Raw genomic sequence first — 57,671 nt, forward strand, 5'->3', positions numbered from 1 at the left:
CCTCGAGCAGGACCACGATCGACAGCGCCACGGTCATGTCGCGATTATGGCGGGTGGTCGCGACCGACCGCGCAGGGCGTCATCGGTAACGCCGAGCAACAGTCCATGGCCGCCCGAAATCCTCGTTGAACGACTCGGGGTCGAACGGGCTGTCGCCTCCGGCAGCGAAACTCGTCAGCTCGCCGAACACGATGCGCCCGGCGATGTCGTACAGATCGACGCGAACGAAATCGGTGTCGCCGCCGAGCCGTCCGGCAAGGTCGATCATCTCCCTCATGCAAGCGGGCTTGACGGGTCGGGGATCGGCCCACGGCGCTCCGCCGCTGAGCAGCAGGTGCTCCCAGTCCGGCCGGAAGAAGTCCTGTGTGCGCAGGCCGAACCGTCCGGAGACGACCTGGATGAACGCACATCGCCCGTGGAACACGAAGAACTTGTAATCATCGGGAACCCCGCCGTCGGGGCCGGTGAGCATCTCCTCGACGATGATGCGCCGTTGGATTCGCCCGTACACCCATTCCCGGTTCGGCCCCTGGCCGTAAAGCTGCGCGACCCAACCCTGCGCGATACTGATGATGTCCTCGCGAGGTGCGGATTCAGGACGAACGTGCCGGTACTCCCAACTCCGGGGCACGGTGGGCAGGCGCGCGTCCTTGGGTGCATGGCCGGAAACGATGATGGCTGCGCCGCTGCCGTGGGTCGGCTTCACCACGTAGGAGTCGGGCAGGCGCACCTCGCGCAATGCGGCGGGGTCATCGAGGATCGCATACACCCGCGGAAGGTACTGTGCACCAATCACCGTGGTGACATAGTCACGTACTGCCGCCTTGTCGGCGAAGGTCACCACCAGCGGGCGGTGATCGCGCAGCATCTTGTAGCGGACCTTCTCGCGGAACGTGCGTGGTCTCCGCGTACGCCAGAGGCGCTCCCGACGCACGAGTGGGCTCCGCTCGCGCCACCGGACGCCCTCGCGGCGCGAGGCCCAACGGGATGCGATCACAAACTCAGGCTGCGGGCCCCGGCTCGGCAGAACGTCGTGATGGGTCAGCGATACCGCCTAGCTGTACCGAGTCACGACATTGGTGCAGTCAGCGGCGGAAGCGTGTCGTCTCGGCGAGCGGCGCCCGCGGAACCCGCAGCGAGTTGACCGGCGCGGACTCCTCGGCGTAGCCGAACGAGATGCCCACCAACAGCTTTCGTCCGTGCACGCCCAGTTGGCTGCGCACGGTGTCGGCGTAGAAGCTCAGCAGCGCCTGCGGGCACGACGCGATACCGTACGCGGCCATCGCGAGCATCAACGTCTGCGCGTACATGCCCATGTCGGCCGCGATGCGCGCCTCGGTCTCGGCCGGGGCGAAGAGCAGGGCCACATGCGGCGCCCCGTAGAACCGCAGGCTCTTGGTGTTGTAGCCCTCCAGCAGGTCGGTCTCGTCGCGGGCTATACCCAGCGTTCCGTAGAGCTGTGCGCCGAACTCCGCGCGGCGGGCCGCCAGGGCTCCCTGGAACAGACCTTCCCGGTACGGGAAGTCGACGGTCCTCTCCCCGGCCACGTGGGCCGCGACCAGCGCGTCGGCGAGGCGTTCCTTGGCCCCGCCACTGACGACTTCGACCTGCCAGGGCTGGGTGTTGGAGTTCGACGGTGCCTGCCCGGCCAGCTCGAAGACGGTGCGCAGGGTCTCGGCCGGACCTCGTCCGGACGGAAGGCGCGGGTCGCGCGTCGGTTACGGATGACGTGATCGATGGATTCGGCCGAGTCGGTCGCGGACGTCATGAAGCACCCCTATCAAGTACATGACTGCGTTTACTTCGTCGAAGGTACCGGTTCAGGGGCAGGATGTAAACGGCAGCGTATAGTTGCGGTCATGAGTAGCCCACGGGGTCGCGGCGGCAGGGAACGCATCCTGGCCGCCGCCACCACGTTGTTCGAGGCGCAGGGCATCACCGCGACCACCATGGAGCAGATCGCCGCTGCCGCACCGGTTTCCAAGCGCACTCTGTACGCGCACTTCCCGGCCAAAGAGGATCTCGTCGTCGCGTATCTGCGGCATCTGTCCGACGCCGGACTCACGATGGAGAGCATGCTCGACCGTGACGATCTGCCCGCGCGTGACCGGGTCATGGCGCTCTTCCGGGTACCTCGGTTCGACGGGCCGGTGCGCGGGTGCCCGTTCACCTCGGCCGCCACCGAATTCCCCGACCCCCAGAGTCCGCCCCACGCCTATACCCGAGAACGTAAGCAGCAGTTCACCTCTCGCATCACCGAATTGCTCACCGAGCTCGGCGCACGCGAACCCGACCGGCTGGCCGAACAACTGTCGATCCTCGCCGACGGTGTCGCGGGTCGGGCGATGGTGTTCGACGATCCCGGTCGAGGCGACTTCGCGCGGGCAGCGGCCGAAACGCTGCTCGACGCCGCGCTGCAGTAGGCCGCCGACCGACAGCGACCGCCCGTCCCGACGTCGTGTCGGTCCGCCGTCGTAGCGAACGGCGGGAGTCGCTGGTCTTCCAGGCGATTCAGACGTGCAAGCCGCCGTCGGCCTAGTGTGCGGTCAGCTGACTCAGCGCCTCCCCCACCTTCGTGACGAGACCGGGCGTGTAGCCGTGAGTCGGCATGTTGATGATTACGCCGTCGACTCCGACGTCGAACACGCGTCGCTGGATCTCCTCGGCGACTTGTTGGGGCGTGCCGTGGACAGCGCGACCGCCGGTAGCTTCCTCCATGTCAACCGAGGGTTCGCCGTCGATCACCACGGTCAGGAAGCCACTGGTTTCCAATGTCGCTGGGTCACGCCCGATTTCGGCACACCTCTGCTTGAGCACGCGCAGCTTGGCCGGGAGCTCGTCCATGGGGGCGATGATGTTGAGATGGTCCGCGTACTGGGCTGCCAGCCGGAAAGTCTTCTTCTCGCCACTACCACCGAGCATCACCGGAATGTGGTCGCGGTAACGGGGCTCGTTGATGGCGCTCTCGGTGTGGTACCACTTGCCCTCGAAGGTCGGTCGCTCTCCGTGGATCATCGGAATCATGATCTGCAGAGCTTCTTCCAGCTTCTCGAAGCGCTCCGTGAACGTTCCGAATTCGTACCCGAGCTGTTGATGCTCCAGCTCGAACCACCCCGCTCCGACACCCAAGAGTGTGCGCCCGCGGTTGATCACATCCAGTGTGGTGATCTCTTTGGCAAGCAGGGTGGGGTTCCGGTAGGTATTCCCGGTGACCAAGGTCGCCAACTGGATGCGGTCGGTGACAGCGCTCAACGCGCCCAAAGTCGTGTACGCCTCCAGTATTGGTTCGTCCGGTGCGCCCAACCCCGGCAGCTGGTAGAAGTGGTCCATCAGGAAGACGGTGTCGAATCCGGCAGCTTCGGCCTCCTGCACCTGAGACTTCACCGCGGAGAACAGCTCGGCCACGGGCAGGCCATAGGAGAAGTACGGAATCTGTAGTCCAAGTCTCATGGTCACGGCTAGCACGAACAGAACACAGGGCAGGTCTATTCCCGCCGGCACACGCCAACCGGTCTCGGCGCCCGATTGCAGATGGGGCGGGGTTCACCACCGCTGATACCCCACGACGCCGGTGCCCTGAGGCTCAACCACCTCGGGCTGACGGTCGCCGACGTCTTCGCAGCCATCGACTGGTATGGCCGCGACGGCGCGGTCTCCGGCCTGCGGTGCATCATCGGGCCCCGATTGTTGGTACCGGCACGCCACGGTGAACCGTGTGCGGGACTCGGCCACAGCACCACACCGGAAGGTCGCGCGACGTGCCGATAAGACAAGGCAATTGCGGACACTCACTGCTGATCACGGCCCCGGACGCTGACGGCTGACCGTGCGCCGCGCAAGCGGGGCACACATCGCATCAGGCGTACGCTCGAATTCGAAGCAAGTATGCCGTCGCGTACGAAGATTGGAGTTCTTATGCGGGCCGCCCGCTTTCACCGTTACGGAGACCCCGACGTGCTGGTCGTCGAGGAGGCGCCCGAACCTCACGCCGCGGCGAACTCGGTTCGCATCAAGGTAAGAGCGGCAAGTGTGAACCCCATCGATTACCTGCTGCGTGCCGGCGCCATCCGAGACGTCTTTCCCCTCGAGTTACCTGCGATACCGGGACGTGACGCCGCCGGAGTCGTCGACGAGGTGGGCAGCGCCGTCATGAACGCGGCCGTGGGAGACGTCGTTTTCGGGCTCGGGGGCGTCAGTGACACCACGGCAGAGTTCGCGGTGCTGACGGCCTGGACCGCCGTCCCGGCCAACTGGTCCACCGAGGAGGCGGCCGCCGCCGGACTTGCATCCGCTACCGCGGCACGGGCTATCGACGCGCTGGGGAATCTGAGTGGTAGCACACTCCTGGTCGAGGGCGCCTCGGGTGCCGTGGGAAGTGCCGCAGTCGCTTTCGCGCTCGACGCCGGGGCCCGGGTGATCGGTACCGCCCGACCCGCCAACCATCAGTACCTGATTGACCTCGGGGTGATGGCGACGACCTATGGCCCGGGGCTGGTCGAACGTGTCGACGCACTGGCACCGGACGGTGTCGATGCCGCACTGCACGCTGCGCCGTCCGCGTCGTTGCCGGACCTCGTGGAGATCGTCGGTGACGCTTCCCGGGTGGTGACCGTCATCGACCAGGAAGGAGCCGCGCGGTTGGGCGTTCGCAAGGTGGACGCCGCGAACGATTCCGCCCTCCTCGCACGCGCGGCCGAGCTTGGTCAGCGCGGCCGGTACACTCCCCGCGTCGACCGCGTTCTGCCACTCGCGTCCATCCGGGAGGCTCATGAGTTGGCCGAGAGCGGCGCCGGCAAGATTGTGATCACTCTGCCGTGATCGGCGACGCGTCTTATCGAGGGATCGGCTGTCCTGCGCCGATAGTGGCGAAAGCCGCGTCGACCGGCGAGCCGCGTATCCTCGGCTACTCCTTGGGCTTCAGCTCGAACACCGGAATGATGCGGCCGTCCGCTTTCTCCTGGAACCCGGCAATATGCGGTATCTCACGCAGAAGCTTCTGCCACAACTGGTTTCGTTCGACCTCGGGCAACTCTCTGGCTGTCACATCGTAAGTGACCACCTCGGTTCCGGTGCCGATGTCCACCGATGCTTGCGGCTGCGCCCGTAGATTGTGCACCCACGCTGGGGTTTTCAGGTTTCCCCCATCTGCGCCGATGACATACCAGCTGTCTTCGAAATCGAACCTGTACAACGGATTTAGTCTCTGCTTACCCGACTTCGCGCCCTTCGTGTGCAGAAGCAGGCCTGGCATCCCGGCGAACAAGCCGGTCTTGATGGCTCCGCCGTTCGCTCGGTACTGCTGAACCACATCGGCGTTGATGGCAGCCATCTGCCCATCGCCAGTCTCGCTGAGCCGACTGACTTCCGTAGCGGCGGCCCCTAGACCCCACGCACCACCGACTGGACCGCTCTCATCATCCATAACGTCGCCTTCGCGTCCACGATTCATTGTCAAAATTCACAAACGCAAAGCCGGAGAAACTATTCCAGTTCGGTCGGATACTAAATATCCGGGGAACAGTGAATAGCCCGTCGGCACGTCGATGCGTCGCGTGAGTTGTCGACATCATTGCCTTACGACGGCGGTAATGACTACGTCCTCGAGTGCCTGCAGAATGCGGAACGCATTCGAGGGCTACGTGCACCATCTCGGGCGGTCCGGCTACCGGACGGCCAGTCGAGCGTTGGCGCTGCCGACTGTCATCGGTCCACGACCGGCCATGCTGCGCGTGATGCACCCGATCGTCGCCCGGCTGGCGGCCGTCAGCGGTGGCGGCCGTGGTGCACCTGCGGGCGGGACACTTGCTGGTGCTGGTGCTGGGCGTGCCGGCGCGCTCAGGGCCGCTGCTCGACCCGGCCGGCGTTCTCGGAGAGCGCTCACCGCTGGCCGCCGGGGCCAGCGGCCGGATCATCCTCGCCTATCTACCCGAGACGGAGCTGGCCGGCGTCGCCCTCGACGGTGTGACGCCCCAGCAGCTCACCGCTATTCGCGAACGGGGGTATGAAACGTCCTACGGCGAGAACCATCCGGGCATCAACGGCGTCTCAGTACCCCTGCTGGCCGCGCACGCCGATCCGACGATTCCACCAATCGTGTTGGGCTCCATGACCATCGCCGGGACGTCGGAGCGACTGCCGCCTCAGGCTGTCTCGCGCCTGGTGCGACCGCTGCTGGGCGCCTGTCGAGATCTCAGTCCGCGACTGGCCGCACTGCTGGGCCCCAATCCGGGCGCCACGATCGAAGCTCTCGGTCTCGAGCGACCTCCTGGAATGCCGCCCGTTCGCCGAGGTCTCTCGTCAACGACGGCGCTGATGGGCGGCCTGCGGGTTCTGGGAGGTCTAGCGTGGGCGGAATGGGTTTGTTCAGTCACGAGGAGTTCCGGGACCCGGCCGACGGCGTTGGCGGCTCTAGCGGAGGGGCTATCGAGCGAGCTCGGGCTGCTGAGGTGAGCGAGTACGGGGTGGATGAACCTGTGGTGGTGGGGCCGGGGCCGGCGCCTGAGGATGGTTCGTGCGGACAGTTCGCTGTGCAGTTTCACGTGTCTACGTCAATGCTGGTCGGGCTGAACCGTATTGCGAGAATGCGTGGGGTGAGCGTACCGGAGGTATGCCGGCAGGTGATCGGCGTGTTTGTTGCCCAGCAGGAGGGTGAGCTGGGTGCATTGCTTGCTGCCGAGGCCGAGGCCGCTGATTATCGGCCGAGCTTGGGTCAGGCGTAGTCGCGTACTGCGCGGGATCCCAGGAGTCCCTCGGTCTGGCCGCGTCGATCCTTGCGACCGAGGGCGCCCTCTCGCAGGTGGGCTTGATGGGCACCAAGGTGGAACTTCCGCTGTTGCCCTTCGTCAGCGGTGAGCGATCCTACTTCGGTTCGTTCTGGGGAAACCGCAACGATCTAGAGGAGGTACTCACCCTCGCCGGTGAAGGGAAGATCAAACACAACGTGGTGACAACGAAACTCGACGACATCAACGACATCAACGACATCCTCGACGCACTGGGACGCGGCGACATCGTCGGGCGCGCTGTCGTCATGTTCGACTGATGCCGACCGGGAGACCCAGCTGCAAGGCCGTCGACCGCCGCGACACCAGAGACGTCACCGACGTGGGCCGAAACGCGGTTCGCGCCACAGCGACCCGTGCGCCGATGACCGCCCCGGTGGCGAGCCCCTTCGGAGTCGCGACCGACAGCGACTGCCCGGGCTCGTCGTAGATGCCTGCGCAGCCCTCGCCCGCGCACACACCCGTCGACGAATCGATCCGGCCCGCGAAGATGTCGTTGATCCACCCGGCGATGAGAGTCTGTGCGGCCGACTTGTTCTGCTCGGTCGGAAACCCCTGGTTGAGATAGGAGATGAGCTGGATCGCCCAGCTTCCGCCCTGCATCGAGTCGAGATGCTGCCCGTTGTCGAGAACCACCCCGTTGAAATGCCCGGGCCGGTGTTCGTTGAGAGCCGCGTCGACCCGGCGCGGCGTGCCGTCCTTCCTGGGTGCACCGAGTTCGATCACCGGAACGTAGGTGCCGAGACTCTCCAGCTTGTCGAGGGCATCGGCCAGCACCGACCCCGGCGGCGCGCCGTCGAGCGTGACGATCCCGGCCAGCCTGTTGACCGCGCCACTAGCCGCGACCGCCTCGGCGTAGTAGCCGGCCGCGCCGGCGGCGACCCCCGCTCCCAGCGAATGGCCGACCAGGGTGAACCGCTGCGGCAATGGGGCGTCGGTACCGTACTTTCGGGCGAAGCCGGCGGCCACCGCGCTGGCCGTGAGCGCGTCGCGATCCCCGAGGAGAAGGTCGGCGGTGGCGCGGTGCACCTGGTCGTCGCCAAGCCAGAAGCCGTCGCGCACATAGGGGTTCGACGACAGCGTCGGGACCACGACGATGCTGTTGGTGCGCTCGGCCAGCCAGGCTGCGGTCTTGCTGTACATGGCGCCGACGCCGCGGAAGCCGTGCTGCAGGTAGATGAGCCGCTCCGGCAGTTCGGTCGCGTCGGGGTAGTACCAGTGCGCGCTGACGAAGCGCCCTTCGGTGATCTCCAGCCTGGAGGTGCGCACCGTGACGTTGACGCCTGCCGGAACCACCGGCGGACCGGCGACGAACCGGATGGCTGCCCCGATGATCTCGGTCACCAGGGATTGCAGTACCTCCTGCAGCGTCCGCGGGGGTGACGCGGTCAGTGCAGCCGAGGTATTGACTGTTGCGGACACACGTTGGGCGACAACCTGGTTGACCTCCGACGGAGTCGTGGCAGGCGGGCCCGACGGAGGACTCTGCTCCTCGGGGACTGCGGTATCCTCCGCCGGTTGCGGGCCGGGTGAAGCGGGGGCGTCGAGCTGGTCGTCCTTCAGCTCGATGGCTGTGTCGTCGACGGGCGGCGCATCATTGGAAGTTGATTCGGTCGCTTCTTCGCTGTCAGCCGCGGGCGTAGCGCCGGAGTCGTCAGAACCGGAGCCCCGCTCGGGGAGCTCGACGTCCGGCTCCATGCTCTCCTCGGACGCGTCGTCGACCTCCGCGTCGTCGACCTCTGCGTCGCCCGCCTCCTCGGCCTCGGCGTCTTTGGTGTCAGCGGCTTTGGTGTCGGATTCTTTGGTGTCGGCATCGTTGGTTTCGCTCGGCGCCTCCGCGCTATCGCGCTCAGCACCGGTGTCGGACGCACCTGCGGTGGCGCCCGCCGTCCCGGAGCCGGTATCGGCTGTTGCGGTGTCGGCCCCGGCGATCAACGCGGCAGACACGCCCGCCGCGACCACGCCTGCACCCATCCACGCTGACAGCTGAGCCATAGAACTCCCCAACCTTCGATATTGACGACCACGTTGCTGCAGTCGCGCTCAAGGTAAGGCAGGACCGCGCCCCGAGTAGACAGTTTTAGGAATCTGGTCATCTTTGTGTCACGGTGCGAGCCGGCCTGGACGCCGGCATCGGTGAGTAAGCTCGAGAAGCACTATGGGGGCCACACTCAGCGTCCGGCGATCGGCATTCATGCTGGTTGTGTTCATGGCCGGCGTTGCGCTCGGATCAGCGACCGCTGCGGCTGCCGGACTCGATGACTATCGCTGGGAACGTCGCCCCCTACTGGTGTTCGCACCGACGGACACTGATCCACGCCTGACGGAGACGCTGAGCCGAATCGAGGCGAGCCGATGTGACTTCGTCAGTCGTGACATGGTGCTCGGCCAGGTGGTCACCGAGGGCACCAGCATGCTCGACGGTCACGTGATCGACGCCGAGGAATCTCCACGGCTCGCGGACCGATTCGGGATCGACGGGAACGACTTCGCCGTGCTGTTGATCGGAAAAGACGGCGGCGAGAAACTGCGCGTCACCGACGTACCGGATCTGCGCACTGTCTATGCCGTGATCGATGGCATGCCCATGCGAAGCCGAGAGATGGCCGCCGAACCGAGTGGGTGTTGAGAGAATGCGCCAAGGCCACCCGTCACAGCGCTGGCTCGCCGGCATCGCCGTCGCCTGCTCGGCACTGCTCGTCGTGTCGTGCGGAGGCGCCGAGCAACCCGCCAACGCCGAGGAGACGACGAACGCGCCCGAGACTCCTGGCTCGTCCGCCCCGGCAGTCGTATCGGAAGGGACCGACGTCGTTCTCGTCGCCCTCGATGATCCCGGCAAGGTGGCCACCTGGACGACGGTCAACGACCCAGTCATGGGCGGCGTGTCCACCTCGAAGGTCACGTTCGGAAACGGTGGGCTCGTGTTCTCGGGCAACATCTCGCTGGAGAACAACGGCGGATTCGCCTCGGCCCGCAGCCCGCAGGACCCCGGACTCGGGCGACTGGCCGCAGGCGCGACGTCGCTGCGCGTGCGCGGACAGGGTGACGGCAAGACCTATGTCTTCGAGGCGGGCATCGAAGGGCAGCCGTGGTCCTACATCCAGCGCTTCACCACCGAGGCCGGCGTCCAGCGCACATATGAACTGCCCATCGCGGTCTTCCAGCCGGTCGGCATGCGCCTTGATCCCGCACCCGATGCGCCGCCGACACTGGACCCTTCGCTCATCGACCAGGTATCGGTCTACATCCTCGACAAACAGCAGGGCCCGTTCGAGCTCACGATCAGCGGAATCGACGCCACCCTCGGCGGTCAGTCCTGATGAGTCGCCACGACCACTTTGTTCCTTCTTGCGAGCGAGGCGGGAAGCGTTGACCCCGAAGGACGTTGGGCTCATTTCGGCCGACGGGTTCAAGGCCTTCGTCGAGAGGAGCTGGCGCTCTTAGCAGTGGTGCACCGCTTTGTCCGTCTTGGTGATTCGGAACATGCGCATACCCAGTCCTGCGGCTGCGATGACGGCCTTGTGAACCTTCATGACGAGAACCCTGGGCAAAGGATGCCGCTCACCGCTGGACCGACCTTATAGCCAAGACATGATTGGAGCACCGGTTCGAGGTTGCGGTGCCGTGCGGATCAGCGACGGAAGACCTCGCCGCCGGATAATGACTTCGGCGATCACGATGTTCGGTAGCCAACACAGGAAGGCCACCGGTGCATAGGCATTGGCGGCCACCACCGCCTCGTCAAGCCCAAACGGTTGTTGCACGACGGTGAGGACGATCAGCCACAGACGCAGGGTCGGCGCTGCGTAGGTGAGGGCGAAGCTGCGGATCATCCACGCCTGATGCTCGGCGAAGTCCCGATCACGGGCGCTTCGATAGCCGCGGTAGGTGGCCCATATCCACAGAATCGCCAACGTGCCGAACCCGAAGAACCCAACGAACGCCACCGAACTGAAGAAGGCCATCACGAACGCCGACGCACCGCCCACCACGACCGCGACGACGTAGGTCCGTCCGATCCACCGGTGGACCCGTCGATACCGCCGAATTTTGCCAGAGAACTGAAACCCACCAATCAACAGCGCCAGGGCCGCGAACAGGATGTGCAGGTAGAAGGCAACCTGGACTATCCCGGGGCGAGTGGCGTAGGTGCCGGCGAGGCCGGTGTCGGTCTGAGCAAGCGAATCCAGGGTCCCGTTCACGTATTGGCTGGGGAAGAACACCGCCACGGCCACCGACGTCAGCAGCAGCGCCAACCACGGGACGCTTCGACGTGCACGGCGGCGCGGTGTGATGGCCGAAGCTGCGCCAGTAGCCATGGCATGGTCCCCCGATGAGGCTGTGGTTCGTGCGGTCGCGCGGCCTGCGTGTGGCGACCCAGACACGAGTGTCGTTGCGGTAAGTAAACAGATGTAAGTACACATTCGTCAATAGATCGGAGTACCGAGTGGTTGAAGGGCTTATGCTCGAAACCGCTCAACGAGAGGGAAGGGTCGCATGGCGACGCGTCAACGCAACGCCCGAGGTGAGGGCGGCAGACTGCGTGATGATCTGCTTGCCGGCGCCCAGCGCATCCTGGAACGCACCGGCAGCGAAGACGACGTGACCTTGCGCGCGGTGGCCCGAGAGGTTGGGGTGTCCGCGCCATCCATCTATGCGCATTTCCCGGACGGGAAGGCCATTGTCGACGCCCTGGTGCAACAGACGTTCGAGGAGTTATCGGCGGTCCTGCGACAGGCCTGGGACGACTCGCCGCCCACCGGGCGCCTCCACGCCGTCTGTTTGGCATACATCCGGTTCGGCCTGGATCGACCGGAGCGATATCTCACGCTCTTCGAGCGTCGTAGAAGCCTGGCGCGGACGGCACAGCTCGCGAGCGCCGGACATGGCCTCATGTACCCGAACGGCGCCGAAGCGTTCGGCATCCTCGTCGACGCGATCGACGAATCCGGCGTAGACAGCGACAGCCCCGCCGAAGAGGACGCCGCACTCCTGTGGGCGTCCCTGCATGGTTACGTGACACTGCGTTCGAGTACGCCCGGGTTCCAATGGTTCGCCGACGAGGAACACGTCTGCGAGGCCCTGATCAGACGAGCCACCTCGTGCCGTCGCCAACGACACGAAGGCGCGTCCGGGGACCGCCAGCCTTGAGGGACATGTGGAAGGCGTCAATTCGTTCACAGCGATGCAACACCGCGAGACACGATCGGTCTAGAGTCTTCCTCGACGAATGAGGTTGCATGGGAACAGAAGTCGCGTGGCATCACCAACCGGGGTCCCACGGCAGGGCTACCGGTGTAACCAGAATCCCCGACGTTCATCAGTCCAGCCTCGGGCAGGCCTGCTCGCCAGTATGGCCCGAAACCGGTGATGGCGCAGCGCCTAGATCAGTGGGCAATGACAGGAAATACCGCTGGGGAAGAACTCGACGTGTTTGCAGGACGGAATAAAACAGGCGCGCAATGTGTTTCGTCCGTTCGTGGCAATGGATGACTTCTTCACACCATTCTCCGTCCGCTCACTGACTATGCCGAATCGGTTCGCCATGGCGCCGATGACTCGCGAGGCGTCGCCCGGTGGCATCCCCGGGGCCGACGTCGCTGAGTATTATCGACGACGCGCAGCAGGCGGGGTGGGGCTCATCATCACCGAAGGTGTTCGGTTGCCCGACCCAGCCGCAGGTTACCCATCCAACATTCCGACGCTGGCGGGCGACGACGTGCTCGCCGGCTGGGGCCGCCTCATCGACGCCGTTCACACAGAGGGTGGCACCGTCGCCGTACAACTGTGGCATCAGGGTGTGCAACGCGATGAAGCCGACGGGGTGGTGCCGGTGGGCCCGTCGGGAGTCGACGCGTTTGGCGCACCAAAGGGCCGGGCGCTGGCGACCGACGAGCTTCCGCAGCTTGCCCAGCTCTACGCCGATAGCGCTGCGACGGCGCGCGAGATCGGTTTCGACGCTGTGGAACTGAACAGTTGCCATGGATACCTGTTGGATCAGTTCCTCTGGGAGAGAGCCAATCTCCGCAGCGATAGATATGGGGGGTCACTGGCCGCGCGGACGCGTTTCCCGGCAGAGGTGGTGGCGGCGGTGCGCGGCGCAGTCGGCCCGGACTACCCGATCATCTTCCGGTTCTCACAGTGGAAGATCACCGATTACACCGGGTCGATCGCCGACAACCCGACACAACTGCAGGAGCTTCTGGCTCCGTTCGTCGAGGCAGGCGTCGATGTCCTGCACCCCTCGATGCGCCGGCACTACACGCCCGCGTTCCCTGACGCAGACCCCGAACGCAGCCTCGCGGGATGGGCGAAGAAAGTGACCGGATTACCGGTCATCACGGTGGGCTCCGTCGGGCTGGAGACGACTTTTCGCAGTGAAGTGCACGGTCAGGTGATCCAGCCCGCTTCGCTCGACCGCTTGGTGAAGCAGTTCGAGGCGGGCGAATTCGACGTCGTAGCGGTCGGGCGTGCGCTGCTCGCCGACCCAGGGTGGGTGCGCCGACTCCGTAACGGTGAGATGGACGCCTTCACCGGCTACGACCCGGCATCGGCGTTGTCGTCCTTGCGCTGACCGGGCGGATACGCGCCGGTTGGCTGACCGAATCGTGCAGACGTGGAACGTTAACCGGCCCGGCCGCGGCTCCGGACGGATCTGCGGGCAGGACGTCACCGCCTTCGGAATCGGTGTCGTCACCCGGGTCGCGCCGAGATCGCCGGCCTGCCGCCGCGGCAAGCGGCGGCACACCGCGGCGGGTTCAGTCAGTCGACCACGCTGATACCGCACCCCCGCCAGATGGCGCTGCGTCGAACGCCGCAGTGTAGAAACGGCTTTCGTCCCGACGACGAGTAAGTCGGCATGGAGATGGCGGGCGACCTCTCCTCCAGCGGCCATACCTTCGTCCGAGGCACGACGACGTGCTGGTCAACCGCATCGGCCGCCACCCACACTGATCCGTCCGAGGCGGCGAAGGCTGCGGCCGGCGACTGGGACATTTCAACTTCTTCGTGCCCGAGCCGCGCAGACTGGTGCGAATGCTCACCGAGCTGTTCGCCTTTCGGGTGCCGAGCTGCCCACTCTAGGATCGACAGTCAGGTTGTCCAACCTAGGAGTACCCATCACCGCGCTTGCCCCGGCCGGCGCCACCATCCCCGCTGTCACCCATCACCGAGCAGACGTCAACGGAACCCAACTGCACTACGTATCCGCTGGCACTACAGGAACCCCGATCCTGCTGGTGCACGGGTGGCCCGAGACATGGTGGGCCTTCGCAAGCTCATCCCATTGTTGTCGGCGACACACCGGGTCTTCGCCGTCGACCTTCGCGGATTCGGGGACTCCAGCGCCGGCGACGGCGCCTACGACGAAGCCACCTCGGCCGAGGACATGCACCACCTGGTCGAGCACCTCGGTGCGGGCCCAGTCCACGTGCTCTGCCAGGACATCAGTGGCGGTCTAGGTTTCCGCTTCGCGGCCACCCACCCCGAGGACGTCCTGAGCTTCACCGCGATCGAGACCACCTTGGCCGGCTTCGGGCTCGAATCCCTGGCAGACGTGAACAACGGCGGCTCTTGGCACGTCGGATTCCTTGGCCCACCAGGCATCCCGGGAATGCTCCTGGCCGGACACGAACGCGAGCTCATAGCCGACTGGGCGTACCCGACGATGACCATCGTGAAGAACGCCATCACCGAAGGCGACATCGACAGGAGGTCCCAAACCTCGACGAACTTGCCGTCTTCCACCTTGTATAGCGTGAACTCTTTGACACTCACCTGTCGACCGCTGGCTTCTCGTCCTCGAAACGTTCCGCGGGCTACCTAGTTCGCGAGACGCTATGCCCTCCTTGCGCTTGAGACTGTGAACGCTGGGCCACGGCGCGCTGTGTAGGCATTGGCCCGGAACACGCTCTGCGCGGCCAGGACCGATCACGCTTCGACTCTCCCGGCAAGGTCGCCGTGGTGCGCCCCCAGTTCATGGTTCACGGTGGTGCCAACGATGCCGGTGGCCACCTCACGGAGAAGGTCATCTCTGCGGCGGCATGCTTCGAGAACAAGATGTCGTGCACCCCGCCCGGGCATCTCCCGCGCGAGGGCGTTGCGCGATCATTGCACCGCTTTGCGCCAAGCGAGCATTTCGTTGAGGACCGAGAAGTCATAGCCCGCATCGGTCGGGTGAATTTCGGTGGTTAACATCGTGGCACCGGCGTCGAGGAAGGCGTCGGCACTGGCGGCGCCTTCCCAGCCCACGGACCGTTCGATGTCGGCGGGTGCGCGGCCAGCGGCGGACGCGAGGTCGTCGAGGCGCGCGCTGGCAACGTGGAAGTTGTCGAGACCAATGTAGGTGTGCCAGATGTCGGCGTGCCGAGCTACCGCGGGCAGCGTCCGCTTGATACCTGATCCACCGATCAGGATAGGAACCTTGCGTACCGGTGCAGGCGTAAGGACCGCCAGGCGCGCCGCGATGCGCTCCAAGCCGGCGTCAAGCAGATCAAAACGCGACTTCAGGGTGCCGAAGTCGTAACCGTAGGTGGTGTAGTCCTTTTCGTACCAGCCGGAACCGACGCCGAGGATCAGTCGGCCGCCGCTGATGTGATCAACAGTGCGGGCCATGTCGGCCAGCAGGTCAGGATTGCGATACGCGATACCGCTGACCAGTAACCCAATCTCGGGGCGGTTGGTAATCTCGGCCCACGTTGCCAACGAGGTCCACCCTTCGAAGTTGTTCACGTCGGGTTGGACCTCGTCGAGCACGGGCATGCCGTCGACGATCTCGCTGAAGGTAGGCCTATGGAAGTGGTCATAACCGAAAATGATGTCGGTTCCGATGTCTTCGGCATGCAGAACCGCGCTGCGCCAGCTCTGGTAATCCGGGGCCCCGCCGGGCCACAGTTGCACTCCGATGCGTATTGGTCGACTCATGTGCAGCTCCATCCACCTGTGGGGGTTGTCGATGATTTGAAGGGCCCGGCCGTGCTCATCTCGGGCGCTGGATCCCCACGGTATGAGCGGCACGACATAGAGGCAAATAGTGGAGACGTATATTCTTCATTGACACTGTCTATGTCACGTCGGAGGTAGATCCGAATGAGCTTGCGTCAATATGAATACGCCCTAGCTGTCGCCGAGGAGGGCTCCATGACGGCGGCAGCAGAGCGTCTGCGAGTCACTCAGCCATCGCTGTCCCAGCAGATCGGCGCCCTGGAGAAGCACCTCGGGGTGCAGCTGTTCACCCGCACCCCGAACGGGGTGACTGTGACGGTAGCCGGCCGGGCCTTCCTGGCTGAGGCGAAGATCGCGACCACTGCATCCCGGCGCGCCATCATGGCCGCCCGCGCCGCTGACGGGGAGCTCGCAGGCGAACTCATCATCGCCGTCCACATGGGCCTGGGAGCACGGCAGCTGCCGCAAGCCTTGGGACAGCTGCGCAACCGGCACCCAAAGTTGCAGGTAACGCTCCACGAGGAGCCCGATCCCGCGGACATGGAACGCCTGCTTCGCCAAGGGGCTCTCGACATGATCCTCGTACACCACGTCCCGGCGGGGTGCCCTTTCGACGTGCACCGACTGGGCGAGGAAGCCTTCGTCGCCGTCGTACCGAAGGGGCACCCGCTTTCCTCCGAGGTAGCCCCCCTGCGCCTGGAGAACCTGGCGTCAGAGGCGTGGATCCGGTACCGGGGCGGTAGCCTGCTCGACGACTACCTCGCCCGCCTACTCGCCAGCGCGGGCCGCAGCCCGCACACGGTAGCCAGAGCGTCACAGATCTCCACCGCGGTGCGTCTCGTCGCGCAAGGCCTCGGCGTGACTGTGGTCCCGGCCTCGGCCGTCCCCGAAGGCTTCGAAGAACTGGCCCGTCCGCTCCAGCCCGCCCTAACCGAGCCCGTCCTCGTCGGCGTGCGGCGCAATCCGGGCCCAGCAGAGACCACCATGCTTGACCACCTAAACCAGCAGAACTGGTGCGGCACAGGCCTACTCTCTCGCTCAGCACTTGTTTGATCATGGCACTCCACGCGCAAGAACAGGACAGTTCCCCTTCGCAGGGCTTCGTGAAGTCAAGCTCCGCATTTGACGGCTCTTCGTGAACGAGAGTGCAGCGCCGCTCAGCGGAACACTGGGCGAAGTGTCGTATCGGTGAGCTGAAGCGGGGCCCCGGTGGGGAGCAGACCACGATCTTCTGATCGCCGGCGGCTCGTGATCCCTGCCCCTTGGCTGCCAGTCTCGCTGATGGGCTCAGCGTTAGCGGTGTCTGTCCATTGGGCACGATCTGCGCCGTCGCTTGACCAGCAATGATTCCACCCCTCTTCAGTAGGGCAGGTTTCCCCGGGTCCCAAATGCTGCTATGCGCCGGTAGAAGACGGAATACTCGCGAATCTCACTTTCATGTCCAATTGGACATCAGGTGGACATTTCACTTGAGAATTGGACATGAAACTTGAGAAGCCACAACAAAGCTTCGCTACTTGGCCATGTTCGAGAACCGCGACAAATGCAGCTGGTGGGCGACGGTGATCGTCCTCGTCGGACCGGCGCGGTGTTTCGCGACAATCAGGTCCGCCTCGCCGCCGCGCGGGTCGTCCGTCTCGAACGCGTCGGGGCGGTGCAGCAGAATGACCATGTCCGCATCCTGCTCAATAGAGCCCGATTCGCGGAGATCGGACAGCATCGGCTTCTTGTCGGTGCGCTGCTCGGGCCCTCGGTTCAGCTGACTCATCGCCACCACCGGCACCTCCAGCTCCTTGGCCAAAAGTTTGATCTGCCTTGAGAACTCGGAGACTTCCTGCTGGCGCGATTCGACCTTCTTGCCGGATGTCATCAGCTGCAGGTAGTCGATCACCACCAGGCGCAGATCCGCCTTCTGCTTCAACCGACGTGCCTTGGCTCGGATCTCCATCATCGTGAGGTTCGGCGAATCGTCGATATACAGAGGGGCCTCGCTGATCTCACTCATCCGCCGGGCCAGCCGCGTCCAGTCGTCGTCGTTCATCCGCCCCGATCGCATGTCGGCGAGCTTGATCTTTGCCTCCGCCGAGAGCAGACGCATGACGATTTCGGTCTTGCTCATCTCGAGCGAGAACACGATGCTCGGCAAGTGGTGCTTGATAGAGCACGACCGCATGAAATCCAGACCCAGTGTCGAGTTGTGCGTCGGAATCATGGACCGACTCGCCAAGTACATGTGATCGTCGTTGTCGACCTCCACACACCGGACCGGGACACTGGCCACGGGCCGGACGTCGACGATGAAGCGCGAATTGGAGCGCACGGAACTCGACGCGCGACGCTCCTTGTGCAGCAGATCTTTTCGATGCAGTCCGAACACGGATTCGGCCGCTGAGAAGTTGAGGATGTACGCCGTCGAGGATGCTTCCGTTCGCCCCTTCACGGCCTTGGCCGCCACCTGACAGCGGTAGCCGAACGACACGACCAGTTCGGCGACATCAGTGGCCAGACGCTGGTTCGTGACGCTGAACTGAACCGTACCTCCGTTGGTCACGGTGCCGTCGGTGTCGAGGAGGCCGGCAAGCAGCGCGCGCCGTTGCGACTCAGAGGCACGCAGGTATTCGGCCGGGATGTGCTTGTTGCCGAAGACCCCGATCGTCCGCAGAGACGCCTCGGACAGATCCACGCCCTCCCCTTCGATCCGCATCAGGATCTCGGGGTCCATCGTGGTGATCTGAGCGGCGCTCGACGTTCCGTCGCCCAGCCACGCACCCAAGGTGTAGGGCGGGACGAGGAGCTCGGCATCGGGCGCTTCGATCGGCGCCGTGTTGACGACGGAATGGTTGAGGCGACGATCGGCGGTCGGACACCGAAGTGTCTCGGCGATGTCGCGCGTCGTCCGGACCTCGGCCGCCGCGCGCGCCTTCCGCCGCGACGCGCGGGTCTCGGTCAGCCACTGGTGTTCGGCGTCGGCGACAATGACGGTCCCGTCGGAGAACTCGACCTCGTAACACGGCCGGTCCACCATCACCTCGGTGGCCGCGACCACCCGGGTGGGCTTGCCGTCCGCACCGATCAACTGATCGCCGACCTCGACGTCGGCCATCGTCGTCCAGCCCGCAGGTGTCGGCAGCGGAGTGTCCAGCGCCAGCGCCTTGCCCATACCGGGCCTGGCTGCCACAACGATCATCTGACCCGGATGCAGCCCGTTGGTCAGCTCGTCGAGATCGGTGAATCCCGTCGGGACACCTTTGGAGACCCCGCCCTCGGACGCGATCGCGTCGATCTCGTCCATCGCCGGCTGGAGGATCTCCTCCAGGATCACGAAATCCTCGGAGGACTTGCGCTCGGTGACGTCGTAGATCTCGGCCTGGGCGCGGTCCACGATCTCGTTGACGTCGGCGCCGTCGGCGCCCGCGTAGCCGTACTGCACGACCCGCGTCCCCGCCTCGACGAGGCGGCGCAGCAGCGACTTCTCGGCGACGATCTCGGCGTAGTACCCGGCGTTGGCCGCCGTCGGCACTGTGGAGATCAGCGTGTGGAGATACGGCGCACCCCCGACCCGGCGCAGCAGTCCGCGCCGGTCGAGCTCTGCGGCGACCGTGACGGCGTCGGCGGGCTCACCGCGCCCGTACAGGTCCAGGATCGCGTCGTAGACGAGTTGGTTGGCCGGCTTGTAGAAGTCGCCCGGCCGGAGCTTCTCCAGGACGTCAGCGACGGCGTCCTTGCTCAGCAGCATCCCGCCCAGCACGGCCTGCTCGGCCGCGGCGTCCTGCGGGGGCTGGCGACCGAAATCCTCGCCGGGCGGCGGCTCCATGTCGGAGCGATCCGCTGGACGACCCCGGTCATCTACGACAGCCACGCAGCGCCTTTCCCCTCGTTGATCGAAGTGTGAACATATGTTCGAAGACCTGTGCCCCCGATGTTAGTTCCCGTCTCCGACAAAGCCCCCGCCTGGGACGCAACCACCCCTGCGGCGCACAACGTTAGACGTTGCTGGAGGGGAATCAAGTCGACCCTGTTGATGACCCTGGGGATGGCGTGTGGATAGATCAGGTCGCTCATGTTGAGGGGCTGGGGAGAACCTGTTAGTAACTGCGTGCGTGAACACCGTTTCTGCAGATGAACGCACGATAGGACCGTCGGGAGGCTGTGGATGGGAAATTGCCCGGCGTGTCGTGTCCGGTTTCCTTCTCGGGCGTGTTGTGTTTCATCGCGGGGCCGAGAAGGTTAACAGCCGGTGAGGTTCGCTGCGATTGATTTGCCGGGAAAAGTTCGCCACGGCACACGACAACGGCCGGGTGAGACCCCGCAGGGTCCTCACCCGGCCGTTTGACGCCGGAGTCGGCCGAGCCGACTAGTTGGCTACGACATTCAGCGACAGCGAAGCGTTCACCTCGGGGTGCAAACGCACGCCCACGGTGTGGGTGCCCGTCGTCTTGATGTGCGCCTTGGGCAGGCTGACGGTCCGCTTGTCGAGGTTCGGTCCGCCGGCCTTCTTGATCGCGGTGACGACGTCGGACGCGGTGACCGAGCCGAACAGCTTGCCGGAGTCACCGGCCGCCTTGACGGCCAGTTCGACGTTGTCCAGCGCCTCGATCGCCTGCTTGAGCTCGTTGGCGTGCTCGAGGCCCTTGACGCTCTTGAGCTCCTGGGCGCGACGGATGTCCTCGGCCTGGCGCTGGGCGCCACGGGTGGCGACGATCGCCAGCCCGCGGGGCAGCAGGTAGTTGCGGCCGTAGCCGTCCTTGACCTCGACGGCGTCACCGGGGGCTCCGAGGTGCTCGACCTCGGCAGTCAGAATCAGTTTCATTGTCGTGGTCCTTATCGCGTCGACGAGCTGAACGGCAGCAGGGCGACCTCGCGGGCGTTCTTGACCGCGATCGCGATATCGCGCTGGTGCTGAACGCAGTTGCCCGTCACCCGGCGCGCACGGATCTTGCCGCGCTCGCTGATGTAGGTACGGAGCAGCTGGGTGTCCTTGTAGTCGATAACCTGGTTCTTGCCCTTCTTCGAGCAGAACACGCACTTGCGAGTCTTGACCGGCTTCTCAGGAGCCGGGCGCCTCTTGGTGGAGGAGGACTTGGCCATGTGTCTTTCTCTTTCTGAAAATCACTGATTGGTATGTCAGAAGGGCGGTTCGTCGTCGGCGCCGCCGAACGAGCCCGATGCGGGCGCACTGCCCCACGGGTCCTCGGCCGGCGCGCTGTTGGCCGCGGGACGCGAGTTACCGCCCCCGCCGCCGCCGAATCCGCCGCCCCCGCCGCCACTGCGGCTGGCTTTGTTGACCTTGGCGGTCGCGTAGCGCAGTGAAGGTCCGATCTCCTCGACCTCGACCTCCATCACGGTGCGCTTCTCGCCTTCACGAGTCTCGAAGGAGCGCTGCTTGAGCCGCCCGGTCACGATGACCCGCGATCCGCGAGTCAAGCTCTCCGCGACATTCTCGGCGGCCTCGCGCCAGATGTTGCACCGCAGGAACAGCGCTTCGCCGTCCTTCCACTCACCGCTCTGGCGGTCGTAGATGCGCGGGGTGGACGCAACCGTGAAGTTGGCCACCGCGGCACCGGAAGGGGTGAAGCGCAGTTCGGGATCTGCCGTCAGGTTTCCGACGACGGTAATGGTGGTGTCACCAGCCACGAGTTCCTCCTAGGTGGGCGTTGGGCGCGAGCCTACGCAGCGGTCCCGACGAGCGGCACCCTTTAGTGCTTGTCGGTCCGCATCACCTTGGTCCGCAGCACGGACTCGTTCAGGTTGAGCTGACGATCGAGCTCGGACACCGTCGCGGGCTCGGCCTTGACGTCGACGATCGCGTAGATGCCCTCGGCATGCTTGGCGATCTCGTACGCCAGGCGGCGCCGGCCCCAGATGTCGACCTTGTCGACAGTGCCACCGTCCTTGCGGATGACGTTCAGGAACGTCTCCAACGACGGAGCTACGGTGCGCTCGTCAAGTGTGGGGTCGAGAATGACCATGATTTCGTATGGACGCATGAGAAACCCATCACCTCCTCTGGTCTTGTCGGCCACGGCGTGTCCGTGGCAGGAGGGTCGCCTGCGTCGGCAACTGGCCCAGGCTACCGGAATGGCCGCTGATCTGCGAAATCGAGCGTGCATCGGGCGCGCAAAGCGACAGTGGGTGTCGCTTAGCGCGCCGAATTCACCAGGGAGCGGGGGCGCAACCAGTCCGGGAGCCACCGCGGCGGCGCGTCGGCCGCCCGGTCGAACACCCCGCCCGCGGGATCGTCGACCCCGCCCTGGCGGACCAGGTCCAGCTGCGGCCGGTAGATCTCGCGAATCACCAACGCGCACAACGTAACCACCGCGATATCGCGCAGCAGCACCGTCGCGGTGAACGCCTGCTCGGGCAACCCCATGTTCTGTTCGCCGAACAGATAGAGCATCCGGGGCACCCACACCAGCATGTCGACGGTCATCCACGCCAGCAGGATCCGCCGGTGCGGCAGCGCCAGCACCGCCAGCGGCACCAGCCACAGCGAGAACTGCGGGCTCCACACCTTGTTCGTCAGCAGGAACGCCGCCACCACCAGGAATGCGATCTGCGCCACCCGCGGGCGCCGCTCCGCGGTCAGCACGATGTAGCCGATCGCGATGCAGCACGCGGCGAACAACGCGGCGCTGATCGTGTTCAGCACCACCGGCGGCTCCCAGAACCCGAGGTCCGGATCGAACCCGCGCCAGCCGGTGAACGACCGCACCACGCTGTAGATCGAGTCCATGTCCTCGCCGCGACGGGTGTTGAGGCGGAAGAACTCCGACCACCCGCGCGGGAACAGCACCATGATCGGCAGGTTCACCACCAGCCAGGCCAACGCCGCGGCCGCCGTGGTCTTGCCGACCTCCCGCAGCCGGCCGGTGCGCACCGCCAGCAAGACCAACGGCACCAGCAGCAGCAGTGGGTACAGCTTGGCCGCCACGCCCAACCCGATCAGCACGCCGGCCAGCACCGGTCTTCGCCGCGCCCACGCCAACAGCGCACAGGCCGCGAAAGCCGTTGCCAGCGCGTCGAAATTGGTGAAGATCTGGAAGATCACGATCGGCGAGGCGGCCAGTAGCGCCGCGTCCCAGATCCGCCGGGTCCCGGCGAGCATCGCCGTCGCCCACAGCGTCGTCAGCCAGGCCAGGGCGAGCCCGAACGCCGAGATGTTGAAGAACATCACCACTTCGGCGATCACCGGCGCCGACACCAGTTTGGTGACCGCCGTGTACGTCTTGGCCACCGACATCGACAGGTACTGGTAGAGCCCGGTCAGCACCGGATACTCCATGTAGCGCACCGCGGGCTCGCCGTCGTACTGCACCTGCGGGGTGCCCTCGGCGTTGGTCTCGACCCAGCTGGACTTGTACGGGAACTTGCCGAGGTTCAGCAGTTCCGCGGTGTAGAGCGGAACGGTGTCGGAGTAGCAGAGCTGGTAGTAGGCGCGCTGGTTCTCCCAGTTGGCGACGCGCTGATCGGCCGGGCCCGTGCCGGTGGTCTGCAGGCACGCGGCCTTGGTCGAGTAACCCAGCGCGAGGAACACCAGCGCGATGATCATCATCACCCGCAGCGGGGTCAGGAAGCGGGTGCGCCCGATCAGCGCGTGGCGGCCGACGGGCCCGCCGATGGTGCCCGACAATGCCGCACCGATCGCGTCGGTGCGGCTGGGGAAGTCGCGGGAGTCCAGACTCCGGCGGTCTTCGGCCGGCGGAGCCCGGCGAGCCCAGCCCATCCGGTGGAGCCGGCGAGACCAGCCCGGCCGGCGCAGCCGGCCCATCCGGCCGAGTCTCCCCCGCCGGCGAGACGAAGTCGGCCGGCGAATCGGGCTCCGCCGTCACGGGGGCGGAAGCGGGCCCGGCGGCGGCACACCCGGCGGAACCGGGGCGCCCGGAGGAATCGGAGCTCCCGGCGGCACCGGTGCACCCGGCGCTCCCGGCACCCCGGCGTCGGGCACCGGCGCGCCGGGCGGCGTGACGGGCACGGTGGTCGGCGGACCCCACGGGATCGTGATGCCCGGCGCGATCTCCAGCGTCGGCTGGATCACGGTCTCCGACGGAATCGGCGCCTCGGTGGTGCGCGGCGGCGGCGGCGCCTGTGGCACCCCGGCATATCCGCCGATCTCCTCAGGCTTGGGGAACGACTCCTTGTCGGTGCCGTCGAGCGCACCGTCCATCGTCGCCTTCCAGATGTCGGACGGCAGTCCGGAGCCGTACACCGGCGAGCCCCACTTGTTCTCCAGCGGCTTGGTGCCGTCGACGGTGCCCACCCAGACCGCGGTCGACAGCGACGGGGTGAACCCGACCATCCACGCGTCGCGGTTGGCACCGGTGTCGCCGAGCTGGTTGGTGCCGGTCTTGGCCGCCGACGGACGCCCACCGGCCAGTGCGTGCCCGTTGGAGTACGCGGCGATCGGCTGCATGGCGGCGGTGACGTTGTCGGCCACCGCCTTGTCGATGCGCTGCTCGCCGGCGTTGTCCTCCTGGCCGGCGTCGAAGAGCACGGTGCCCTCGGCGTTGACGACCTTCTGCACGAAGTGCGGCTTGTGGTAGACGCCGGACGCGGCGAGCGTGGCGTACGCCGAGGCCATGTCGATGACGCGGGACTGGTACTGACCCAGCACCACACCGTTGTTCGGCGGTCCGCCCTTGCCGTCCTCCGACAGCGTGTGCTCGATGCCGGGGATGCTCTCGGCGATACCGGCCGTGTGCGCCGCGTCGGCGACGTCCTGGGGGCCGTTCTTGAGCTGCAGCATCAGGCGGTAGTAGCTGGTGTTCAGCGACCGCTTCAGCGCCTCGGCGATGTTGCAGGTACCGCAACTGTTGCCCTCGACGTTGGAGATCTTGATGCCGTTGACCTCGACCGGCGAACTGTCCACCTGATAGCCCAGGCCCATGCCCTGCTGCAGCGCCGCGACGAGCGCGAACACCTTGAACGACGAGCCGGTCGGCAGGCCTGCCTGCGCGAAGTCGAAGCCGTTGGCGTCCGAGCCACCGTAGTAGGCCTTGACCCCGCCGGTCCTCGGGTCGATCGACACCACCGCGGTGCGCATGTCCGGGTCCTGCCCGTCCAGGTACTCCTCGACCGCGTCGACCGCGGCCTCCTGCGCCTTCGGGTCGATCGTCGTGGTGATCTGCAGGCCCTCGGTGTTGAGGGTCTGCTCGTTGATGTCGAAGATCTCCATCAACTCGTTGACCACCTGGCGCTCGATCAGGCCGTTGGGTCCGGTGGTCTGGTTCTGGGTGAACGCCTGGTCGGGCGGGATCGTCGCCGGGAACACCTGGGCCTGCCGCTCTTCGGGCGACAGCGCGCCGATCTCCACCATGCCGTCCAGCACCCAGCTCCAGCGCACCGCGGACGCGTCCGGGTCGACGGCCGGGTCCAGCACCGACGGCCGCTGGATCAACGCGGCGAGCAGCGCGCCCTCGGAGACCGTGACCTCCTCGACGGGCTTGCCGAAGTAGGACTGCGCCGCCGCGGCCACGCCATAGGCGCCGCGGCCGAAGTAGATGATGTTCAGATACGACTGCAGCACCTGGTCCTTGGACCATTCGCTGGACATCTTCGTCGAGATCACCAGTTCCTTGGCCTTGCGGATCACGCCGCCGACCCCGGACCGGGCGTCGCCGACCAGTGCGTTCTTCACATACTGCTGGGTGATCGTCGAGCCGCCCTGCAGATCGCCGCCGAAGATGTTGTTCTTCGCCGCGCGCAGGAAGCCGGTGAACGAGAAACCCGGGTTGGAGTAGAAGTCCCGGTCCTCGGCGGCCATCACCGCGTCCCGCACGTGCACCGGGATCTGGTCGATGTTGACGTCGACCCGGTTGCCCTCCGGCGGAACGATCTTGGCGATCTCACTGCCGTCGCTGGCCAGGATCGTCGACACCTGCGCGGTGCGGATGTCCCCGGGCTTGGGGACGTCGACGATCATGTAGGCCATCCCGAACGTCAGCAGCGGCAGCACGATCAGCAGCGCCGCCGCCACGATCGAGCCTCGGCGCACCCACGTCCAGTTGATCTGCTCGCGCAGGCTGCGGCGCGGACCGGTCGGGCCGCCACCGCCGGGACCGTACCCATTCGGCGGGCCGCCCCGCGGCGGGGGCGGCTGCTTCGGAGGTTGTTTGGGGGGCTGCTTCGGGGGCTGCTTGCCCGGGCGGCCGTCCAGCGCGCGCTTGACCGCGTCGACCGGATCCCGCAGCGGCGGGGGCACCCCGTCGCGCACCGGTGGGAGCACCGTGGTGTGCCGGTCGTCGGGGGCCGGCGCCCGACGCGCGCCGCCGTCGTTGGCACGCCGCGGTGGGACGTCCCGGCGCGTCGGGGCGTCCCGGCGCGGCGCAGGCTTGCGTGCGCCCAGACTCTCGGCTGCCCTCTGCCCGTCGCGCGGGTCGTTGGGTGACCGGTCCTGGCGCCCGTCGCTATTCACTGGCGGTCCGCGCCGCACCGGACGCGGGCTGGGAGCGACGTGGCCGGCGCGAGCCCTTCGGGGGCGGGACCGCACCGAGCACGTAGGACTTGACCAGGTGATTCCAGCTGCACGTGCGGCATACCTCCACCACGTGTACGGAGAATTCGTCGAAGCGGGTCGCGAGCAGGACCAGTTCCTCGGCGGTCCGCGCCGAGCCGGACACCGCCCCGAGGTGGTCACCGAACACCCACGACACCAGGGTCAGTTGTTCTTTGCGGCAGATCGGGCACATCACCGAGCTCGGCTTGCCGTGGAACTTCGCGGCGCGCAGTAGATAGGGGTTGGCGTCGCAGACCTCGGTGACGCCGGTGCGTCCCGAGTACACCTCCGCCAGCAGGGACCGCCGGCGCAAGGCGTAGTCCACTACCTGTCGCTGCAATCGCACGAGGACCAGAGTACGTCGGCGGCCCGGGCACCGAGGCTCGGGCGTGCGCCCCGGGACGGTGCCGGCGCGTCTGGCCTGCGCGCTCACCCGCCGATTTCCGCGATCGAACGTGCCGCGCCCCGAGCCTGCGGGGGGTCGTGGAGGTCATCGTCGGCAGCGATGTCGGCACCGGTCACATCGAGGCGTACCTGGGACGTGCTCCGTCGGCCCTGTGGCCACCAACCGCTGACCTGCGGAAACACTGGAAAGTGCGGTACCGCTATAGCGCTCAATATATCGGCGCGATACTATCGGCCGAGGTGTTGAACCGTCGTAGCGACGCATCGGAATCATGGAGGAGGTGCCCGGGTGCTCGAGCTCGCCATCCTGGGTCTGCTTCAGGAATCCCCGATGCACGGCTACGAACTGCGCAAGCGATTGACCGGGCTTCTCGGCGCCTTTCGCGCCTTCTCGTACGGCTCGCTGTATCCGGCGCTGCGCCGCATGCAGGCCGACGGGCTGATCGTCGAGGACGCCGCGCCCGAGGGCACCGTGAAGGTCCGTCGGGCGCGCCGGGTGTACCAGCTTTCCGACGCCGGTAAGCAACGGTTCACCGAGCTCGTGGCCGACACCGGCCCGCAGAACTACTCCGACGACGGTTTCGGAGTTCACCTTGCCTTCTTCAACCGCACCCCGGCCGAGGCCCGGATGCGGATCCTGGAGGGCCGCCGCCGCCAGGTGGAGGAACGTCGCGAAAGCCTGCGTGAAGCCGTGGCGCGGGCGAGCAGCTCATTCGATCGGTACACCCGACAGCTCCACCAGCTGGGGCTCGAGTCCAGCGAGCGTGAAGTGAAGTGGCTCAACGAGTTGATCGCGGCCGAGAGATCGGCGCAGGGGCGCGCCGAACAGACGTAGGCACAACCCACAGCCAGCAATACGAAATCAGTACAAGAGGAGAAGCCGTCATGACCGCAAGCAATGACGTCCGGGTCGCGATCGTCGGCGTGGGCAACTGTGCGTCCTCGCTCGTGCAGGGCGTTCAGTACTACAAGGACGCCGACGAGAACGCCAGCGTTCCCGGCCTGATGCACGTCAAGCTCGGCCAGTACCACGTCCGCGACGTGAAGTTCGTCGCCGCGTTCGACGTGGACGCCAAGAAGGTCGGCTTCGACCTGTCCGAGGCGATCTTCGCCTCCGAGAACAACACCATCAAGATCGCCGACGTGCCGCCCACCGACGTCGTGGTGCAGCGCGGCCCGACCCTGGACGGCATCGGCAAGTACTACGCCGACACCATCGAGATCTCCGACGTCGAAGCCGTCGACGTGGTCAAGGTGCTCAAGGACGCCCAGGTCGACGTGATGGTGTCCTACCTGCCCGTCGGTTCCGAAGAGGCCGACAAGTTCTACGCGCAGTGCGCCCTCGACGCCGGAGTGGCGTTCGTCAACGCGCTTCCCGTGTTCATCGCCTCGGATCCGGTGTGGGCCAAGAAGTTCGAGGACGCCGGCGTGCCGATCGTCGGCGACGACATCAAGAGCCAGATCGGCGCCACCATCACCCACCGCGTGATGGCCAAGCTGTTCGAGGACCGCGGCGTCACGCTGGACCGCACCTACCAGCTCAACGTCGGCGGCAACATGGACTTCCTGAACATGCTGGAGCGCACCCGCCTGGAGAGCAAGAAGGTCTCCAAGACCCAGGCCGTCACCTCCAACCTGTCCGGCTCGCTGGCCGGCAAGATCGAGGACAAGAACGTCCACATCGGCCCGTCCGACCACGTCGCGTGGCTCGACGACCGCAAGTGGGCCTACGTCCGCCTCGAGGGTCGCGCGTTCGGTGACGTGCCGCTGAACCTGGAGTACAAGCTCGAGGTGTGGGACTCCCCCAACTCGGCCGGCGTCATCATCGACGCGGTCCGCGCCGCCAAGATCGCCAAGGACCGCGGCATCGGCGGCCCGGTCGAAGCCGCCTCGGCGTACCTGATGAAGAGCCCGCCCAAGCAGCTGCCCGACGACATCGCCCGCGAGCAGCTCGAGAAGTTCATCGAGGGCTAGCCACTCTTTCCGCCGAAATTGCATTCCATGCGGTGTTTTCGCCAATTCTGCCGCGTGGAATGCAATTTCGGCGTTTAAGGGGTAGCTAGAAACCGAAGCCGAGTTCGGCCGGGACCTCGGTGGCGAACGCCGCGTCGAGCGCGCTGATCAGCGCAGTGTCGTTGCAGCGCAGGCGATGTGCCGCCGCGAACGCCGACGCGCGGTGGGTGCCGAGGTACAGGCTGCCGAGCACCGACAGGTCGAGATGCACGTCGGCGCCCGCGTCGGTGGGCACGCAGCGCGCGGTCCCGTTCCGCACCTCGAGGGCGAATCGGCCGCCGCCGCCGAGGATCCCGTCCGAAACCTCCAGCACCACAGCCACATCCGCGGAGTAGGTACGAGCCTGCAACACCGCCGGGATGTCGAGCATCCGCAACCACAGACCGTCGTGCACGGCAGTGTGCCGCACCAGCCGCGGATCGGTCAGCAGATACGGCAGCAGCTGGTTGGGGTGCGTCACCGCATCCACCGTCCCCATCAGGTCCAGACCGAGCAGGGTGCGCCACAGCGCGATGTAGGCCTGCGGGGTGACCGCGGCCAGCTTGCCGATCTCGACGCGGTCCTTCTTCTCCCCGCTGTGCACCCGGTAGGACGCGAAGCCGTCGGCGTGCAGCAGCCAGTACATCGCGCTGCCGCCGCCGCGGAATGCCTCCCTGCCGGCGAAGACCTCGTCCCACAGCGGCGCCGGTGTGCGCAGCCCGCCGGGAGTCTGCAGCCGCCACCGCTCGTAGACGTCCTCGATCTGCCCGCGGTGCTCCGCGCCGCGCACCACCCGCACGCCGCCGGGATCGGGTACGTCGGGATGTATCCGTGCCCAGGTCCGGTCGACGGACAGGCTCTGCCACACCGTGGCCGGGCCGTAGCCGAATCGCCCGTAGATCTCGGCCTCGCTGGCCTCCAGCCCCGCGATCGGGTACTTGCCCATCCGACGATGCAGTTCAGTGAACATCCCGGTCAGCGCACCGCGCCGGCGGTGCGTCGGCGCGACCGCGACCATCGACACGCCGGCCATCGGCAGCACCGCGCCGCCGGGAACCGTCAGCTCCAGGTCGAGGAGCACCGCCAGGCCGACGATGTCGGGACCGTCGCAGGCGACCACCGCGCTGTCGGCCGGCATCAGCTGCCGCCACGCGTCGGTCACCTCCTGCGGACGCCACACACCGAAGCCGGTGGCCGCGATCAGGTCCATGCCCGGCCAGTCGGCGTCCACGGCGGTCCGGAAGGTCAGGTCTGTCGCTGAACTTGCCACTGACCCACCGTGGCACACCCGCACCATCTGTCGCACCCGAATATCGCCGGTGCGTACTGTCAGGCCATGACGGAGATCTCCGACGAAGCCCTTCCGGACCTCGACGAGTTCGCGCTGCTGCCCGAGAACGCCGCGCAGGTCGGCGCCACCGACATCCCCGCGGCCGAGCGGATCGACCGCGGACCGGTCAGCGCGATCAAGTTCGGCAGCGACGCGCCGCGCGTGGTGTTCCTGCACGGCGGCGGCCAGAACGCGCACACCTGGGACTCGGTGATCGTCGGACTCGGGGTGCCCGCACTGGCGATCGACCTACCCGGACACGGACGTTCGGCCTGGCGCGAAGACGGCGACTACGGACCGAAGCTCAACGCCGTCGCCATCGAACCCGTGCTCCGTGAGCTGGCGGCCGACGCCGACCTGGTGGTCGGGATGTCGCTGGGCGGGCTGACCGCGCTGCGCCTGGCGGTCACGGCCCCGGAACTGGTGCGGCGCCTGGTGCTGGTCGACGTGACACCGTCGGCGCCCGAGCGCCACACCGAGATGACCGACGCACAGAAGGGCACCGTCGCGCTGGTGCAGGGCGACCGCACCTTCCCGTCCTTCGACGCGATGCTGGAGGTGACGGTCGCCGCGGCGCCCCACCGTGATCGGAAGTCATTGCGGCGCGGGGTGTTCCACAACGCCAAGCGCCTCGAGGACGGCACCTGGACATGGCGCTACGACAGCATCCGCAAGGGTGAGGGTTTCGAGAACCTGTGGGACGACGTGCCACGGCTGAGCACCCCGACCACACTGATCCGCGGCGCGAACTCCTTCTTCGTCAACGACGACGACGCCGACGCGTTCGCCAGGACCGCACCCGGCTTCCAGCGCGTGCACATCGTCGAGAACTCCGGTCACTCGGTGCAGAGCGATCAGCCAGTCGCGCTGATCGAGCTGTTGCGCGGCATCCTGGCGGACTAGCCGACCGCGGCGCGTCAGCTGCTGTTCATCTTCTGCTTGCCCGGCGATCGCCGGGCTGCCGTAACTTTCCGCGAATCCGGCCGCCCAGCCCGCGGCCGGAGTCGGCGTGGGAAGGAACCCCGAAGATGGCGCTCGTACCGCTGAACCTGCTCGTCGCGCACAACGGAAAGTCCAAGCGGCAGCACGTGACCTGTGTGCACAAGTGCGGGGACGCCTGCGCCAAGCCGGTCCCCAACCGCAGCGACAACGAATACTTCGGCGACATCGCCAAAGCCGTCTCCCGGCGCTCCCTTCTGCACGCCGGCGGGGTGGCCGTGCTCGCCGTCGGCGCCGGCTCCGCGCTCGCCGCCTGCTCGAACACCTCCGAGCCCGCTCCGGCCTCCCCGTCACCCGCCGCCGCGACGACCGAGCCGCCGACGGGGATGCGGTTCGCCTCCGTCCCACCCAACAGCCAGGACGCCGTCGTCGTCGCCGACGGTTACGAACAGGCCGTAGTGATCAGCTGGGGCGACCCGGTACTGCCGGGCGCCCCGCAGTTCGACGTCGACAACCAGACCGGCGCCGCCCAACGCGGCCAGTTCGGCTACAACAACGACTTCGCCGGCCTGCTGCCCATCGACGGCCGGCCCGGTCACTACCTGCTGGTCACCAACTTCGAGTACGCGACACCACAGTTCATGTTCCCGGGGTACGACGCCGACGCCCCGACCCGGGACCAGTTCGAGGTCGAGATCGCCTCGATGGGCATGGGTGTCGTCGAGGTCGAACGCACCCCCGACGGTGGCCTGCGGCCGGTCATGGGCCGCTACAACCGGCGCATCACCGGTGACAGCCCCTTCATCCTGACCGGGCCCGCCGCCGGAACCGACTTCGTCAAGACCGCGGCCGACCCCGAGGGCCGCACCGTGCTCGGTACCATCGCCAACTGCGCGGGCGGGGTAACACCCTGGGGCACCGTGCTTTCCGGCGAGGAGAACTTTCACGGCTACTTCGGCGCGCCCGAAGGATCGCCAGCGCCGAAGCCCGTGGACGCGGACCGCCACGACCGCTACGGGGTGTCCCTGGAGCCGTCCGAATTGCGTTGGGAGAACTTCGATCCCCGCTTCGACCTGGCCCAGTCCCCCAACGAGGTGAACCGGTTCGGCTACGTCGTGGAACTGAACCCCTGGGACCCGGACTCGACGCCGGTCAAGCATTCGGCGTTGGGCCGGCTCAAACACGAGGGCGCCAACATCCACGTCACCGCCGACGGCACCGTCGTCGCCTACACCGGCGACGACGAACGCTTCGACTACATGTACAAGTTCATCTCCAGCCGCACGGTGGAGCCCGGCCGGGATCCCGAGGCGATGGCGAACAACCTGGCGATCCTCGACGAGGGCACTCTCTACGTCGCCAAGCTCTCCAGCGACATCCCCGCCGGTGACCTCGACGGCTCGGGTGCGCTGCCTGCCGGCGGATCCTTCCGCGGCAGTGGCACGTGGATTCCGCTGCTGCGCTCGGGCCCGAACGGGCAGGCCGAATCACTCGTCGACGGCGTCACCGCCCAGGAGGCCGCCGTGTTCACCCGGATGGCAGCCGACAAAGCCGGCGCCACCAAGATGGACCGCCCCGAGGACTTCGAGGCGAACCCGAAGACCGGCAAGGTCTACGTCGCGCTGACCAACAACGACGAACGCGGCGCCCCGGGCGAAGCCGCCGCCGACGCGTCGAATCCCCGCAACGACAACAAGAGTGGTCAGATCCTGGAGATCACCGACAACCACGCCGGCACCGACTTCAGCTGGGAGCTGCTGCTGGTGTGCGGCGACCCGCTGGCCGCCGACACCTACTACGGCGGCTTCGACAAGACGAAGGTCAGCCCGATCTCCTGCCCGGACAACCTGGCCTTCGACAGCCACGGCAACCTGTGGATCTCCACCGACGGCAATGCGCTGGACTCCAACGACGGCCTGTTCGCCGTCGCCCTCGACGGCCCCAACCGTGGTGAGACGAAACAGTTCCTGACCGTGCCGCTCGGCGCCGAGACCTGCGGGCCGGTGGTCACCGACGACCTGGTCACCGTGTGCGTCCAGCATCCGGGCGAGAACGACGAGAACAGCATTGACGATCCCCAGTCGCGGTGGCCCGAGGGCGGCGACGGGACCGCGCGGCCGTCGGTGGTGGTGGTGTGGCGCAACGGCGGCAACATCGGCGTGTAGGGGGCCGTGAGCGGGAGAGTTTGTGTCTGGGCGCGGGGGGATATCCCCGCGGGCATGACCTCCGCGAACCGGCCGGTACGCATCGGCGTGCAACTCCAGCCGCAGCACTCCCCGCGCTACGACAACATCCGCGACGCGGTGCGCCGCTGCGAGGACCTCGGCGTCGACGTCGCCTTCAACTGGGACCACTTCTTCCCGCTCTACGGTGATCCCGAGGGCGCGCACTTCGAATGCTGGACGATGCTCGCCGCGTGGGCCGAGCAGACCTCACGGATCGAGATCGGCGCGCTCGTCACCTGCAACTCCTACCGCAACCCCGACCTGCTGGCCGACATGGCCCGCACCGTCGACCACATCAGCGACGGCCGGCTCATCCTGGGGATCGGGTCGGGCTGGAAGCAGCGGGACTACGACGAGTACGGCTACGAGTTCGGTACTGCGGGCAGCCGACTCGACGACCTCGCCGCCGCGATGCCGCGGATCGAGTCCAGGATGGCCCGGCTCAACCCGCAACCGGTCCGCGACATCCCGGTCCTGATCGGCGGTGAGGGCGAGAAGAAGACCCTGCCGCTGGTGGCCCGGCACGCCGACATCTGGCACTCGTTCGCCGACCGCGACAGCTACCCCCGCAAAGCCGAGATCCTCGACCGTCTCTGCGCCGACACGGGCCGGGATCCGGCCACCATCGAGCGCTCGGCCGCGGCCGGCGGCGACGACGAGGCCGCCCTGCTCGAAGACGCCGATGCACTGACCGCACTCGGGATCACGATGCTGACCGTCGGGGTCAACGGCCCCGACTACGACCTCGGCCAAGCCGAGGCGCTGTGCCGCTGGCGCGACCGCCGCCTGGCCGACGGCTGACCCTGTCCGATCGGCCCCCGGCGGGGCCGTCCCCGTGAAAGACTGGCGCGGCCATGCCCAAGAAATATGGGGTCAAGGAGAAGGATCTCGTGGTCTCTCACGTGGTCGATATGGTGCTGACCGGCCGGCTTCGATCGGGAGATCGATTGGACCGCAACGAGATTGCGCACCAACTCGGCGTGAGCCGGGTGCCGGTCCAGGAGGCGGTGGTCCAGCTCGAGCACGACGGCATCCTGACCACGCGCTACCACCGCGGCGCCTACGTGGAGCGCTTCGACGAGTCCACCGTCCGCGAGCACCTCGAGCTGTACGGGATCCTCAACGGCATCGCCTCGGCCCGCGCGGCGACCGCGGCAGACCCCGCCGTCATCGCCGAGCTGGACACCGAGATCCGACAGATGCGCTCCGACCGGGATCCCCGGCAGTTCCACCTGCACGCCAGACGTTTCCGCGCAGCAATCACGAGCACCTACGCCGGGCCCCGACTGCACGCCGCGATCGAGGCCTCCCAGACCCTGGTCCCACAGCAGTTCTGGCAGTCCTATGCCCATCACCGCGACCGCCTGCTGCCGTCCTACGACGCCGAGTTCGCCGCGATCCAGGCCGGCAACCCGGACGCGGCACGCACCGCCTGCAGCGACCGCGCCGACGGCATGGCCACAGCCCTGGTGGCCGAACTGGTGCGGCGCGGGGTGCTCGGCCGCGACGGGTACTGAAGGGACCGAACGCGGCGCGCCCGTGGGGGTGCGCGCTACCTTGCTTGGAATGAACTTCTTGCGGATTGTGCGCACGGCGGTGAAGAGCGCCGTCCTGATCCTGGTCCTCGGGATGATCGCCGCGATGGGTCTGGCCGGGCCGGCCGGTGCGCAGGTCGACCAGTGCGCACCGCCGGGTCTCGCCAGTGCCAGCCCGCTGCCGACGAACCTGGCCGCCGCAGGCAGCGGCCCGGCCGAGGACAAATACACCACCGCGACGGTGGTGCCGTTGGAGTCCGTCGACGTCAACGCACTCGGCCTCAGCCAGCCCGGCACCCTGACCGTCGGAACCCTCTCCGACGCCCCGCCCAGCATCTGCATCGACTCGGCCGGACAGTTCACCGGCTTCGACAACGAACTGCTGCGCGCGGTCGCCGAGAAGCTCGGCCTGCAGATCAACTTCGTCGGCACCGAGTTCTCCGGACTGCTGGCCCAGGTCGCGTCCCGGCGCTTCGACGTCGGGTCGTCGTCGATCACCACCACCGACGCCCGCCGCCGCACCGTCGGCTTCACCAACGGCTACGACTTCGGGTACTTCTCCCTCGTCGTGCCCAGGGGCTCGGCCATCACCGGGTTCGACCAGCTGGCGCCCGGGCAGCGCATCGGCGTCGTGCAGGGCACCGTGCAGGAGGCCTACGTCGTCGACAGCCTGAAGCTGCAGCCGGTCAAGTTCCCCGACTACAACACCGTCTACGCCAGCCTCAAGAGCGGGCAGATCGACGCGTGGGTGGCCCCGTCGCAGCAGGCGCAGGGCACCGTGCAGCCCGGGGACCCCACCGAGATCATCGAGAACACGTTCAGTCTCGACAATTTCATCGCCTGGGCGGTCGCCGGGGACAACCAGCCGCTGATCGACGCGCTGAACTCCGGTCTGGACGCGGTCATCGCCGACGGCACCTGGTCGCGGCTCTACACCGACTGGGTACCGCGGGCACTGCCGCCGGGCTGGAAGCCGGGCTCCAAGGCCGCGCCCGTCCCGCAGCTGCCCGACTTCAACGCCATCGCCGCGCAGAACCAGACCGCGCAGGGCCCGGCCGCTCCCGTGCAACCCAAATCCACGCTGTCCCAACTCGCCGCGTCGTTTCTGGACTGGGATCTCTACAAGCAGGCGATTCCTGACCTGTTCAAGACCGGGCTGCCCAACACCCTGATCCTGACCATCTCGGCCAGCATCATCGGGCTGATCCTCGGCATGGCGCTGGCCATCGCCGGCATCTCCAAATCGCGGTGGCTGCGCTGGCCCGCCCGCGTGTACACCGACATCTTCCGCGGCCTGCCCGAGGTCGTGATCATCCTGCTGATCGGGCTCGGCGTCGGCCCCGTGGTCGGGCATCTCACCGGCAACAATCCGTTCCCGCTCGGCATCGCCGCGCTGGGCCTGATGGCGGCGGCCTACATCGGGGAGATCTTCCGGTCCGGCATACAGAGCGTCGACCCCGGACAGCTCGAAGCCTCTCGCGCACTGGGTTTCAGCTATTCGACGTCGATGCGCCTGGTGGTCGTGCCGCAAGGCGTACGACGGGTGCTGCCCGCGCTGATGAACCAGTTCATCTCGCTGCTGAAGGCGTCCTCGCTGGTGTACTTCCTCGGGCTGATCGCCAACCAGCGGGAGCTCTTCCAGGTCGGCCGGGACCTGAACGCGCAGACCGGCAACCTCTCCCCCCTCGTCGCGGCCGGCCTGTTCTACCTCGCGCTGACGATCCCGCTGACGCATCTGGTGAACTACATCGACGCCCGGTTGCGTCGCGGCCGCAAACCCGTCGACGACGATCCGCTGGTGCTCGCCACCTCCCAGGAGATGAACTGATGCCGATCGACGTGCAGCCGGTCTCGTTGACCGCCAAGGACATTCACCTGTCGTTCGGCAAGAGCGCAGTGCTGCGCGGCATCGATCTCGACGTGGCGGCCGGCTCCAGCACCGCGGTGATCGGGCCCTCCGGATCGGGTAAGTCAACGCTGCTGCGCACGCTCAACCGCCTCTACGAACCCGACCGGGGCGACATCCTGCTCGACGGCCGGTCGGTGCTGCGCGACAACCCCGACCAATTGCGCCAGCGCATCGGCATGGTGTTCCAGCACTTCCAGCTGTTCCCGCACCGCACGGTCCTCGACAACGTCACGATGGCCCCGCGCAAGCTCAAGAAGCTCAGCGCCGACGAGGCCCGCGAACTCGGGCTGGCGCAGCTGGACCGGGTCGGGTTGCGCAACAAGGCCGACGCCCGCCCCGCCACGCTGTCGGGCGGTCAGCAGCAGCGCGTCGCGATCGCCCGCGCGCTGGCGATGTCGCCCCAGGTGATGTTTTTCGACGAGGCCACCTCCGCACTGGATCCCGAACTCGTCAAAGGGGTCCTGGAGTTGATCGCCGACCTTGCCGCCGACGGCATGACGATGGTCGTGGTCACCCACGAGATGGGCTTCGCCCGGTCCACCGCCGACACCGTGGTGTTCATGGATCACGGCCAGGTGGTCGAGACCGGACCGCCGGAGCAGCTGTTCGAGTCCGCCGAGACCGAACGGCTCCGCAGGTTCCTGTCTCAGGTGCTCTAGAACATTCGCAGCGAATCCGGCCGACACCTGAACCTGGCGGTGCGCAACCGGTTAGACTGCCTGAATTATGGTGCAGACCGACGCACGCGTGAGCGAGCTCGCCAGCGAGCTGCAGCGAGTGCTGTCCAAGGTACTGTCGGTCATGCGGCACACCGGCCGCACCGCCACCTCCGGCGATCTGACCCTGGCCCAACTGTCGATTCTGCTCACGCTGTTCGACCAGGGCCCGATGCGTATGACCGAACTCGCCGCCCATGAGAAGGTCCGCACGCCGACCACGACGGTGGCGATCCGCCGGCTGGAGAAGCTCGGCCTGGTCAAGCGTGACCGTGATCCGTCCGACCTGCGCGCGGTGCTGGTCGACATCACCCCGGAGGGCCTGGAACAGCACCGGGATGCGTTGGAATCCAGGCGCGCTCACCTCGCATCGCTGCTGAGCAAGCTCAGCGACGACGAACTCGACGCGTTGGCCAAGGCGCTGGCGCCGCTCGAGCGCATCGCCGAATAGCGCGGGCGCGGTCAGCCGAGCCAGTCCAGCACCGCCGCGGCGGTCCACGACTGCTGCATGCTGCCCAGCGGCTCCCCGGTGAACGGCTCGTAGTACTCGGCGAAGGTGCCGTCGCTGGCCTGGCGCAGGCCTTCCCGCCGCAGGCTCGCCGACCGTTCGGCCCAGCCCCGGCGCGCGAAGCACCACGAGAACAGCCACGTCATCACCGGCCACACCGGGCCGCGCCAGTACTCGCGCGGCCGGAAGTCCCGCGACACCGGCGACGTCGACGGAATCAGCGAGTAGGCCAAGTCCGGGTGACCGCAGAAACGCGGGCCCTCCAACAGCTTCAACAGGGCCCGCTCCCGCTCGTGCGGCAGACCGCCGCACAGCAGCGGCGCGAACTGCGCCACCGTCTCTGTCGCGATCCACTTCTCCGCCCGCACGTCGTAATCCCTTGCCGCACCGGTGCGCTGATCGGTGGTCGCGATCACCCCGGACCGGAACCGCTCGGCCCACGCATAGAGATCCCGCACGTCGGAGTTGGGCCGCTTGTGGTCCTCCCCGATCTCTGCCAGCACCTGGCAGGCCACCGCCAGGATCGCCGAGACGAACACGTCCTCCACCGCGAAACTCATGGTCTTGGAAAGCAATCGGTCGTCGTAGCGGGCGGCCTTCATCTCCTCGAGCAGCCACAGGTAACGGTCGTACTCCAGATCGGACGGGCGCTGGGTGGCGTCGGTGTTGATCTTGTTGTCCTCGCGCTGATACTCGGGCACCTCACCGGGAATCACGTTGGCGTACGGGCCGTCCCAGCGCGGGGAGTTGTCCATCCCCGACTCCCAGCCGTGGTACAGGGTGACCCGGCCGCGCTCGTTCTGGTCGCGGCACTCGGCCAGCCACCGGTGCCAACGCACCAGATGATTCCAGCGCCGGTCCAGGAACGCCTGCGCCACCGCCCGGGTGGACCGCCCGCGGGTGCGGGCATGGTCGAGGATGCGCTGCACCGCGATGGCGTGCACCGGGGGCTGGGTGATCCCGGACGTGTGCCGGATGCGGGGCGCGTCGGCGGTCAGCGCCGAGCAGGCCCACCGGGCAGGCCCGGGGAAGTAGCCGTCCACGCCGTTGGCGAACACGATGTGCGGGATCATGCCGTTGCCCCACTGCGCGGACAGCAGGGTGTCCAGCTCCACCACGGCCCGCTCCACCGACAGCGGCGCCAACCCGATCGCGACGAACGCCGCGTCCCAACTCCACATGTGCGGGTACAGCAGAGGAGCGGCCGTCGTCATCACGCCGAGGTCGTTACCCCGAAGCAGGTACGCGGCCCGGGCGGCCAGTTGGGTGGGAGCGAAGCTCGGATCGTGGGGCATCGCCCCCCATGATGCGACGAGTTCGTCCGCTCTGCAGAGTCGGTAAGGTCTCGGGTGTGCCGACCGCCATGATCACCGGGGCCTCCGGTGGCCTCGGAGCCGCCCTCGCCGACGCTCTGGCGCCGACGCACACCCTGTTCCTGGCCGGCCGCCCGTCGGCCCGGCTCGACGCCGTCGCCGAGCGGCTCGGCGCCACCACCTGGCCCATCGACCTCGCCGACCCGGACTCCATCCCGGCCGTCGTCGAACCGATCGTCGAGCTCGACGTGCTGATCCACAACGCCGGGGTCGCCTACCCCGGGCGGGTCGCCGAATCCCACGTCGACGAATGGCGCGCCACCATGGCCGTCAACGTCGTGGGCGCGGTCGCGCTGACCCTGGAACTGCTGCCTGCGCTGCGCGCCGCCGGCGGCCACGTGGTCTTCATCAACTCCGGTGCCGGCATCAACGCCTCACCCGGGCTGGCGTCGTACTCGGCCAGCAAGTTCGCGCTGCGCGGGTTCGCCGACTCGCTGCGCGCCGACGAGCCGGGGTTGCGCGTCACGTCGGTGCACCCCGGCCGGATCGCCACCGCGATGCAGGAGGATCTGGTCGCTTACGAGGGCCGCGCCTACGAGCCCGAGCAGTTCCTGAGCCCGGCCACCGTCGCCCAGGTGACCGCGGACGCGATCAACACCCCGCCCGACGCGCACGTCCACGAGGTCATCGTCCGCCCCCGGTAATCGGGGTCAGGAGCGGTCGGGCTCGGTGCGGGGCCCGAAGCCCTCCGGCGACTCGAACGCGGTGGCGTGCTTGCCCACGTGGGCCTCGGCCCGCATCCGCTCGACCATGTGCGGGTAGTGCAGCTCGAACGCCGGACGCTCCGAACGGATCCGGGGCAGCTCGGTGAAGTTGTGCCGCGGCGGCGGGCAGCTGGTCGCCCACTCCAGCGAGTTGCCGTAACCCCACGGGTCGTCGACGGTGACCACCTCGCCGTAACGCCAGCTCTTGAACACGTTCCAGACGAACGGCAGCATCGACGCGCCCAGGATGAACGCGCCGATCGTGGACACCACATTGAGCGTGGTGAAGCCGTCGCTGGCCAGGTAGTCGGCGTAGCGGCGCGGCATGCCCTCGTCACCGAGCCAGTGCTGGACCAGGAACGTGGTGTGGAAGCCGATGAACGTCAGCCAGAAGTGCAGCTTGCCCAGGCGTTCGTCGAGCAACCGGCCCGTCATCTTCGGGAACCAGAAGTAGATGCCCGCGTAGGTGGCGAACACGATGGTGCCGAACAGCACGTAGTGGAAATGCGCCACCACGAAGTAACTGTCGGTGACGTGGAAGTCCAGCGGCGGACTGGCCAGCAGCACCCCGGACAAGCCGCCGAGCAGGAACGTCGCGATGAAGCCGATGGAGAACAACATCGGCGTCTCGAACGTCAACCGGCCCTTCCACATCGTGCCGAGCCAGTTGAAGAACTTGATACCGGTCGGCACCGCGATCAGATAAGTGGTAAACGCGAAGAACGGCAGCAGCACCGCGCCGGTGGCGAACATGTGGTGCGCCCACACCACCACCGACAGCGCGGCGATGCCCAGCGTCGCGTAGATCAGCGTGGTGTAGCCGAAGATCGGCTTGCGGCTGAACACCGGGAAGATCTCGGTCACGATCCCGAAGAACGGCAGCGCGATGATGTACACCTCGGGGTGGCCGAAGAACCAGAACAGGTGCTGCCACAGGATCGCCCCGCCGTTGGCCGGGTCGTAGACGTGCGCGCCGAGATGACGGTCGGCGGCCAGGCCGAACAGCGCCGCGGTCAGCAGCGGGAACACCATCAACACCAGCAGGGACGTGACCAGGATGTTCCACGTGAAGATCGGCATCCGGAACATGGTCATGCCGGGCGCGCGCATACACACCACGGTGGTGACCATGTTGACGCCGCCGAGAATCGTGCCCAGACCGGCGACCGCCAGACCCATGATCCACAGGTCACCGCCTGGGCCCGGGGAATGGATGGCGTCGCTGAGCGGTGCGTACGCGGTCCAGCCGAAGTCCGCCGCCCCGCCGGGTACCAGGAAGCCGCCCAGCGCGATCAGCGCACCGAACAGGAACAACCAGTACGAGAACGCGTTCAGGCGCGGGAACGCGACGTCGGGGGCGCCGATCTGCAGCGGCAGCACCAGGTTCGCGAACCCGAACACGATCGGGGTGGCGTAGAACAGCAGCATCACCGTGCCGTGCATGGTGAACAGCTGGTTGTACTGCTCGTTGGACAGGAACTGCAGCCCGGGGCTGGCCAGTTCGGTCCTGATGAACAGCGCCATCAGGCCGCCGATCAGGAAAAAGGCGAAGCAGGTGACGACGTACATGATCCCGATCAGCTTGTGATCGGTGGTGGTGATCAGTTTGTAGACCAGGTTGCCCTTGGGTCCCAGCCGGGCCGGGAAGGGCCGCCGCGGCTCAAGGGTCAGCAGATTCGGTGCTTCGATGGCCATGAGATCTCCTCGGGCGCCGGCGCGGCTCGAACCGACGCCGGGTACCCGAGAAACTACGCCTCACACGCCCCGGACGGAATAGGTCAGACCACGACGTTGACCAACCGGCCGGCCACCACGATGACCTTCTTCGGGGTCTTGCCGGCCAGGAACGCGACCACCTTCTCGTCGGCCAGGGCGGCCGCCTCGACCGCATCGGCAGGCGCGTCGGCCGCGACGGTGACGCGCCCGCGAACCTTGCCGTTGACCTGCACCGGGTACTCGACGGTGTCCTCGACCAGGTAGCGCTCATCGGGCGTCGGGAACGGACCGTGCGCCAGCGAACGGTCGTGACCCAGCCGGCTCCACAACTCCTCGGCCAGATGCGGTGCCAGCGGGGCCACCATCAGCACCAACGGCTCCAGCGCCGCCCGCGCCGTCACCGAATTCTTGGTCAGGTGGTTGGTGTACTCGATGAGCTTGGCCGCCGCCGTGTTGTTGCGCAGTCCCGCGTAGTCCTCGGCGGCCCCGGCGATGGTGCGGTGCAGCAACCGCAGGGTGGCCTCGTCGAGCTCGTCCTCGGTCACCACGGTCTGCCCGGTCTCCTCGGACACCACCAGCCGCCACACCCGCTGCAGGAATCGGTGGGCGCCGACGACGTCCTTGGTCGCCCACGGGCGCGACGCCTCCAGCGGGCCCATCGACATCTCGTAGACGCGCAGCGTGTCCGCGCCGTAGTCGGTGCAGATCTCGTCCGGCGACACCGAGTTCTTCAGGCTCTTGCCGATCTTGCCGAACTCCTGGTTGACCTCAACTTCCCCGTCCGGGCCCGGCCAGTAGAACCTGCCGTCCCGTTCCACCACCTCGGCCGCAGGCACATAGGTGCCCCGGGAGTCGGTGTAGGCGAACGCCTGGATGTAGCCCTGGTTGACCAATCGCCGGTACGGCTCCCGGGAGCTGACGTGCCCGAGGTCATAGAGCACCTTGTGCCAGAACCGCGAGTAGAGCAGATGCAGCACGGCGTGCTCCACCCCGCCGACGTAGAGGTCGACACCACCCGGGTCGTTCGGGCCGTGCTCGGCCGGCCGCGGACCCATCCAGTACGCCTCGTTCTCCTTGGCGCACATGGCTTCTTCGTTGTGCGGGTCGGTGTAGCGCAGCTCGTACCAGGAGCTGCCCGCCCACTGCGGCATCACGTTGGTGTCGCGGGTGTACTTCTTGAGCCCGTCGCCGAGGTCCAGCTCGACGCTCACCCAGTCGGTCACCTTGGCCAGCGGCGGGGACGGCTCGCTGTCGGCGTCCTCGGGGTCGAACAGCACCGGCGAGTAGTCCGGCACGTCGGGAAGCTCGACGGGCAGCATCTGGGCGGGCAGTCCGTGCGCGCGGCCGTCCTCGTCGTAGACGATCGGGAACGGCTCGCCCCAGTAGCGCTGGCGGGCGAAAAGCCAGTCCCGCAACTTGTATTCCACCCGCGCCCGGCCACGACCGTCGGCGGCCAGCCGTTCGGTCATCGCGGCTTTGGCACTCGCCACGTCCATACCGTCGAGGAAGCCCGAGTTCACCAAGGGCCCGTCACCGGTGTAGGCCTCCTGCGAAACATCTCCTCCGGCAACGACTTCGACGATCGGCAGGCCGAACTCGGTCGCGAAGTCCCAGTCCCGCTGGTCGCCGCCGGGCACCGCCATGATCGCGCCGGTGCCGTATCCGGCCAGCACGTAATCGGCGATGAACACCGGAACCTGTTGCCCGTTGGCCGGATTCGTCGCATAGGCGCCGACGAACACGCCGGTCTTCGACTTGTTCTCCTGCCGCTCCAGGTCGGACTTGGCCGCGATCGAGGACCGGTAGGCCGCGACCGCCTCACGCGGGGTCGCCGCCCCGAACGTCCACCGCTCGTCGACACCGGCCGGCCATTCGTCGGCGACCAGTCGGTCCACCAGGTCGTGCTCGGGGGCCAGCACCATGTACGTCGCGCCGAAGAGGGTGTCGGGACGGGTGGTGAACACCTCGATGTCGCCCGCATCGGTGGCGAACTGGACCGAGGCGCCGGTGGAGCGCCCGATCCAGTTGCGCTGCATGGCCTTGACCTTGTCCGGCCAGTCCAGGACCTCCAGGTCGTCCAGCAACCTGTCGGAGTACGCAGTGATGCGCATCATCCACTGCCGCAACCGCTTCCGGAACACCGGGAAGTTGCCGCGCTCGCTGCGCCCGTCGGCGGTGACCTCTTCGTTGGCCAGCACCGTGCCCAGGCCCGGGCACCAGTTGACCACCGAGTCGGACAGGTAGACCAGCCGGTGGGAGTCCACGACGTCGGCGCGGGCGGCGGCGTCCAGGTCGGCCCACGTGCGGCCGTCGCCGACCTCCCGGGTGCTGTCCTCGAACTCGGCGATCAGTTCCGCGATGGGGCGGGCCTTGTTCGCCGCCGGGTCGAACCACGCGTTGAAGATCTGCAGGAAGATCCACTGCGTCCACTTGTAGTAGTCGACGTCGGTGGTCGAGAAGCTGCGCCGCGAATCGTGGCCGAGACCCAGCCGGCCCAGCTGGCGGCGGAAGTTGACGATGTTGGCCTCGGTGCGCGTGCGCGGATGCGTGCCGGTCTGGATCGCGTACTGCTCGGCCGGCAGACCGAAGGCGTCGAAGCCCAACGCGTGCAGCACATTCCGGCCGGTCATCCGGAAGTACCTGGCGTACACGTCGGTCGCGATGTAGCCGAGCGGGTGCCCGACGTGCAGGCCGTCGCCCGACGGGTACGGGAACATGTCCTGGACGAACATCTTGTCGGCGGGCACCTGGCCGCCGTCCGCCGGGGCCAGCGAGCCGACCGGGTTGTCGACGTTGAACGTGCCGTCCTGTGACCACCGCTGCTGCCACGCCTGTTCGATCGCACCCGCCAGTTCCGCGGTGTAGCGGTGCCGGGGAGTGTCGTCGGCGACAGCCTGCGCGGCCGCCTGTGCGCGCGGGGGCTGTGTTCCGGTCGGCGTTTCAGTCACCCCACCAGGGTATAAGCACCCGCTTCCCGGATTTCCCGGCCACGGGTTGGTCTCGGTTCCGTTGCGGATGCATCAGAGGTTGGTCCCAGGTCAGTTCCAGCCCTGGTGGCTGCTGGACATCGATGGATACATTGCTGGCCTGACGAACCTCGAAGCGTTGGGAAGGATTGCACTCGATGAGCGAAATCGCCCGTCCCTGGCGGGTTCTGGCAGGTGGCATCGGTGCCTGCGCCGCCGGCATCGCCGGGGTGCTGAGCATCACCGCCGCCACGGCGTCGGCCCAGCCGGGCCTCCCGCAGCCCCCGCTGCCCGCCCCTGCCACAGTGACGCAGACCGTCACGGTTACGCCCAACGCCGCGCCACAACTCATCCCGCGCCCCGGTGTGACGCCTGCCACCGGCGGCGCCGCGGCCGTGCCCGCCGGGGTGAGCGCCCCGGCAGCCCCCGCGCTGCCCGCCCGCCCGGTGTCCACCATCGCCCCGGCCGCCTCGGGCACGCTCAGCGAGTTCTTCGCCGCCAAGGGCGTCGCGATGGAGCCGCAGTCCAGCCGCGACTTCCGCGCCCTCAACATCGTGCTGCCGAAGCCGCGGGGCTGGGAGCACATTCCGGACCCGAACGTGCCGGACGCGTTCGCGGTGCTGGCCGATCGCGTCGGCGGCAACGGCCTGTACTCGTCGAACGCCCAGGTGGTCGTCTACAAGCTGGTCGGCGAGTTCGATCCGAAGGAGGCGATCAGCCACGGCTTCGTCGACAGCCAGAAGCTGCCGGCGTGGCGTTCCACCGACGCGTCGCTGGCCGACTTCGGCGGTATGCCGTCCTCGCTGATCGAGGGCACCTACCGCGAGAACAACATGACGCTGAACACGTCCCGGCGCCACGTCATCGCCACCGCCGGACCCGACCGCTACCTGGTGTCCCTGTCGGTCACCACCAGCGTCGACCAGGTCGTCGCCGCCGCGGACGCGACCGAGGCGATCGTCAACGGCTTCCGGGTCGGCGTGCCCGGTCCCGCCCCGGTCGCACCGCCTGCCCCCGGCGCCCCCGGTGTGCCGCTGGCCGCCGCACCGCCCCCCGCTCCCGCCGTGGCGCCCGCGCCGCAGCTGCTGGGACTGCAGGGATAGACGTCGCCGTCCCCCGGGCGAAGCCTGGCGCCCGGGGGACGACGGCCCCTTTTCCACCCCGTATTCTGAAGCCCATGTTCGTCGCCGCGGTGTTGAGTCTGTGCGCGGCGGTGGTGACCGCGGCGCTGGGCGCATGGTCGCTGATGCGCCGCCCGTCCACCGACTACGTCCAGCAGGTGTTGCGCGCCGTGGCCCCCACCCAGTTGGCCGCCGCGGTGATGCTCGGTGCGGGCGCGGTGGTGGCGTTGTCGGCCACGGCGCCGATGGCGGCGGTCATCCTGGCCGTCTGCGTGGCCGGCGCGATCGGCACCGTCGCGGCGGGCTGCTGGCAAGCGGCCACGGCCGTCGCACGGCGCAACGCCCAGCAGGCGGCGGTCACCGGCGGTGGCTGCGGCAGTGGCGGCAGCGGTGGCAGTGGCTGCGGCACCTGCACGCTGTCCTGCGACCGTTGAGGCTAGTTGCGGCTGAGGTCGATCGGATGCGTCGCCAGCAGGGACAACGGCAGCGGCTGACGACGCAGGATCCGGGCCCACAGATCCACGTGCGGTTCGACCAGCACGTCAGAAGGTAACGCCGACAACACGATCCAGTCGTCACGCTCGATCTCGCCCTCGAGCTGACCGATGGTCCAGCCCGAGTAGCCGGCGAAGATCCGCACCCCTTCGACCGCCGGGGCGATCGAGTCCGGGTCGGCGTCGAGGTCGACCATCGCCACCCGGCCCTGCACGTGCCGCAGCCCGGGCACCGCACCTGGGTCCACCCCCACCCGCACCGTGGCCAGACACAGTGCGGCATCACGTTTGACCGGGCCGCCGATGTACATCGACTTCGGCTTGGCGGCCAGCTTCGTCCACTGCGGCAGCACGTTGTGCACCGCGGTCTCACTGGCCCGGTTCAGCACCACACCGAGTGTCCCGCCGTCGTTGTGCTCGACCACATAGATGACACTGCGCCGGAAGGTCGGCTCCAGCAGATCGGTGTTGGCCAGCAGCAGCGTGCCCGCGCGGACCCGGTGTGCCGCAGGTGCGACGAAGTCCTCCGGATCTTCGGGTTGCGCCATCGGACCATCATGTCACCACCGCCACGTGATCGTGGCCGACAGCACACCCCAGACCGACATTTGTACTGTGGGTCGGGTCGCTCGACGAGCACGCACGCGAAGAGCCGACACCTCTGCTGTCCGACCCGACCCAACCCGACCCGCCAACAGGATGTGACATCCGTGCCCCACGACCGCGCATCCCGCACGTTGTGGCGTTCGGTGCGGGCCCTCCCCCAGTTCCGCAGGCTGCTCGAGCTGCGTGCGGTCAGCCAGTTCGGGGACGGCCTGTTCCAGGCCGGGATCGCCGGCGCGATCCTGTTCAACCCGGAACGCGAGGCGGAACCGTGGGCGATCGCGGCCGCATTCGCCGCGCTGTTCCTGCCGTACTCGCTGCTCGGCCCGTTCGCCGGTGCGCTGCTGGACCGCTGGGACCGGCGCCTGGTGCTCATCGGCGCCAACACCGGCAGGCTGGTGGTCATTCTCGTGGTCGGAACGCTGCTGGCCAGCGGGCATTCCGACATCCCAATCCTGTTGAGCGCGTTGGTCGCCAACGGTTTCACCCGGTTCGTGTCCTCGGGGCTGAGCGCGGCGCTGCCCCACGTCGTGCCGCGCGACCAGGTGATCGCGATGAACTCGGTGGCCACCGCCACCACGTCCGTCGCGGCGTTCGCCGGGGCGATCTTCATGCTGCTGCCGCGTTGGTGGTTCGGGGCCGGGGACTCCGGCGGGGCGGTCGTCATCTTCCTGGTGATGCTGCCCGTCGCGGTCGCGCTGTGGCTGTCGATGCGCTTCCCGCCCCGACTACTCGGCCCCGACGAGAGCGCACTCACCGTGTCCGGCTCGGTGATCTACGCGGTGGCCACCGGGTGGCTGCACGCCGCGCGCACGGCCTGGGCCGTCCCGTCCGTCGCCGCAACGCTGTCGGGCCTGGCCGCCCACCGGATGGCGTTCGGCATCAACACCCTGCTCGTGCTTGTGATGGTGCGCCACACCGAGACCGCGACCGTCGCCGGTTTCGGGACGACCGTACTGTTCGTCACCGCCGGCGGCGCCGGCCAGTTCCTGGCGACGGTGTTCACCCCCGCGCTGGTCAAGAGGTGGGGCCGCTACGCCGCCCCCAACGGCGCGCTGGCGTTCGCCGCGGTCGTGCAGTTGTTCGGCGCGACGCTGCACCTACCGGTCATGATCGTGTGCGGGTTCCTGCTCGGTGCGGCCGGTCAGGTCGTGAAGCTGTGCGCGGACACCGCGATGCAGATGGACGTCGCCGACTCGCTGCGCGGACACCTTTTCGCGGTGCAGGATTCGCTGTTCTGGGTGGCGTTCATCCTGGCGATCTCGGCGGCCGCGTTCGTGATTCCGCCCGACGGCCGTTCGGTCGGCCTGGCGGTCGCCGGGGCCGGGCTCTACCTGACCGGGCTGGCCGTGCACGCGGTGCTGGGCCGGCGCGCGCGGCTAGGGTGACCCGCATGCCCGGAGCTGCCCCGATCGTCAGCGACCTGCGCGCCGAGAGCGACGAGCTCGACGCGCTGGTGGCCCCGCTGGCGCCCGGGCAGTGGGCGCTGGCCACGCCCGCCCCCGGGTGGACGATCGCCCACCAGATCGGGCATCTGCTGTGGACCGACCGGATGTCGCTGCTGGCGGTCACCGACGAGCCCGGCTTCGCGGAGGTCCTCACGCAGGCGTCGTCGCATCCGACCTCGCTCGTCGACGGCGGCGCCGCGCAACTGGCCGACCTGCCGCCGGCGCAGCTGCTCGAGGACTGGCGCCGCACCCGCACCGCGCTGCACGACGCGCTGCTGACCGTCGCCGACGGCCGCAAGTTGCCGTGGTTCGGGCCGCCGATGAGTGCGGCGTCGATGGCCACCGCGCGGCTGATGGAGACGTGGGCGCACGGGCTCGACGTCGCCGACACCCTGGGGGTGACGCGGGCACCGACGGCGCGGCTGCGCTCGATCGCCCACATCGGCGTGCGGACCCGCGACTTCGCGTTCGGCGTGCACGGCCTCACGCCGCCGACGGAACTGTTCCACGTGAAACTATCCGCGCCTGCCGGTGCCGGGGAGCCGCACTGGACGTGGGGACCCGAGGACGCCGCACAGCGAGTGACGGGGTCGGCGGAGCACTTCTGCGTACTCGTCACCCAGCGCCGCCCTCGCTCGGCACTCGACGTCGTCGCGGTCGGCGCCGACGCCGAGAAGTGGCTGACCATCGCCCAGGCCTTCGCCGGTCCGCCCGGCGCAGGCCGGAACTCGGGCTAGAGGTACTCGGCGGAATCGGCGGTGCCGCTGTCGTCGGCGTCGGCGAGCCGGACGTCCCACCGGCCGTCCCGGTCGGTGTCCACCCACGCCTGCCCCGCACCGAACGCCCGGTCGGCCAGCCCGTCACCGTCGGTGTCGGTGACGCGCTCCGGCGTGCCGTCCCCGTCCAGGTCGGCGGGCGCCGCACCCGCCGGGTGCTCCACGCCGTCCAGACCGAACCAGCGCAGCGCAGCGCCGCCGCGCTCGGCGGCCACCGTCCACGTGCCGGTGCCGTCGTCGGTGAAGAAGGCCTCGGCGACACCGTCCCCGTCGAGATCCCTGCCGGCCAGTTCGGCGGCGCCGTCGCCGTCGAGGTCGGCCAGCAGGTCGTCGGTCAGCCCGTCGCCGTCGAGATCCAGCCCGACCGAATCCAGCACCCCGTCGCCGTCCAGATCGTGGTCCGCACCCGCGGTCCACCACGTCGCCGACCCGTCGGACTCACCCAGGCAGTACTCCATACCTGATCAGACGCTCGGGCCAGGCCTTCTCGTTCCACCACCGCAGCAATTCGGCCACTGCCTCGTCGTGGTCGAGCGGGCCGCGTTCCATCCGCAGCTCTTTGAGGTAGTTCCACGCCTGCCCGACCTGCGGGCCCGGCGGGATGCCCAGGATCGTCATGATCTCGTTGCCGTCGATGTCCGGACGGACCCGGGCCAGATCCTCCTTGGCCGCCAGTTCCTCGATGCGCCGCTCGAGGTCGTCGTAGTTGGCCTGCAGCCGCGCCGCGCGCCGCTTGTTGCGGGTGGTGCAGTCGGCGCGCACCAGCTTGTGCAGCCGGCTCAACAACGGGCTGGCGTCGGTGACGTAGCGCCGCACCGCCGAGTCGGTCCACCGGCCGTCCCCGTACCCGTGGAACCGCAGGTGCAGGTACACCAGCTGGGACACGTCGGAGATCATCTGCTTCGAGTACTTCAGTTCGCGCATCCGCTTGCGCGCCATCTTGGCCCCGACCACCTCGTGGTGGTGGAAGCTCACGCCCCCGTCGGGTTCGTGCTTGCGGGTGGCCGGCTTCCCGATGTCGTGCAGCAGCGCCGCCCACCGCAGGACCAGGTCCGGCCCGCCTTCGACACTCCCCCGGTCGCTGCGCTCCTGCCCTCCGGCCCCTTCCAGGTCTATCGCCTGCCGCAGCACGGTCAGTGAATGCTGGTAGACGTCCTTGTGCTGGTGGTGCTCGTCGATGGCCATCCGCATCGCGCCGACCTCGGGCAGCACCACCTCGCCGAGGCCGGTCTGCACCATCAGGTCCACCCCGGCGACCGGGTCGGCGCCCAGCAGCATCTTGTCCAGTTCCGCGGCCACCCGCTCGGCGGTGATCCGGCCCAGCTGCGGCGCCATCTCCTCCAGCGCCTGCCGGACCCGCGGCGCCACGTCGAAGCCGAGCTGCGACACGAACCTGGCCGCACGCAGCATCCGCAGCGGATCGTCGCCGAACGACACCTCCGGGGCGGAGGGCGTGTCGAGCAGCTTGCGACGCAGCGCGGACAGGCCGTCCAGCGGGTCGAGGAACTCGGCGGCGCCGTCGGCGGTGACGCGGACCGCCATCGCGTTGACCGTGAAATCGCGGCGCACCAGATCGTCGGCGAGGTTGTCGCCGTAGTGCACCTCGGGGTTGCGTGACACCTGGTCATAGGTGTCGGCGCGGAACGTGGTGATCTCCAGCCGGTCCTGATTGCCCGGGGGGCCCTTGGCCACGCCCACCGTGCCGAAGTCGATGCCGGTGTCCCACAGCGCGTCGCCCCAGCCCCGCAGAAAGCGCAGCATCTCGTCGGGCCGGGCATCGGTGGTGAAGTCCAGATCCGCGCCGAGCCGGCCGAGCAGCGCGTCGCGCACGCTGCCGCCGACCAGATACAGCTGGTGGCCGTTGTCGGCGAACACCTTGCCGACGTCGCGCAGCACCGCGGCGTGGGCATTCAGCGCTACCTGCGCAGCGGCCAGCAGCTGGGCCAGGTCATCGTCGGCGGTGGGGTCGGACACGTCCGATGAGCCTACTGGTCACAGCGATGTCACCGTCCGGCGAGTGCGGCGAGGACCGCTGTTCATGCCAGCTACTATCGCTTGGGTGTCGGACGGCGAGCAGGCCAAACCACGACGGCGCCGCGGGCGTCGCCGGGGCCGACGCGCGGCAGGTCCCCCCGAAGCCGGAGCAGAGCAGAACCAGAACCGTCGTCAGCAGCCCGCTCCGAGCGCCGTCACCGGCCAATCCGGTCAGCCGGAGCAGCCCCCCAAACCGCAGAAGACCAAGACTCGGCGGCCGCCGGAACGGTTGCGCACCGTGCACGAGACGTCCGCGGGCGGCCTGGTCATCGACGGTATCGACGGCCCCAAGGACGACCAGGTGGCAGCGCTGATCGGCCGCATCGACCGGCGCGGCCGGATGCTGTGGTCACTGCCCAAGGGCCACATCGAGCGCGGTGAGACCGCCGAGCAGACCGCGATCCGGGAGGTCGCCGAGGAGACCGGCATCCAGGGCAGCGTGCTGGCCGCCCTCGGCAGCATCGACTACTGGTTCGTCACCGAGGGCAGGCGCGTGCACAAGACGGTGCACCACTACCTGATGCGGTTCTCCGGCGGTGAACTCTCCGACGAGGACGTCGAGGTCACCGAGGTGGCCTGGGTACCGGTGAAGGAACTGCCGTCCCGGCTGGCCTACGCCGACGAACGCCGGTTGGCCGAGGTCGCCGACGAACTGATCGACAAACTGCGCACCGACGGGCCCGGTGCGCTCCCGCCGTTGCCGCACTCCGCACCGCGCCGCCGCGGGCAGACGCACTCCCACACCCGGCGCCGCCGACCTGACCCCACCGCTCAACCCCAGCCCGGCCGGCGGACGAACGGATGCGGTCAAGGATCGTGACCGGGCCCGCCTGGCTCGCACGTCTGCTCGTCGCGGTCCTCGCACTGCTGCTGGCCGTCGCACCGGCCGCCACCTTCTCTCCCGTCGCCACCGCCCAGCCATCCGCTGCGGCGTTCCTGCGCATACAGATCGACACCGTCTCCCCCGACGTCGTGACCACCACCAGCGACCCGATGGTCACGGTCACCGGCACCATCAGCAATGTCGGTGACCGGTCCGTGCGCGACGTGGTGGTGCGGCTCGAGCACGCCCCGGCGGCCACCTCCTCGAGCACGCTGCGCACCGACCTGGCCGGCAACGTCGACCAGTACCAGCCCGTCGCCGATTTCATCACCGCCGCACCGGAACTTGCTCGCGGAGAACAGGTTCCGTTCCGACTGGCCTATCCGCTGCGCTCCACCGAGCAGCCGTCGCTGCGCATCGACGAACCCGGCGTGTACCCGCTGATGATCAACGTCAACGGCACCCCCGACTACGGCGCCCCGGCCCGCCTCGACGACTCGCGCTTCCTGTTGCCGGTGCTCGGGGTGCCGCCCGAGAGCGAATCCGACACCGCCGGCGACGCGGTGGACTCCGCGGTCCCGCCGGACACCACCCGCCCCGTCGGGCTCACGATGTTCTGGCCGCTGGTCGACCGTCCCCGACTGGCCGCGGGCGCTCCCGGCGGCACCGCCCCGGTCCGGCTGATCGACGACGAGCTGGCCGGCTCGCTGGCCCGCGGCGGACGCCTCGACACCCTGCTGAGCGCCATCGACTTCGCCACCGGGCCCGAGGTCGATCCCGGCGGTGAGGTGGCGCGCACGGTGTGCCTGGCCGTCGACCCGGATCTGCTGGTCACCGTCAACGCGATGACCACCGGCTACGTCGTCAACGACGCCGCCGACGCCGGACCCGGCACCCCCACCCATCCCGGCACCGGACAGCAGGCCGCGGTGGACTGGCTCACCCGGCTCAAGGCGCTGGCCCAGCGGATGTGCGTGGCCCCCACGGTGTACGCACAGGCCGACCTCGACGCGCTCCAGCGCGTCGCCGACCCCGGCCTGTCGACGATCGCCACCACCGGCGCCGCCGGGATCGTCGACCAGATCCTCGGGGTGGTCTCCAACCACCAGGTCAGCCTCATCGGCGACGGACCGCTGACCGGCCCGGCGATCCAGCTGCTGGCCGGCCGCGGACCCACGGTGGCGATCGGCGCCGCGCACCTCGCCGGGCCCGGTGACTCGGCCGACGGCACCACCGTCGGCACCGCGGACACCGCACCGCTGCGCTACACACCCGGCGTGGTCGCCGCCCCGTTCGACCCTGCGGTCGGCGCCGCGCTGGCCGCGATGGGCCCCACACCGAAGGCGCCGTCCTACCTGGACCCGGCGCTGGACATCGCCGTCGAACAGGACTCCGAGGTCGCCCGGCGCCAGGACGCGCTCGGCGCGATGCTGTGGCGCAGTCTGGACCCTGGCATCGAGCCGCGCGCCCAGATCGTGATGCCGCCGCTGATGTGGAACGTGACCCCCACCGACGCGCAGGCCGTGCTGTCGGCGGTGGCCACCAGCATCCGGGCCGGGCTCGCGGTGCCGCGTCCGCTGGCCGCGCTGGTCAACGAGGTCAGGGCCACCGCGCGCGACTCCCCGATGCCGTCTGGCCAGCTGGGTAACCCGCGCGGACGGTTCGACGACGGGGTGGTGTCGGGGATCTCGGCGGTGACCGGCGGCTGTGGGGCTTCACCGCGGCGCTGACCACCGACGAACGCACCGGCCTCACCGGAAACCAGTACACCGCCCCGCTACGCGAGGACCTGCTGCGTGCACTGAGCCTTTCGGTGCCGCCGGACGCGCGCAGCGGGCTCGCCCAGCAGCGGCTCACCCGGGTGGGGCGCACGGTCGAGGATCTGTTCAACGCCGTCACGATTGTCAACCCCGGCGGCTCCTACACGCTGGCGACCGAGCGCAGCCCGATCCCGCTGGCGCTGCGCAACAACCTGCCGGTGCCGATCCGGGTGCGCCTGGACATCGACGCGCCACCGGGCATGACGGTCACCGACATGGGCGAGATCGTGCTGCCGCCGGGCTTCCTGCCGCTCAAGGTGCCGATCGAGGTGCACTTCACCCAGCGGGTCGCCGTCGATGTCACGCTGCGCACCGTCGACGGGCTGCCGCTGGGTGAGCCCGTGCGGCTGTCCGTGCACTCCAACGCCTACGGCAAGGTCTTGTTCATCATCACGCTGACCGGAGGCGCGGTGTTGGTCCTGCTGGTCGGGCGCCGGCTGTGGCACCGCTTCCGCGGCCAGCCCGACCGTGCCGACCTGGAGGCCGACCCGACCCGGCCCGACCCGGTCGACGTGGCGCTCGCCTACCGCGACGACGGTGCGCCCGCCACGAGCCCGGCGGGCCGGCCCGCCCGCACCTCCCCCGGAGGCGACGATGCGTAACACCGGACCGCACCGACCCCCACCGGCTCAACCGGCACAGCGGGCCGTCCGCGCCGAACTGTCCGACTCCGCGGTGGTGTCCCGGTCCTGGGGCATGGCGGTGGCCACCTTGGTCAGCCGTCTCACCGGGTTCGCCCGCATCGTGCTGCTCGCGGCGATCCTCGGCGCGGCGCTGTCCAGTGCGTTCACCGTCGCCAATCAGCTGCCCAACCTGATCGCGGCGCTGGTGCTGGAGGCGACCTTCACCGCGATCTTCGTCCCGGTGCTGGCGCGCGCCGAGCGCGACGACCCCGACGGTGGCACCGCGTTCGTCCGAAGGCTTCTCACGCTCGCCACCACGCTGCTGCTGGCGGTCACCGTGGTCTCGACGCTGGCCGCGCCGCTGCTGGTGGACCTGATGCTGGGCTCGGAACCGCTGGTGAACCGGCCGCTGACCACCGCGTTCGCGTTCCTGCTGCTCCCCCAGATCATCTTCTACGGCCTGTCCTCGGTGTTCATGGCGATCCTGAACACCCGCAACATCTTCGGGCCGCCGGCCTGGGCGCCGGTGGTCAACAACGTCGTCGCGATCCTCACTCTCGCGCTGTATGTGCTTGTGCCGGGCGAACTCTCGATCAACCCGGTCGAGATGGGCAACGCCAAGCTGCTGGTGCTCGGGATCGGCACCACGCTCGGTGTGGTCGCCCAGGCCACGGTGCTGTTCGTCGCGCTCAGACGCGAGCGCATCAGCCTGCGGCCGTTGTGGGGCATCGACGACCGCTTGAAGAAATTCGGGATGATGGCGCTGGCGATGGTGCTCTACGTCCTGGTCAGCCAGATCGGGCTGATCGTCGGCAACCAGGTCGCCAGCGCCGCCTCGGCCTCCGGCCCCGCGATCTACAACTACACGTGGCTGGTACTGCAACTGCCGTTCGGCATCATCGGGGTCACCGTGCTGACCGTGGTGATGCCCCGGCTGTCGCGCAACGCCGCCGCCGACGACGGGCCCGCGGTGCTGGCCGACCTGTCGCTGGCCACCCGGCTGACCATGCTGACGCTGATCCCGATCGTCGCGATGATGACCGTCGGTGGGCCCGCGATCGGCAGCGCGCTGTTCGCCTACGGCAACTTCGGCGCCGTCAACGCCGGCTACCTCGGCATGGCGATCACGCTGTCGGCGTTCACACTCATCCCCTACGCGCTGGTGCTGCTGCAGCTGCGGGTGTTCTACGCCCGCCAGGAGCCGTGGACGCCGATCGTGCTCATCCTGGTGATCACCGCGGTGAAGATCGCGGCGTCGCTGGCCGCCCCGCACCTGACCGACGACCCGGACATCGTCGCCGGCTACCTCGGCCTGGCCAACGGGCTCGGCTTCCTGGCAGGCGCAATCGTCGGCCACCTGTTGCTGCGGGCCCGCCTGAACCCACCGCGTGGGCGCCTGCTGAGCACCGGGGTGCTGCGCACGATCCTGGTCACCATCACCGCGTCACTGGCCGCGGGCCTGATCGCGCACGTGGTGGACCAGCTGGCCGGGCTGGAGAGTCTGACCGCGCACTGGGGCGCGGCCGGCTCACTGCTGCGCCTGCTGGCGCTCGGGCTGGTCATGGTGCCGATCATCGTCGGGGTGATGATCGCCGCCGGTGTCCCGGACGCGGTGGCCGCGCTCGCCGTGCTGCGGCGCCGGTTCGGTACCGGCAAGCCGACGGTGGCCGCCGGAGCGCTCACGTACCCTGATCCCAGTAATCAGTCCTCGTCACGCCAACGTCAGCTTCCCAGGTCGGCGGCCCGAGGGTCGGCGGCCGAAGCAGCCGACGGGAGGCGGAAAGGATTCGCGGTGAGCGACAAACCCACCAGCGGTTCCCAGGCGGACCATGACTCCCAGCGTGACTCCCAGCACGACGCCCTGGCCACCACACGGATCGAGCGGCCGTCCCCCGACGACTTTCAGCCTGACGTGGCGGAACCGGCCGCGACCGCTGTGCCGCCCGCCGGGGACGCCGCCACCACGGCGATCCCGTCCGGACCGGATCCGGTGCGCGAACCCACCGACGGAACGACCCCGCCCGACGACGTCCACCTGGTTCCCGGCGCGACCGTCGTCGACGGCCGGTACCGGTTGCTCGTGTTCCACGGCGGGCCGGCACGGCTGCAGTTCTGGCAAGCCCTCGACACCGCGCTGGACCGCCAGGTCGCGCTCACCTTCGTCGACCCGGACGGCACCCTGACCGAACGGCAGGTGCAGGAGATCCTCGACCGCACCCAGCGGCTGAGCCGCATCGACATGCCCGGGGTGGCCCGGGTGCTCGACGTCAGCCGCTACGGGCACGGCGGCCTGGTGGTCTCCGAGTGGATCCGCGGCGGCTCGCTGGCGGAGGTCGCGGACACCAATCCGTCCCCGATCGGCGGTGCGCGCGCCATCCAGTCGCTGGCCGCCGCGGCCGAGGTGGCCCACCGCAACGGGGTCGCCCTGTCCATCGACCACCCGGGCCGCATCCGGGTCAGCATCGACGGGGACGTCGCGCTCGCGTTCCCGGCCACCATGCCCGACGCATCCCCCGACGACGACATCCGCGGCATCGGGGCCTCGCTGTACGCGCTGCTGGTGGACCGCTGGCCGCTGCCCGAGACCGGGGCGCCCAGCGGCCTGGAGCCCGCCGACCTCGACGCCGGCGGTCAACCCGTCGAACCCAAGGTCGTCGACCGCGACATCCCGTTCCAGATCTCGGCCGCCGCCGCGCGCGCAGTCGAAGAGGGCGGCGGCATCCGCAGCGCACCGACCCTGCTCAACCTGCTCCAGCAGGCCACCGCGATCGCCGACCGCACCGACCACATCGCCCCCGTCGACGAGCCTGCGGCCGGCACCGGCGACGGCGACTCGGCACCCGATCCAGAGGCCGAGGCCCGGCGCCGCAAGGGCCTCATCGTCGGGCTGAGCGCGGCCGGCGTGATCGCGATCGTGGCGGTGATCCTGCTGGGCACCGCGCTGAGCCGCATCTTCGGCGATGTCGGCAACGGACTCGGCGGCGACGAGCTCGGCCTCAACACCCCGCCGTCGTCGTCATCCGAGTCGGCCCCGACCCAGAGCGGTTCTGTCGTCGAACCCGTTGCGGTGAGCGTGTTCTCGCCCGAGGGTGAGGCCGACGCACCCGATGAGGCCGACCTCGCGATCGACGGAGACACGTCCACGGCGTGGCCCATCGACACCTACAGCGACGCCGTGCCGTTCCCGAACTTCAAGAACGGCGTCGGGCTGATGCTGCAGTTGCCGGAGCCGACCGAGCTGAGCTCGGTCACGGTGAACCTGAACAGCACCGGGACATCGGTGCAGATCCGGTCGGCCACCTCGGCGACGCCGTCCTCGCTGGACGCCACCACCGCGATGACCGATCCCACCCCGCTCAAGCCCGGCTCCAACACCATCGAGATCTCCGACGCC

At 68.1% G+C, this 57,671-nt stretch carries 49 protein-coding genes and 3 pseudogenes (2 of these 52 only partly in view); 29 read left to right on the top strand and 23 right to left on the bottom strand.

Features of this window, described 5'->3' with window-relative positions; all coding sequences use genetic code 11:
• From C6A87_RS28800 to C6A87_RS28810, 3 genes are all read right to left on the bottom strand, one after another.
• Window positions 1–37 carry the 5' end (the start) of an adenylate/guanylate cyclase domain-containing protein gene (locus C6A87_RS28800; protein ID WP_311115353.1) on the bottom strand. 794 nt of this gene lie to the left of the window's left edge, so only the first 37 of its 831 coding nucleotides appear in the window; its start codon is at window positions 35–37; its stop codon lies off the left edge, out of view.
• A gap of 42 nt (window positions 38–79) precedes the next feature.
• Window positions 80–844: an ATP-grasp fold amidoligase family protein gene (locus C6A87_RS28805; RefSeq protein WP_396836953.1), complete on the bottom strand. Its 765-nt coding sequence runs from the start codon at window positions 842–844 to the stop codon at window positions 80–82.
• A 241-nt stretch (window positions 845–1,085) separates the two neighbouring features.
• Window positions 1,086–1,670 carry a nitroreductase gene (locus tag C6A87_RS28810; RefSeq protein ID WP_311118123.1) on the bottom strand — a complete coding sequence of 195 codons (585 nt, stop codon included), beginning with the start codon at window positions 1,668–1,670 and terminating at the stop codon, window positions 1,086–1,088.
• A gap of 189 nt (window positions 1,671–1,859) precedes the next feature.
• On the opposite strand from C6A87_RS28810, the gene C6A87_RS28815 reads away from it, so the two are divergent.
• The gene (locus C6A87_RS28815; RefSeq protein WP_311115355.1) at window positions 1,860–2,423 is read left to right on the top strand and encodes a TetR family transcriptional regulator; all 564 of its coding nucleotides are present in this window, start codon (window positions 1,860–1,862) and stop codon (window positions 2,421–2,423) included.
• 112 nt (window positions 2,424–2,535) lie between these two features.
• On the opposite strand, the gene C6A87_RS28820 is transcribed toward C6A87_RS28815, so the two are convergent.
• Window positions 2,536–3,456, bottom strand: coding sequence for an LLM class F420-dependent oxidoreductase (locus C6A87_RS28820; RefSeq protein WP_311115356.1), 921 nt, complete (start codon window positions 3,454–3,456; stop codon window positions 2,536–2,538).
• Window positions 3,457–3,915: 459 nt separating this feature from the next.
• On the opposite strand from C6A87_RS28820, the gene C6A87_RS28825 reads away from it, so the two are divergent.
• Entirely contained in the window at window positions 3,916–4,818 is a 903-nt protein-coding gene (locus C6A87_RS28825; protein ID WP_396836954.1) for an NADP-dependent oxidoreductase, read from the top strand.
• Between the two features lie 85 nt (window positions 4,819–4,903).
• Here the strand turns inward: C6A87_RS28825 and C6A87_RS28830 are convergent, their stop codons facing one another.
• Entirely contained in the window at window positions 4,904–5,329 is a 426-nt protein-coding gene (locus C6A87_RS28830; RefSeq protein ID WP_311115358.1) for a nitroreductase/quinone reductase family protein, read from the bottom strand.
• A 449-nt stretch (window positions 5,330–5,778) separates the two neighbouring features.
• Between C6A87_RS28830 and C6A87_RS28835 the strand changes: the two genes are divergently transcribed.
• The 3 genes from C6A87_RS28835 to C6A87_RS28845 are packed head-to-tail and all read left to right on the top strand — an operon-like array spanning window position 5,779 to window position 7,042.
• Window positions 5,779–6,450, top strand: coding sequence for an IclR family transcriptional regulator C-terminal domain-containing protein (locus tag C6A87_RS28835; protein ID WP_311115359.1), 672 nt, complete (start codon window positions 5,779–5,781; stop codon window positions 6,448–6,450).
• A complete protein-coding gene (locus C6A87_RS28840) occupies window positions 6,447–6,719 on the top strand; it encodes a hypothetical protein (protein WP_311115360.1) in 273 nt (90 codons plus the stop codon). The genes C6A87_RS28835 and C6A87_RS28840 overlap by 4 nt, the downstream gene beginning before the upstream one ends.
• Before the next feature lie 47 nt (window positions 6,720–6,766).
• On the top strand, window positions 6,767–7,042 hold the full coding sequence (locus C6A87_RS28845) for an alcohol dehydrogenase (RefSeq protein ID WP_311118124.1): 276 nt from the start codon (window positions 6,767–6,769) through the stop codon (window positions 7,040–7,042).
• Here C6A87_RS28845 and C6A87_RS28850 read toward each other — a convergent pair.
• Entirely contained in the window at window positions 7,029–8,777 is a 1,749-nt protein-coding gene (locus C6A87_RS28850; protein WP_311115361.1) for a hypothetical protein, read from the bottom strand. The two genes, C6A87_RS28845 and C6A87_RS28850, sit on opposite strands and share 14 nt — an antisense overlap.
• A 214-nt stretch (window positions 8,778–8,991) precedes the next feature.
• Between C6A87_RS28850 and C6A87_RS28855 the strand changes: the two genes are divergently transcribed.
• Together C6A87_RS28855 and C6A87_RS28860 are read left to right on the top strand one after the other, a co-directional pair.
• On the top strand, window positions 8,992–9,411 hold the full coding sequence (locus C6A87_RS28855; RefSeq protein ID WP_311118125.1) for a DUF4174 domain-containing protein: 420 nt from the start codon (window positions 8,992–8,994) through the stop codon (window positions 9,409–9,411).
• A gap of 4 nt (window positions 9,412–9,415) precedes the next feature.
• Complete coding sequence (locus C6A87_RS28860) at window positions 9,416–10,102, top strand: CIA30 family protein (protein ID WP_311115362.1); 687 nt, start codon at window positions 9,416–9,418, stop codon at window positions 10,100–10,102.
• Between the two features lie 258 nt (window positions 10,103–10,360).
• Here C6A87_RS28860 and C6A87_RS28865 read toward each other — a convergent pair whose 3' ends face one another.
• Window positions 10,361–11,038 (bottom strand): DUF2306 domain-containing protein, encoded by a 678-nt coding sequence (locus C6A87_RS28865; RefSeq protein ID WP_311115363.1) that lies wholly within the window; start codon window positions 11,036–11,038, stop codon window positions 10,361–10,363.
• 241 nt (window positions 11,039–11,279) lie between these two features.
• Between C6A87_RS28865 and C6A87_RS28870 the strand changes: the two genes are divergently transcribed.
• The 4 genes and pseudogenes from C6A87_RS28870 to C6A87_RS29255 all read left to right on the top strand — a co-directional run.
• Window positions 11,280–11,933, top strand: a complete 654-nt coding sequence (locus C6A87_RS28870) for a TetR/AcrR family transcriptional regulator (RefSeq protein ID WP_311115364.1) — start codon at window positions 11,280–11,282, stop codon at window positions 11,931–11,933.
• A gap of 334 nt (window positions 11,934–12,267) precedes the next feature.
• Window positions 12,268–13,356 (top strand): NADH:flavin oxidoreductase, encoded by a 1,089-nt coding sequence (locus C6A87_RS28875; RefSeq protein WP_396836956.1) that lies wholly within the window; start codon window positions 12,268–12,270, stop codon window positions 13,354–13,356.
• Between the two features lie 523 nt (window positions 13,357–13,879).
• Window positions 13,880–13,993 (top strand): annotated as a pseudogene (locus C6A87_RS28880) (hypothetical protein); the annotation flags it as partial.
• A 47-nt stretch (window positions 13,994–14,040) separates the two neighbouring features.
• Window positions 14,041–14,316 (top strand): annotated as a pseudogene (locus tag C6A87_RS29255) (alpha/beta fold hydrolase); the annotation flags it as partial.
• A gap of 572 nt (window positions 14,317–14,888) precedes the next feature.
• On the opposite strand, the gene C6A87_RS28890 reads toward C6A87_RS29255, so the two are convergent.
• Window positions 14,889–15,704, bottom strand: a complete 816-nt coding sequence (locus C6A87_RS28890) for an LLM class F420-dependent oxidoreductase (protein ID WP_311118126.1) — start codon at window positions 15,702–15,704, stop codon at window positions 14,889–14,891.
• A gap of 216 nt (window positions 15,705–15,920) precedes the next feature.
• On the opposite strand from C6A87_RS28890, the gene C6A87_RS28895 reads away from it, so the two are divergent.
• A complete protein-coding gene (locus C6A87_RS28895) occupies window positions 15,921–16,778 on the top strand; it encodes a LysR family transcriptional regulator (protein ID WP_396836957.1) in 858 nt (285 codons plus the stop codon).
• 460 nt (window positions 16,779–17,238) lie between these two features.
• Here C6A87_RS28895 and dnaB read toward each other — a convergent pair whose 3' ends face one another.
• The 8 genes from dnaB to C6A87_RS28935 form a co-directional block, all read right to left on the bottom strand.
• Window positions 17,239–19,584, bottom strand: coding sequence for a replicative DNA helicase (dnaB, locus tag C6A87_RS28900; RefSeq protein ID WP_396836958.1), 2,346 nt, complete (start codon window positions 19,582–19,584; stop codon window positions 17,239–17,241).
• Between the two features lie 495 nt (window positions 19,585–20,079).
• A complete protein-coding gene (gene rplI / locus C6A87_RS28905; RefSeq protein WP_311115369.1) occupies window positions 20,080–20,535 on the bottom strand; it encodes a 50S ribosomal protein L9 in 456 nt (151 codons plus the stop codon).
• An 11-nt stretch (window positions 20,536–20,546) separates the two neighbouring features.
• Window positions 20,547–20,813, bottom strand: coding sequence for a 30S ribosomal protein S18 (rpsR, locus tag C6A87_RS28910; RefSeq protein ID WP_003931676.1), 267 nt, complete (start codon window positions 20,811–20,813; stop codon window positions 20,547–20,549).
• 36 nt (window positions 20,814–20,849) lie between these two features.
• Window positions 20,850–21,359: a single-stranded DNA-binding protein gene (locus C6A87_RS28915; protein WP_003931677.1), complete on the bottom strand. Its 510-nt coding sequence runs from the start codon at window positions 21,357–21,359 to the stop codon at window positions 20,850–20,852.
• A gap of 62 nt (window positions 21,360–21,421) precedes the next feature.
• A complete protein-coding gene (rpsF, locus tag C6A87_RS28920) occupies window positions 21,422–21,712 on the bottom strand; it encodes a 30S ribosomal protein S6 (RefSeq protein ID WP_011783131.1) in 291 nt (96 codons plus the stop codon).
• Window positions 21,713–21,864: 152 nt separating this feature from the next.
• On the bottom strand, window positions 21,865–23,448 hold the full coding sequence (locus C6A87_RS28925) for a glycosyltransferase family 87 protein (protein ID WP_311118127.1): 1,584 nt from the start codon (window positions 23,446–23,448) through the stop codon (window positions 21,865–21,867).
• Between the two features lie 102 nt (window positions 23,449–23,550).
• Window positions 23,551–26,067, bottom strand: coding sequence for a transglycosylase domain-containing protein (locus C6A87_RS28930; protein WP_396837137.1), 2,517 nt, complete (start codon window positions 26,065–26,067; stop codon window positions 23,551–23,553).
• Window positions 26,068–26,128: 61 nt separating this feature from the next.
• Window positions 26,129–26,563 carry a DUF5318 domain-containing protein gene (locus C6A87_RS28935; protein ID WP_040541381.1) on the bottom strand — a complete coding sequence of 145 codons (435 nt, stop codon included), beginning with the start codon at window positions 26,561–26,563 and terminating at the stop codon, window positions 26,129–26,131.
• A 348-nt stretch (window positions 26,564–26,911) separates the two neighbouring features.
• On the opposite strand from C6A87_RS28935, the gene C6A87_RS28940 reads away from it, so the two are divergent.
• Window positions 26,912–27,457: a PadR family transcriptional regulator gene (locus C6A87_RS28940; RefSeq protein WP_311115370.1), complete on the top strand. Its 546-nt coding sequence runs from the start codon at window positions 26,912–26,914 to the stop codon at window positions 27,455–27,457.
• Between the two features lie 50 nt (window positions 27,458–27,507).
• Complete coding sequence (locus tag C6A87_RS28945; protein WP_311115371.1) at window positions 27,508–28,596, top strand: inositol-3-phosphate synthase; 1,089 nt, start codon at window positions 27,508–27,510, stop codon at window positions 28,594–28,596.
• An 85-nt stretch (window positions 28,597–28,681) separates the two neighbouring features.
• Here the strand turns inward: C6A87_RS28945 and C6A87_RS28950 are convergent, their stop codons facing one another.
• Entirely contained in the window at window positions 28,682–29,911 is a 1,230-nt protein-coding gene (locus tag C6A87_RS28950; protein ID WP_396837138.1) for an enhanced intracellular survival protein Eis, read from the bottom strand.
• A 39-nt stretch (window positions 29,912–29,950) separates the two neighbouring features.
• On the opposite strand from C6A87_RS28950, the gene C6A87_RS28955 reads away from it, so the two are divergent.
• From C6A87_RS28955 to C6A87_RS28985, 7 genes are all read left to right on the top strand, one after another.
• On the top strand, window positions 29,951–30,847 hold the full coding sequence (locus tag C6A87_RS28955) for an alpha/beta hydrolase (RefSeq protein ID WP_311115373.1): 897 nt from the start codon (window positions 29,951–29,953) through the stop codon (window positions 30,845–30,847).
• Between the two features lie 125 nt (window positions 30,848–30,972).
• Window positions 30,973–33,048, top strand: a complete 2,076-nt coding sequence (locus tag C6A87_RS28960) for a PhoX family phosphatase (protein WP_311115374.1) — start codon at window positions 30,973–30,975, stop codon at window positions 33,046–33,048.
• A gap of 54 nt (window positions 33,049–33,102) precedes the next feature.
• On the top strand, window positions 33,103–33,909 hold the full coding sequence (locus C6A87_RS28965) for an LLM class F420-dependent oxidoreductase (protein WP_311115375.1): 807 nt from the start codon (window positions 33,103–33,105) through the stop codon (window positions 33,907–33,909).
• 53 nt (window positions 33,910–33,962) lie between these two features.
• Window positions 33,963–34,625 carry a GntR family transcriptional regulator gene (locus C6A87_RS28970; RefSeq protein ID WP_311115376.1) on the top strand — a complete coding sequence of 221 codons (663 nt, stop codon included), beginning with the start codon at window positions 33,963–33,965 and terminating at the stop codon, window positions 34,623–34,625.
• 49 nt (window positions 34,626–34,674) lie between these two features.
• Window positions 34,675–36,471: an ABC transporter substrate-binding protein/permease gene (locus tag C6A87_RS28975; RefSeq protein WP_311115377.1), complete on the top strand. Its 1,797-nt coding sequence runs from the start codon at window positions 34,675–34,677 to the stop codon at window positions 36,469–36,471.
• Window positions 36,471–37,211 (top strand): amino acid ABC transporter ATP-binding protein, encoded by a 741-nt coding sequence (locus C6A87_RS28980; protein ID WP_311115378.1) that lies wholly within the window; start codon window positions 36,471–36,473, stop codon window positions 37,209–37,211. Before C6A87_RS28975 ends, C6A87_RS28980 begins: the two co-directional genes overlap by 1 nt.
• A 67-nt stretch (window positions 37,212–37,278) precedes the next feature.
• Window positions 37,279–37,719 carry a MarR family transcriptional regulator gene (locus tag C6A87_RS28985; protein ID WP_311115379.1) on the top strand — a complete coding sequence of 147 codons (441 nt, stop codon included), beginning with the start codon at window positions 37,279–37,281 and terminating at the stop codon, window positions 37,717–37,719.
• A gap of 11 nt (window positions 37,720–37,730) precedes the next feature.
• Here C6A87_RS28985 and C6A87_RS28990 read toward each other — a convergent pair whose 3' ends face one another.
• Entirely contained in the window at window positions 37,731–39,071 is a 1,341-nt protein-coding gene (locus C6A87_RS28990) for an MGH1-like glycoside hydrolase domain-containing protein (protein ID WP_311115380.1), read from the bottom strand.
• Between the two features lie 56 nt (window positions 39,072–39,127).
• On the opposite strand from C6A87_RS28990, the gene C6A87_RS28995 reads away from it, so the two are divergent.
• On the top strand, window positions 39,128–39,793 hold the full coding sequence (locus C6A87_RS28995) for an SDR family oxidoreductase (RefSeq protein WP_311115381.1): 666 nt from the start codon (window positions 39,128–39,130) through the stop codon (window positions 39,791–39,793).
• A 6-nt stretch (window positions 39,794–39,799) separates the two neighbouring features.
• On the opposite strand, the gene ctaD is transcribed toward C6A87_RS28995, so the two are convergent.
• Together ctaD and leuS are read right to left on the bottom strand one after the other, a co-directional pair.
• Complete coding sequence (ctaD, locus tag C6A87_RS29000; RefSeq protein ID WP_311115382.1) at window positions 39,800–41,548, bottom strand: cytochrome c oxidase subunit I; 1,749 nt, start codon at window positions 41,546–41,548, stop codon at window positions 39,800–39,802.
• Window positions 41,549–41,631: 83 nt separating this feature from the next.
• Window positions 41,632–44,517 (bottom strand): leucine--tRNA ligase, encoded by a 2,886-nt coding sequence (leuS, locus tag C6A87_RS29005; protein ID WP_396836959.1) that lies wholly within the window; start codon window positions 44,515–44,517, stop codon window positions 41,632–41,634.
• 176 nt (window positions 44,518–44,693) lie between these two features.
• On the opposite strand from leuS, the gene C6A87_RS29010 reads away from it, so the two are divergent.
• The gene (locus tag C6A87_RS29010; protein ID WP_311115383.1) at window positions 44,694–45,638 is read left to right on the top strand and encodes an LpqN/LpqT family lipoprotein; all 945 of its coding nucleotides are present in this window, start codon (window positions 44,694–44,696) and stop codon (window positions 45,636–45,638) included.
• A gap of 74 nt (window positions 45,639–45,712) precedes the next feature.
• Window positions 45,713–46,090, top strand: a complete 378-nt coding sequence (locus tag C6A87_RS29015; protein WP_311115384.1) for a hypothetical protein — start codon at window positions 45,713–45,715, stop codon at window positions 46,088–46,090.
• Between the two features lie 2 nt (window positions 46,091–46,092).
• Here the strand turns inward: C6A87_RS29015 and C6A87_RS29020 are convergent, their stop codons facing one another.
• Entirely contained in the window at window positions 46,093–46,698 is a 606-nt protein-coding gene (locus C6A87_RS29020) for a YqgE/AlgH family protein (RefSeq protein WP_311115385.1), read from the bottom strand.
• A gap of 162 nt (window positions 46,699–46,860) precedes the next feature.
• On the opposite strand from C6A87_RS29020, the gene C6A87_RS29025 reads away from it, so the two are divergent.
• Both C6A87_RS29025 and C6A87_RS29030 read left to right on the top strand, forming a co-directional pair.
• Window positions 46,861–48,141, top strand: a complete 1,281-nt coding sequence (locus tag C6A87_RS29025; RefSeq protein ID WP_311115386.1) for an MFS transporter — start codon at window positions 46,861–46,863, stop codon at window positions 48,139–48,141.
• 5 nt (window positions 48,142–48,146) lie between these two features.
• Window positions 48,147–48,938 carry a TIGR03084 family metal-binding protein gene (locus C6A87_RS29030; RefSeq protein ID WP_311115387.1) on the top strand — a complete coding sequence of 264 codons (792 nt, stop codon included), beginning with the start codon at window positions 48,147–48,149 and terminating at the stop codon, window positions 48,936–48,938.
• Here C6A87_RS29030 and C6A87_RS29035 read toward each other — a convergent pair.
• Both C6A87_RS29035 and C6A87_RS29040 read right to left on the bottom strand, forming a co-directional pair.
• Window positions 48,935–49,435, bottom strand: coding sequence for an FG-GAP-like repeat-containing protein (locus tag C6A87_RS29035; RefSeq protein ID WP_311115388.1), 501 nt, complete (start codon window positions 49,433–49,435; stop codon window positions 48,935–48,937). The genes C6A87_RS29030 and C6A87_RS29035 overlap by 4 nt on opposite strands.
• On the bottom strand, window positions 49,416–50,924 hold the full coding sequence (locus tag C6A87_RS29040; RefSeq protein WP_396837139.1) for a CCA tRNA nucleotidyltransferase: 1,509 nt from the start codon (window positions 50,922–50,924) through the stop codon (window positions 49,416–49,418). Before C6A87_RS29040 ends, C6A87_RS29035 begins: the two co-directional genes overlap by 20 nt.
• Window positions 50,925–51,036: 112 nt before the next feature.
• On the opposite strand from C6A87_RS29040, the gene C6A87_RS29045 reads away from it, so the two are divergent.
• From C6A87_RS29045 to murJ, 3 genes and pseudogenes are all read left to right on the top strand, one after another.
• Complete coding sequence (locus C6A87_RS29045; protein ID WP_311115390.1) at window positions 51,037–51,831, top strand: NUDIX hydrolase; 795 nt, start codon at window positions 51,037–51,039, stop codon at window positions 51,829–51,831.
• A pseudogene (locus C6A87_RS29050) lies at window positions 51,813–54,256 on the top strand (DUF6049 family protein). Before C6A87_RS29045 ends, C6A87_RS29050 begins: the two are co-directional and overlap by 19 nt.
• Window positions 54,249–57,671, top strand: the 5' portion of a protein-coding gene (murJ, locus tag C6A87_RS29055; RefSeq protein WP_311115391.1) for a murein biosynthesis integral membrane protein MurJ. 102 nt of this gene lie beyond the right edge of the window; only the first 3,423 of its 3,525 coding nucleotides appear in the window; the start codon lies at window positions 54,249–54,251; its stop codon lies off the right edge, out of view. The pseudogene C6A87_RS29050 and the gene murJ overlap by 8 nt, the downstream one beginning before the upstream one ends.

The sequence above is a fragment of the Mycobacterium sp. ITM-2016-00317 genome, from assembly GCF_002968295.1.
Classification (GTDB): Bacteria; Actinomycetota; Actinomycetes; order Mycobacteriales; family Mycobacteriaceae; genus Mycobacterium.

Coding starts and splice junctions, on each gene's coding strand:
- C6A87_RS28815 (WP_311115355.1), top strand. CDS start 1,860: ATGAGTAGCCCACGGGGTCGCGGCGGCAGGGAACGCATCCTGGCCGCC.
- C6A87_RS28825 (WP_396836954.1), top strand. CDS start 3,916: ATGCGGGCCGCCCGCTTTCACCGTTACGGAGACCCCGACGTGCTGGTC.
- C6A87_RS28830 (WP_311115358.1), bottom strand. CDS start 5,329: ATGGCTGCCATCAACGCCGATGTGGTTCAGCAGTACCGAGCGAACGGC.
- C6A87_RS28850 (WP_311115361.1), bottom strand. CDS start 8,777: ATGGCTCAGCTGTCAGCGTGGATGGGTGCAGGCGTGGTCGCGGCGGGC.
- C6A87_RS28855 (WP_311118125.1), top strand. CDS start 8,992: ATGGCCGGCGTTGCGCTCGGATCAGCGACCGCTGCGGCTGCCGGACTC.
- C6A87_RS28860 (WP_311115362.1), top strand. CDS start 9,416: ATGCGCCAAGGCCACCCGTCACAGCGCTGGCTCGCCGGCATCGCCGTC.
- C6A87_RS28870 (WP_311115364.1), top strand. CDS start 11,280: ATGGCGACGCGTCAACGCAACGCCCGAGGTGAGGGCGGCAGACTGCGT.
- C6A87_RS28875 (WP_396836956.1), top strand. CDS start 12,268: ATGGATGACTTCTTCACACCATTCTCCGTCCGCTCACTGACTATGCCG.
- C6A87_RS28890 (WP_311118126.1), bottom strand. CDS start 15,704: ATGAGTCGACCAATACGCATCGGAGTGCAACTGTGGCCCGGCGGGGCC.
- C6A87_RS28895 (WP_396836957.1), top strand. CDS start 15,921: ATGACGGCGGCAGCAGAGCGTCTGCGAGTCACTCAGCCATCGCTGTCC.
- rplI (WP_311115369.1), bottom strand. CDS start 20,535: ATGAAACTGATTCTGACTGCCGAGGTCGAGCACCTCGGAGCCCCCGGT.
- rpsR (WP_003931676.1), bottom strand. CDS start 20,813: ATGGCCAAGTCCTCCTCCACCAAGAGGCGCCCGGCTCCTGAGAAGCCG.
- rpsF (WP_011783131.1), bottom strand. CDS start 21,712: ATGCGTCCATACGAAATCATGGTCATTCTCGACCCCACACTTGACGAG.
- C6A87_RS28925 (WP_311118127.1), bottom strand. CDS start 23,448: ATGGGCTGGGCTCGCCGGGCTCCGCCGGCCGAAGACCGCCGGAGTCTG.
- C6A87_RS28945 (WP_311115371.1), top strand. CDS start 27,508: ATGACCGCAAGCAATGACGTCCGGGTCGCGATCGTCGGCGTGGGCAAC.
- C6A87_RS28950 (WP_396837138.1), bottom strand. CDS start 29,911: ATGGTGCGGGTGTGCCACGGTGGGTCAGTGGCAAGTTCAGCGACAGAC.
- C6A87_RS28955 (WP_311115373.1), top strand. CDS start 29,951: ATGACGGAGATCTCCGACGAAGCCCTTCCGGACCTCGACGAGTTCGCG.
- C6A87_RS28960 (WP_311115374.1), top strand. CDS start 30,973: ATGGCGCTCGTACCGCTGAACCTGCTCGTCGCGCACAACGGAAAGTCC.
- C6A87_RS28965 (WP_311115375.1), top strand. CDS start 33,103: ATGACCTCCGCGAACCGGCCGGTACGCATCGGCGTGCAACTCCAGCCG.
- C6A87_RS28970 (WP_311115376.1), top strand. CDS start 33,963: ATGCCCAAGAAATATGGGGTCAAGGAGAAGGATCTCGTGGTCTCTCAC.
- C6A87_RS28975 (WP_311115377.1), top strand. CDS start 34,675: ATGAACTTCTTGCGGATTGTGCGCACGGCGGTGAAGAGCGCCGTCCTG.
- C6A87_RS28980 (WP_311115378.1), top strand. CDS start 36,471: ATGCCGATCGACGTGCAGCCGGTCTCGTTGACCGCCAAGGACATTCAC.
- C6A87_RS28985 (WP_311115379.1), top strand. CDS start 37,279: ATGGTGCAGACCGACGCACGCGTGAGCGAGCTCGCCAGCGAGCTGCAG.
- C6A87_RS28990 (WP_311115380.1), bottom strand. CDS start 39,071: ATGCCCCACGATCCGAGCTTCGCTCCCACCCAACTGGCCGCCCGGGCC.
- ctaD (WP_311115382.1), bottom strand. CDS start 41,548: ATGGCCATCGAAGCACCGAATCTGCTGACCCTTGAGCCGCGGCGGCCC.
- C6A87_RS29010 (WP_311115383.1), top strand. CDS start 44,694: ATGAGCGAAATCGCCCGTCCCTGGCGGGTTCTGGCAGGTGGCATCGGT.
- C6A87_RS29015 (WP_311115384.1), top strand. CDS start 45,713: ATGTTCGTCGCCGCGGTGTTGAGTCTGTGCGCGGCGGTGGTGACCGCG.
- C6A87_RS29020 (WP_311115385.1), bottom strand. CDS start 46,698: ATGGCGCAACCCGAAGATCCGGAGGACTTCGTCGCACCTGCGGCACAC.
- C6A87_RS29030 (WP_311115387.1), top strand. CDS start 48,147: ATGCCCGGAGCTGCCCCGATCGTCAGCGACCTGCGCGCCGAGAGCGAC.
- C6A87_RS29035 (WP_311115388.1), bottom strand. CDS start 49,435: ATGGAGTACTGCCTGGGTGAGTCCGACGGGTCGGCGACGTGGTGGACC.